General features: G+C 48.8%; 39 protein-coding genes, 3 pseudogenes and 1 CRISPR repeat array (2 of these 43 cut by a window edge). Of the genes and pseudogenes, 9 read left to right on the plus strand and 33 right to left on the minus strand.

Translation table 11 applies throughout. The features are described 5' to 3' along the window. Nucleotides 1-782: the 5' portion of a WG repeat-containing protein gene (locus H8S75_RS08370; RefSeq protein WP_187020713.1), read on the minus strand. It extends 721 nt beyond the left edge of the window; 782 of the gene's 1503 nt are visible here — the first part of the coding sequence; it begins with the start codon at nucleotides 780-782; its stop codon lies beyond the left edge, outside the window. A gap of 179 nt (nucleotides 783-961) precedes the next feature. Between H8S75_RS08370 and H8S75_RS08375 the strand changes: the two genes are divergently transcribed. The 3 genes from H8S75_RS08375 to H8S75_RS08385 all read left to right on the plus strand — a co-directional run bounded on the left by H8S75_RS08375 (nucleotide 962) and on the right by H8S75_RS08385 (nucleotide 4098). After that, nucleotides 962-2431 (plus strand): helix-turn-helix domain-containing protein, encoded by a 1470-nt coding sequence (locus tag H8S75_RS08375; RefSeq protein ID WP_187020716.1) that lies wholly within the window; start codon nucleotides 962-964, stop codon nucleotides 2429-2431. Nucleotides 2432-3052: 621 nt separating this feature from the next. Continuing rightward, nucleotides 3053-3664, plus strand: coding sequence for a M56 family metallopeptidase (locus H8S75_RS33585; protein WP_432764183.1), 612 nt, complete (start codon nucleotides 3053-3055; stop codon nucleotides 3662-3664). Beyond that, nucleotides 3556-4098: a hypothetical protein gene (locus tag H8S75_RS08385; RefSeq protein WP_187021387.1), complete on the plus strand. Its 543-nt coding sequence runs from the start codon at nucleotides 3556-3558 to the stop codon at nucleotides 4096-4098. The genes H8S75_RS33585 and H8S75_RS08385 overlap by 109 nt, the downstream gene beginning before the upstream one ends. A gap of 153 nt (nucleotides 4099-4251) precedes the next feature. On the opposite strand, the gene H8S75_RS08390 is transcribed toward H8S75_RS08385, so the two are convergent. The 26 genes and pseudogenes from H8S75_RS08390 to H8S75_RS33325 all read right to left on the minus strand — a co-directional run bounded on the left by H8S75_RS08390 (nucleotide 4252) and on the right by H8S75_RS33325 (nucleotide 39897). Next, complete coding sequence (locus H8S75_RS08390; RefSeq protein WP_187020720.1) at nucleotides 4252-5046, minus strand: hypothetical protein; 795 nt, start codon at nucleotides 5044-5046, stop codon at nucleotides 4252-4254. A gap of 53 nt (nucleotides 5047-5099) precedes the next feature. Beyond that, nucleotides 5100-5474: a hypothetical protein gene (locus H8S75_RS08395; protein WP_187020722.1), complete on the minus strand. Its 375-nt coding sequence runs from the start codon at nucleotides 5472-5474 to the stop codon at nucleotides 5100-5102. Between the two features lie 57 nt (nucleotides 5475-5531). Further along, nucleotides 5532-6491 (minus strand): annotated as a pseudogene (rhuM, locus tag H8S75_RS08400) (RhuM family protein). Continuing rightward, a complete protein-coding gene (locus H8S75_RS08405) occupies nucleotides 6437-6748 on the minus strand; it encodes a hypothetical protein (protein WP_187020724.1) in 312 nt (103 codons plus the stop codon). Before H8S75_RS08405 ends, rhuM begins: the two are co-directional and overlap by 55 nt. After that, nucleotides 6711-6851 (minus strand): annotated as a pseudogene (locus H8S75_RS33730) (hypothetical protein); the annotation flags it as partial. The gene H8S75_RS08405 and the pseudogene H8S75_RS33730, both read right to left, overlap by 38 nt. A gap of 445 nt (nucleotides 6852-7296) precedes the next feature. Beyond that, nucleotides 7297-8976: direct repeats of the CRISPR family, unit length 32 nt; unit sequence GTTTCAATCCGCAGGCTCGCAAGAGCCTGATC. Nucleotides 8977-9167: 191 nt separating this feature from the next. Further along, the gene (gene cas2 / locus H8S75_RS08415) at nucleotides 9168-9458 is read right to left on the minus strand and encodes a CRISPR-associated endonuclease Cas2 (RefSeq protein ID WP_187021358.1); all 291 of its coding nucleotides are present in this window, start codon (nucleotides 9456-9458) and stop codon (nucleotides 9168-9170) included. A 10-nt stretch (nucleotides 9459-9468) separates the two neighbouring features. Next, nucleotides 9469-10499 (minus strand): annotated as a pseudogene (gene cas1c, locus H8S75_RS08420) (type I-C CRISPR-associated endonuclease Cas1c). Beyond that, complete coding sequence (gene cas4, locus H8S75_RS08425; protein ID WP_187020725.1) at nucleotides 10496-11164, minus strand: CRISPR-associated protein Cas4; 669 nt, start codon at nucleotides 11162-11164, stop codon at nucleotides 10496-10498. Before cas4 ends, cas1c begins: the two are co-directional and overlap by 4 nt. Continuing rightward, complete coding sequence (gene cas7c / locus H8S75_RS08430; protein WP_187020727.1) at nucleotides 11154-12038, minus strand: type I-C CRISPR-associated protein Cas7/Csd2; 885 nt, start codon at nucleotides 12036-12038, stop codon at nucleotides 11154-11156. Before cas7c ends, cas4 begins: the two co-directional genes overlap by 11 nt. A 14-nt stretch (nucleotides 12039-12052) precedes the next feature. Beyond that, the gene (gene cas8c, locus H8S75_RS08435; RefSeq protein ID WP_187020729.1) at nucleotides 12053-14659 is read right to left on the minus strand and encodes a type I-C CRISPR-associated protein Cas8c/Csd1; all 2607 of its coding nucleotides are present in this window, start codon (nucleotides 14657-14659) and stop codon (nucleotides 12053-12055) included. After that, on the minus strand, nucleotides 14625-15407 hold the full coding sequence (gene cas5c, locus H8S75_RS08440; RefSeq protein WP_187020731.1) for a type I-C CRISPR-associated protein Cas5c: 783 nt from the start codon (nucleotides 15405-15407) through the stop codon (nucleotides 14625-14627). Before cas5c ends, cas8c begins: the two co-directional genes overlap by 35 nt. 27 nt (nucleotides 15408-15434) lie before the next feature. Next, nucleotides 15435-17825, minus strand: coding sequence for a CRISPR-associated endonuclease Cas3'' (locus H8S75_RS08445; protein WP_187020732.1), 2391 nt, complete (start codon nucleotides 17823-17825; stop codon nucleotides 15435-15437). A gap of 550 nt (nucleotides 17826-18375) precedes the next feature. After that, entirely contained in the window at nucleotides 18376-19746 is a 1371-nt protein-coding gene (rlmD, locus tag H8S75_RS08450) for a 23S rRNA (uracil(1939)-C(5))-methyltransferase RlmD (protein ID WP_187020734.1), read from the minus strand. A gap of 155 nt (nucleotides 19747-19901) precedes the next feature. After that, a complete protein-coding gene (locus H8S75_RS08455) occupies nucleotides 19902-20195 on the minus strand; it encodes a hypothetical protein (RefSeq protein ID WP_002600022.1) in 294 nt (97 codons plus the stop codon). 306 nt (nucleotides 20196-20501) lie between these two features. Continuing rightward, on the minus strand, nucleotides 20502-22880 hold the full coding sequence (locus H8S75_RS08460) for an ATP-dependent helicase (RefSeq protein ID WP_187020736.1): 2379 nt from the start codon (nucleotides 22878-22880) through the stop codon (nucleotides 20502-20504). A 25-nt stretch (nucleotides 22881-22905) separates the two neighbouring features. Continuing rightward, entirely contained in the window at nucleotides 22906-23772 is an 867-nt protein-coding gene (locus H8S75_RS08465; RefSeq protein WP_187020737.1) for a patatin-like phospholipase family protein, read from the minus strand. Nucleotides 23773-23970: 198 nt separating this feature from the next. Beyond that, nucleotides 23971-25746, minus strand: coding sequence for an ABC transporter ATP-binding protein (locus H8S75_RS08470; protein WP_187020739.1), 1776 nt, complete (start codon nucleotides 25744-25746; stop codon nucleotides 23971-23973). Beyond that, nucleotides 25737-27464 carry an ABC transporter ATP-binding protein gene (locus H8S75_RS08475; RefSeq protein WP_187020741.1) on the minus strand — a complete coding sequence of 576 codons (1728 nt, stop codon included), beginning with the start codon at nucleotides 27462-27464 and terminating at the stop codon, nucleotides 25737-25739. Before H8S75_RS08475 ends, H8S75_RS08470 begins: the two co-directional genes overlap by 10 nt. 410 nt (nucleotides 27465-27874) lie before the next feature. Beyond that, nucleotides 27875-28822: a DUF5688 family protein gene (locus tag H8S75_RS08480; RefSeq protein WP_187020743.1), complete on the minus strand. Its 948-nt coding sequence runs from the start codon at nucleotides 28820-28822 to the stop codon at nucleotides 27875-27877. Nucleotides 28823-29256: 434 nt separating this feature from the next. Beyond that, a complete protein-coding gene (gene lacZ / locus H8S75_RS08485; protein WP_187020744.1) occupies nucleotides 29257-32343 on the minus strand; it encodes a beta-galactosidase, LacZ type in 3087 nt (1028 codons plus the stop codon). Between the two features lie 83 nt (nucleotides 32344-32426). Continuing rightward, nucleotides 32427-33260, minus strand: a complete 834-nt coding sequence (locus H8S75_RS08490; RefSeq protein WP_002600029.1) for a carbohydrate ABC transporter permease — start codon at nucleotides 33258-33260, stop codon at nucleotides 32427-32429. Beyond that, entirely contained in the window at nucleotides 33257-34153 is an 897-nt protein-coding gene (locus tag H8S75_RS08495; protein WP_187020746.1) for a carbohydrate ABC transporter permease, read from the minus strand. The genes H8S75_RS08490 and H8S75_RS08495 overlap by 4 nt, the downstream gene beginning before the upstream one ends. A gap of 93 nt (nucleotides 34154-34246) precedes the next feature. Continuing rightward, nucleotides 34247-35635 carry an ABC transporter substrate-binding protein gene (locus tag H8S75_RS08500; protein ID WP_187020748.1) on the minus strand — a complete coding sequence of 463 codons (1389 nt, stop codon included), beginning with the start codon at nucleotides 35633-35635 and terminating at the stop codon, nucleotides 34247-34249. A 99-nt stretch (nucleotides 35636-35734) separates the two neighbouring features. Next, nucleotides 35735-37291, minus strand: coding sequence for a response regulator transcription factor (locus H8S75_RS08505; protein ID WP_187020749.1), 1557 nt, complete (start codon nucleotides 37289-37291; stop codon nucleotides 35735-35737). Further along, entirely contained in the window at nucleotides 37288-39063 is a 1776-nt protein-coding gene (locus H8S75_RS08510) for a sensor histidine kinase (RefSeq protein WP_187020751.1), read from the minus strand. The genes H8S75_RS08505 and H8S75_RS08510 overlap by 4 nt, the downstream gene beginning before the upstream one ends. A 69-nt stretch (nucleotides 39064-39132) precedes the next feature. Beyond that, nucleotides 39133-39897: a GntR family transcriptional regulator gene (locus tag H8S75_RS33325; protein ID WP_187020753.1), complete on the minus strand. Its 765-nt coding sequence runs from the start codon at nucleotides 39895-39897 to the stop codon at nucleotides 39133-39135. A 354-nt stretch (nucleotides 39898-40251) separates the two neighbouring features. Here H8S75_RS33325 and H8S75_RS08520 point away from each other — a divergent pair, with 354 nt between their 5' ends. Then, nucleotides 40252-41565 (plus strand): NCS2 family permease, encoded by a 1314-nt coding sequence (locus H8S75_RS08520; protein WP_187020755.1) that lies wholly within the window; start codon nucleotides 40252-40254, stop codon nucleotides 41563-41565. 11 nt (nucleotides 41566-41576) lie between these two features. Continuing rightward, entirely contained in the window at nucleotides 41577-43034 is a 1458-nt protein-coding gene (locus H8S75_RS08525; protein WP_187020757.1) for an amidohydrolase family protein, read from the plus strand. Nucleotides 43035-43103: 69 nt separating this feature from the next. Here the strand turns inward: H8S75_RS08525 and H8S75_RS08530 are convergent, their stop codons facing one another. The 6 genes from H8S75_RS08530 to H8S75_RS08555 form a co-directional block, all read right to left on the minus strand. Continuing rightward, nucleotides 43104-44816 carry a DUF2264 domain-containing protein gene (locus H8S75_RS08530; protein ID WP_187020759.1) on the minus strand — a complete coding sequence of 571 codons (1713 nt, stop codon included), beginning with the start codon at nucleotides 44814-44816 and terminating at the stop codon, nucleotides 43104-43106. A 14-nt stretch (nucleotides 44817-44830) separates the two neighbouring features. Next, nucleotides 44831-46012 carry a glycoside hydrolase family 88 protein gene (locus tag H8S75_RS08535; RefSeq protein ID WP_187020761.1) on the minus strand — a complete coding sequence of 394 codons (1182 nt, stop codon included), beginning with the start codon at nucleotides 46010-46012 and terminating at the stop codon, nucleotides 44831-44833. Further along, the gene (locus H8S75_RS08540) at nucleotides 45981-47858 is read right to left on the minus strand and encodes a glycoside hydrolase family 2 protein (RefSeq protein ID WP_187020763.1); all 1878 of its coding nucleotides are present in this window, start codon (nucleotides 47856-47858) and stop codon (nucleotides 45981-45983) included. Before H8S75_RS08540 ends, H8S75_RS08535 begins: the two co-directional genes overlap by 32 nt. A gap of 19 nt (nucleotides 47859-47877) precedes the next feature. Continuing rightward, nucleotides 47878-48714, minus strand: coding sequence for a carbohydrate ABC transporter permease (locus H8S75_RS08545; RefSeq protein ID WP_002600040.1), 837 nt, complete (start codon nucleotides 48712-48714; stop codon nucleotides 47878-47880). A gap of 17 nt (nucleotides 48715-48731) precedes the next feature. Beyond that, entirely contained in the window at nucleotides 48732-49799 is a 1068-nt protein-coding gene (locus tag H8S75_RS08550) for a carbohydrate ABC transporter permease (protein WP_187020765.1), read from the minus strand. Between the two features lie 171 nt (nucleotides 49800-49970). Then, complete coding sequence (locus H8S75_RS08555) at nucleotides 49971-51335, minus strand: ABC transporter substrate-binding protein (protein ID WP_110324940.1); 1365 nt, start codon at nucleotides 51333-51335, stop codon at nucleotides 49971-49973. Between the two features lie 300 nt (nucleotides 51336-51635). On the opposite strand from H8S75_RS08555, the gene H8S75_RS08560 reads away from it, so the two are divergent. The 4 genes in view from H8S75_RS08560 to H8S75_RS08575 are tightly spaced (at most 54 nt apart) and all read left to right on the plus strand, a layout consistent with a single transcriptional unit that may run on beyond the window. After that, entirely contained in the window at nucleotides 51636-53537 is a 1902-nt protein-coding gene (locus H8S75_RS08560) for a sensor histidine kinase (RefSeq protein WP_187020767.1), read from the plus strand. Further along, nucleotides 53534-55162, plus strand: a complete 1629-nt coding sequence (locus H8S75_RS08565; RefSeq protein WP_187020768.1) for a response regulator — start codon at nucleotides 53534-53536, stop codon at nucleotides 55160-55162. Before H8S75_RS08560 ends, H8S75_RS08565 begins: the two co-directional genes overlap by 4 nt. Further along, nucleotides 55159-56967: a heparinase II/III domain-containing protein gene (locus H8S75_RS08570; RefSeq protein WP_187020770.1), complete on the plus strand. Its 1809-nt coding sequence runs from the start codon at nucleotides 55159-55161 to the stop codon at nucleotides 56965-56967. The genes H8S75_RS08565 and H8S75_RS08570 overlap by 4 nt, the downstream gene beginning before the upstream one ends. Nucleotides 56968-57021: 54 nt before the next feature. Further along, on the plus strand, nucleotides 57022-57671 hold the 5' portion of the coding sequence (locus H8S75_RS08575; RefSeq protein ID WP_187020772.1) for an SLC13 family permease. 484 nt of this gene lie beyond the right edge of the window; only the first 650 of its 1134 coding nucleotides appear in the window; it begins with the start codon at nucleotides 57022-57024; its stop codon lies beyond the right edge, outside the window.

Consider the following 57671-nt stretch of genomic DNA (forward strand, 5'->3'; position numbering starts at 1 on the left):
ACACCGTAATCGTCATAAATACCGCCGAATTGTTCGTTGTTATATTTTTGATACATAGTATCATAGATACCGCCAACGGAAAAGTTTGTGATATATCCTAGTTTCCTGATATAATTCCCACTATAGCGGCTTATTGTCTCAATAATATTATTATCCTTATCAATAAGCAACCAGTCCTGATTAGGGGTATCCTTCTTTTTTACCAATGCATATCCGTCTACGAATCCCCGGGTAGAGATGTTATTGAAACGCTGACCTACCTCAACATATTGAGGGTCGATCACCATAGTACCTTCCGTGTTAATAAATCCCCATAAACCTTTTACATTAACAGCGGCAAGGCCTTCTGAAAAGTTATAAGCATCAAAAAACTGAGGTTCAATACGATACTGATTCTTACCATTCCGGGGATTCCAATTGACTGAATCAATAAAACCATATTTACCCTGTCCGGAGCCGCCAGCCTGGACCGCAGCCATTCCGGATTCATTAAAACCGCGTGTGGAGACAAAAAGGTTAATGCAATTATTGATTGAGACAGTTGGTTCAGTCTCCGCTATATCCGATTCCACTGTTTCAGTAGAAACAGGTTCCGTAAATTGCTCTTCTGAACCTGCCATTTCCGTAATAACTTCTGCAGGCTCAGTTTCTCTCCCCTCAATAGTTTCGTTTCCTATGACAGCCATTGCCTGTGTTTCCTGTGATATACCAGCCGCGTTTTGACAGGCTGATAGTAAGCAGGCAGTTAAAGCAGTAACCAATATAAGAGACAGCTTTTTCATGAAATCCTCCCATGCTTGAATATTTTATTGTACAGCATGTAAGAATCATATATCACACATGTAATTGCTTCAATATGTGCCTGATAATTGTGCCTTACATTTTTTGCAATATTTTATAAAAGTGGTTGAGTTTCACAGTTATCTTTTTTATAATAAATAAAAACAGTCCTGGAGGTTTTATGTCAGAATTCAGTGAGTATTGTAAACATTGCATGAGAGCATGCGGTACGAATATTTATCAGATATCCAAAGCCTCCGGCCTGGATCGGACCACGCTTCAACGAATGGTTAACGGAACACGCCTGCCAGGGGAAGAATTTATTGAAATATTCAGTAGATATTTACGCCTTTCTCCATCTGAGAAGAAGCATCTAACTACCTTGTATCAGATAGAAAAGATAGGCCGACCTGTATATGAAAACCGCTTATATATAAAGTACCTTCTAACGCAACTCGATGCGATACAGCGTGAAATTGCGGAACCAGGAATTCTGAATACATTAGTGGCTGATAATACAGAAACATATGAAGGAACTATACCTCAAATGCTATCAAGTCCTACCCAGGTAAAGGCGGCGCTATCTCATCTGGTAGGATATGAGTTTTCAAATGAGGAGAGACCGTCCTTTTTTATGAATCTCGTATTTGAGGACTCCTATATTTATGAACTTCTAATCAGACAGAGCCATAATTGTAAAAAAGAGGTAGCAATTAATCATCTGTTGACATTGAACAAAAATACCTGTAATGAATCGGATAACTATAATTTAAAACTGGTAAAAAGTATATTGCCGTACGCCCTGTATTTTACAAACAGCTATAACGCCTATTACTGCTACAGTAGTAATCCTTCTGAATATAATTTAGCTACACTGTTTCCATTTTTTATAATCACGAAACACCACGTGCTAGTTATGGAACCAGAATACAAGAGGGGGATCTTATATCATGATCAAGCCGTTGTCATTGCCTATACATCTGGATTTAATCACTTAAAAACAAATTATGTACCATTTATTAGCCAGGACTATGCACGGCTGGAGAGCCTAAATCAATTTGTCCAACTCATGGCAACATCTGAACCGCTTACCTATGCGTTAGACAGCCAACCATGTATTACATCAATGATGAATCCAGAGGTTATTTCTAAATTAATCCATCACGGTATTCCTGACCGTGAAAATTTTGTTAAACTGATTAGCAAATGGTACGGATATGTACTGGATCCTTCAAACCGCAGTCCAAAGCCGCCTGTTTTTTATTTTCCATTGAAGGGTCTATGGTATTTTGCTGAAACAGGGAAATTATCAGGCCAGCTTGCGGCATTTACAGAGGAAATTGGGCCGAAGATGAGGATTCAGATGTTAAACCAAATTCTTAAAAATAATGAAGATGGAATTATGAAAACACTTATAATTGACCATGAGCAGATGACGCTCCCCTCTTTTTTTACGTTGGAGTCCCATAATCAAAATCACTTGATACTGACCTCCCTGGATCCAGAACATCCTCTTGCCATCATAGATTTTCAGGAGCCAAGTATCGGTGAGGCTTTTTATGATTTTTTAGATAGTCTGCAAAAAAGTAATGTGACATTTTCTCATGAGAGGTCATTAGAATTAATCAGAGAGGCCATCCGAAGCATCTAATTCTGAAGTCATTTTTTAATTGCCTCCCTGTGACCCAGCGGTTTTCGGGCCACGATGCCCCCACAGATTATGGAAGAATATCTGGCGGTTGTAACCAAAGCAATGATCGATGTATGAAGCTCAACCTACCCAATTTCACTTTGATATCGAGGCTATATATGATTATGCCTTGGAATTTCGCGGTCTGTTCTGTGCCCCAGGACTCGCTTGCTGTGTTACGTCTTATACCTTATCGCGGGGCTTTCACCTGCTGAACTTCAAGTTTTTGACGGATACACACTAAATAAGTGCAGGATGGCTAAAGGCATCTTTGAATTACACTTTCTCCATCTCAACCTTTCTCACTTTTTTACCGTCCACAGGACTACTGACTTCATGATACGCAAGATATAGCTCTCTTCTGCTTCAGGCTCCATCTTCTGTATTTCTCTTGCTAACCTGTTCATTAAAGATAAATTTATTTTATAGAGCCGATATTCTCTGAAAAAGACGGACTCAGGTGCCTTTAATTTGATTAAACATTGTTCCACTTGATCAGCACCTATGCAGCGTTGTGCTCTTGCAATACTCTCCGCCTCAGTCGGAAGAGGGATACGAACTGTTTTGAGATTAATTAGGGATATGTGCACACGCCACAGGCTCCGCTGTAATTCTACCAGAATAGCGTGTGGAAATATACTTCTGGCATGTAATAAAATTAAGAAACAGTTAAAGGTTAATAAGGAGGTCAAATTATACCAGTCTAACCTTTTCAGTACCCCATTTATTACTGGGATTTTCCGACCGATTATTTTTGTTCCTGAATATGATTTTTCAGCAAAAGAATGGGATCTAATTTTAACTCATGAGCTTATTCATTTAAAAAATAACGATATTCTTTTCAAAATGTTGCTTACGTTTATACAAAAGCTACATTGGTTTAACCCGATCATCTATTTTTACACAAAAAAGTTTTATGAGTTTTGCGAATGTACCTGCGATCGAAACGTGTCCGCTGTAATTAATAAAGAACAACGCGCTGTATATGCGCATCTGATTGTCAAATTGGCTCGCGATATTCCAGCCAGTACAATATCTGTTAATGCTTTTTCTGATAAAAATAACAAATTAATAAAAAGGAGGATATGTTGTATTATGAAAAAAACAAAAAAATCAACGCTGCGTTTATTATTACTCTTGCACTATTTACTATTCTATCACCAGTCGTTACCTATGGGGCTGTCACTGAAATAGTTAGTGCACAAAATCATCTTGTTGCTCAATTTGCATCTGCTGATCTAAATGAAATAAACAATAACGCTTCTAGCGTTCTAAAAGTACAAGGTGAAAGTAATAATACCTCTACAAACATAGGAACGTTAAGTGTAAGAGGCAGTAATCAAGTTGACTATATGGTACCCGGACAGGGATCCGTAAAGTTTAATTCAGTATCTTTGCAAAGCGGTTCCTCAATACGCGTACTAATTGGTGCCGATAATACCTCGGATAAGTTTGATGTAAGAGTTTTAGACAGTAATGGAAATGGTAGCAAGTTAATCTCTGATTCAGGATCGGTCAACGGCACAATTGACATAAACGCTGCCGGAAACTATACAATTAGTATTGTTGGTAAAAACAGCAGTAGTACTAAATTTCATGTAACAGGAACTATAATTATAAATTACTAAAAGACTCTATATCACCAATTTCCAAAACTTTTTGGTTATCACATTTCTCCTTAAAACGTAGCAAAACCCCGGTTCAAAATCCTCGAACCGGGGTATGTCATCCACACTTTGCCATTTTCAGCCTCATAAAACACAGCCGAAAAATTCCATGATTTAAGCCCATTTCCGTAGATATTTAAAATATTTACTTGTCTTATGCTTTATTAAATCATCTGCCAATTCCTCTAATTTTCCACTTTCCACCTCTTCCGGCGGCTCATCAAACACTTCCAGAATCTCCACTCCCGAATTATCCGCCCGAATGCACAATTTAGATGACAGAAACAGTATATCATCGCAAAACACACAGTTTGCATTTACTACATTTCCAGATTTTCCCCCAAGAAGTCTATCAATCACACGTACTCTGGCATACTTGATTTTTCTTATCTGTTTTGCCTGCGCCATTGTCAATTTTCCCTTGTATATCTGAACCAGAAGTTCCAAATTGCAGCATTTGACAACGTACCGAATGACAGAAGTATCATAAAAGGCTGTGATATTGCAAGCTGCTGATGTGTGGTGCATCTCTTTCGGTTTAATGTTCCAATTATGTACCAGCCAACGAAAAAAGCGGACTGGATAATAAAAACCATTTTGATGCAAATCCACCGACGTGATCCGCGTCAGTGGCTTGAGTCCACGTTCATATGCCCGTTTTGCATTTATGCTCATACTCCGCCCTATATATCCGTTCCCCCCAGACACTTTCTTCTCTATTGTATATTTTTTCAGCACCTCATAAGCATCTTCCATGGTAAGGCCCTGTAAAACAGAGGTTCCTTTACCAAGGTATAGATCGGCAAACTTCCCATGAAAAGTGATTCTGGCCGCTGGACGTTTATAGATTCTTGTATAGTCATAGAAAAGATTAATCAGTTTTGCTTTTGTAATTTCCGAATTTTTCAAATAACCTCCTGCCTTCATCTTATTTCAATGGAAGAATAAATCTATATAGCTGCTTACAATGCGGCCTGTATTGATTTCTTTAAATCCAACGTGTCTGCATGCACACCATACTTTGTCCTATACCTGTTAATCTGTTTATAATATCCATGGTCATGACTAATAATAAAAATACAGCCTCTATTTTCCTGATTTATCAGATTACCCAGAATCCCTTTAATACGGTTGTCCACCGCCTCTTTCCCTGGCTTAACCACAACTACTCCAACATTTTGCCGGACATATCCTTTTTGTATCAGTTTGCTCCGCAGGGCTTCATCGGAAACCAGAATCAGGATTTTGTCTTCGGGATCTATCCGATTCATTCCATTCAAGGCTTGATAAACAAAACTGTCACCGTCTATAAGAAACAGTCTTTTATATTTCTTCATCTATTTTACAATATCCTTCCAATTCAGAATATTTCATTTATCAGCAGTTTTTACTTACTACAATTCAACTTTCATTACCAACTTATCGAAATCTGACTCATATAATTGATCTTGTATCACCCTGTATTTTTCAAATTCACTTTCTGCAAAGGCTTTTGCTATTTCATGCGTAACTTTCCCCTTATCCATCAAAATGTCCTCATCATTCATTTTAAGAAAAACTTCCAGCTTAGTTGCCCAATCCTCCATCGTCATAGGAATTCGCTTTTTAGCCTGCCTTTCCGCATAATCCAGATACATTGATACAAACATACAAACTGATTCAAATCCTGTAGTTCACTCTGAGACAAATAATTCTATAACCTCCGCTGCAGTATGACCATGAATCGCATAGTGCAGCCTGTTCTGCACGGTCGCCCAATGCATCTTATTCTGTACCATTTTGAAAAACTGCCTGGTAGTCTTGGCATCTTTGTCGTAATCAAACGCTGTGGCATAGAGATCTGTAACCTTTTGATAAAACTTGCGCTCAGATAGGCGTATCTCACGAATATTTTCCAACTGACGTTCAAAATATTCATCGGTGAACATATGCCCTTTTTTCAGGCGATCTTTGTCCATCGTCCAGCCTTGGATTGTGTAATCCTTGACAATCTGACCAGCCCATTTGCGGAATCTTACGGCACGGTCGTTGTTCACTTTAAAGCCAACGGCAATGATTGCCTGTAAGTTATAATGTTTCGTACTGTAGGATTTACCATCCGAGGCAGTTATTAAGTATTTCTTAATAACTGATTCTTCTACCAGCTCATCATCTTCAAATATCCTTTTAAGGTGCTGATTGATTGCCGATACAGAAACATCATATAAGGTTGCCATCATTTTCTGCGTCAGCCAGATGTTCTCGTCTTCATAGCGCATCTCGAAACTATCTGAGTTACTACCTGTAGATGCTACATATGTTAAATACTCTGCGGCTGAGCTGTGTATTGTAATCTCTCTTTTATTGTTCGCCATAATTTCTTTATCCACCTTATTATTATGATCTTTTTCAGTTCCTGATAAAACTTTTTTAATTGCATCCTTTTTTTAGATTCCTTTCTATACACATCGCCATCTAACAAAATAAAAACATTAGAAGTATCCTCTTCTTGCAAAACAAAACTAGCTGCTAAAGTAAAAGCATTACTTGCAACTTCAAGCTTTACGACCCGAACATTTCTAGCTATTCCCAAATCACCCATAGAAACATTGACAATTGATTCTGCTATCATAATCAATTCTTCTGAATTGTGTTGCACATACTGAGTTTCCACGATATCCAGCGGATATGATTACATCTAAATTAAAGTGTCCAATTTCGCAATTCACAGACCGATTGCCATCTTTTTAAACTACTCAAAATTTTTGAACAGTTGTCTCTCGCTCTATTTCTCCGCTATTAAAACTTTCTTTTAATAATAAGTTATTTATCTATACGACAATTCAGTATGATGTATGTATATACTTCTCTGGTCATATACATTTTCTCCCACGCAGTTGTATCCCCAAGAACTTAATAAAAACTCTACATCTGCCGTAGTCATTTTACATTTTGGACCAAGAACTATTTCCCCAAACTCTCCTGTGCGATATTATATTTTGTATTCCGTTTTCTCTCAGAGCAGTTATTATTCATTTTAGACCAACAGTAATAATCATTTATTGATTGTAGAGAATTACTTTACATTTTACCTTCCTGAACTTTAATTTTGAACTATCTTAAATTTCAAGTAAACTTACTCCTACATCAAGCTGACTCTGTGCAAATTTCAATGCTACAACTTCAAATCGCAGGCTCGCAAGAGCCTGATCCACATACCGGTTTCATGTAGAATTGATATTGATGTTTCAATCCGCAGGCACGCAAGAGCCTGATCCGGCACAGCTTAAAGATGGAACGCAGTATACAATCGTTTCAATCCGCAGGCTCGCAAGAGCCTGATCACATCAAGCCGTCACTACTCACGATCTGATTTAGTTTCAATCCGCAGGCTCGCAAGAGCCTGATCAGCGCGGTGAGCACTGCGGTAAAAGAGGGCTTCGGGTTTCAATCCGCAGGCTCGCAAGAGCCTGATCGTCGGACGCAGAATCCGTCGCACTCCAATCAGACTGTTTCAATCCGCAGGCTCGCAAGAGCCTGATCAGATATCGCCCTGCTTCGTCTCGGCTTTTTACAGTTTCAATCCGCAGGCTCGCAAGAGCCTGATCGGCGCCTGTCTGCGGCTCCTTGGGATATTCCATGGTTTCAATCCGCAGGCTCGCAAGAGCCTGATCAAATTAATCCGGTTCGTGATAACTCGATCTGTTGTTTCAATCCGCAGGCTCGCAAGAGCCTGATCAACTTTGAAGGGTTGGTATATGACCTGTGTTCCGGTTTCAATCCGCAGGCTCGCAAGAGCCTGATCGGTATGGCTTCGTCTGCGCCTCAATAATAACCTGTTTCAATCCGCAGGCTCGCAAGAGCCTGATCAAAAAATCGAAGGGGGATATTCCATGGACAAAAGTTTCAATCCGCAGGCTCGCAAGAGCCTGATCTTTTAAAGTATGTTGAAAGAAACATTTTATAAGGAGTTTCAATCCGCAGGCTCGCAAGAGCCTGATCACAGATGGAGTACTACGGGTGGACCAAAGAAAATGTTTCAATCCGCAGGCTCGCAAGAGCCTGATCGTATAAGCGGAATACCTTCAAAGTTTCTGAACTTGTTTCAATCCGCAGGCTCGCAAGAGCCTGATCTACTGGTAATTTGTACGCGGACTATCCAACGGGTGTTTCAATCCGCAGGCTCGCAAGAGCCTGATCGAAGACTGGAAAGATGGAGGCGCATATGAGCCGGTTTCAATCCGCAGGCTCGCAAGAGCCTGATCATATAATTCCAGAGCGTGACATTGTAAAAGAGATTGTTTCAATCCGCAGGCTCGCAAGAGCCTGATCTTTTTTGGCTGGATAAAAATTCCTCTTTACAAATCGTTTCAATCCGCAGGCTCGCAAGAGCCTGATCGTAAAGGAACCAGAGCTTACTCCGCCACCTAAAAGTTTCAATCCGCAGGCTCGCAAGAGCCTGATCGTAAAGGAACCAGAGCTTACTCCGCCACCTAAAAGTTTCAATCCGCAGGCTCGCAAGAGCCTGATCTCCCGGCAGTCGAAATCGTATCCCGTATATGCTGGTTTCAATCCGCAGGCTCGCAAGAGCCTGATCGGCGCTCGATGCCTTTCCCGTGCTCGCAGAGAAGTTTCAATCCGCAGGCTCGCAAGAGCCTGATCGTCAGATTGTCGTATGCATTCTGGAAGGTAGACTGTTTCAATCCGCAGGCTCGCAAGAGCCTGATCCGCCATGTCATAGCCGAGATCCGTTGTCTTTTTGTTTCAATCCGCAGGCTCGCAAGAGCCTGATCAGCGTGTCCAAGTTCATGAGCCATAACAACTCTACGTTTCAATCCGCAGGCTCGCAAGAGCCTGATCAGCAAATACTTACAAATCCAAAGCAATTACACATTACTTTTTTATTGCAATCAACCAATTTTCACATTGCTTTTTACTTTTTTATACAAATCTCCTCCAATTCATCCTAAAATTCAGGTGCGAACCTCCCACAGAATTTATGTTCACTTAGGGTTCGCACGGACAAATACAGACCTATTATCTCCGTTTTTTCATAAAATTAAGGGCTCATCCACCTGTATTCCACGCCGTACGCCATAATGCTCAACCTTACCATTGTAATGATTGCCCAGCGAGTAAAAACGCAAGCTGTCCTTTTCTTCGTCAATTTCCTTCAACAGAAGATGCTTTAGTTTCACGTATTGTGTTGCATCTACTTGACATTCAAAAACAGAATTCTGCACTCGTGTACCGTAATTTACACATTGCTTAGCTACACGCCTTAAACGTCGCGCCCCTGCAGCTTCAGTAATATTAATGTCATAGGTTATCAGTACGAGCAAATCCATCACCTCATTTCCATAAGAACGGCGGATAGGCATCTAAATCTCCTCGTAGATACCGGGATAAAAGCATGGCCTGCGAAAAAGCTACCATCCCCTATTGAACCCTTTCTTTCAAGTAAGGATGCGTAAGCGTCTCCTGTTTTCTCTTTTGCCAAGCAGACAAAAAAGCTTTTCTCGCATCATCCGTCATAAAAACAGCGCCATTTTCTTTTTTCTGAAAATCTTTTTCTGTGAAAATGCCGAGATTTATCTGTGTTACCACGAATCGGTCTGCCAGCGGCGCTCGTAGTTCTTCTAGCAGATCAAAAGCTAAGGACGCGCGCCCTGGACGCATCGTATGAAGGTATCCAACCGCCGGATCTAACCCCACCGTTTCTAAAGCGCCTGCAATCTCATTTCCCAACAGAGTATATGCGAAAGATAACATAGCATTCACCGGGTCCAGTGGCGGACGGCGGGTTCTTCCATCAAAAATAAACACGTTCTCATTTCGCAAAATCATCTGCGAGAAAACTCCGAAATATGCTTTCGCCGCGATTCCTTCAATTCCCATCAATTCACTCCGGTTTTTGGCATTTTCCAGATCAGTCAGAGATCCGCACATTTGGCTGACAGCAGCATTAATCTTATCTTGATCTATCCGCATTGGGTGGTCCCTTTTCACCCGCTCCAGGCACCACCTGCCATTATAAATTTTTCCTAACAGGAATGATTTGGCGATTGTGAGGGACTGTATTTCATCTGTCGCTTGGCATACTGTGTCTCCCGCAGCAGAACATTGCCACTCACTGGTCCAGCAATCCGCGCAAGGAACCGGCCATGCTGTGTCAAAAAACAAAGACCGATTCCCTTTTCCGCACAAGCTCCCATCAGAGCAGGGCTGACCCCTTTATAACCGAAACATACTATTCCTTCAAGATTATGAAGAGGAATACGGCCCAATTCACTTTGATCCTGCAGCAGTACGATATTCTCTCCGTCCAGCGACAGATATGCGTCCGGCGTTGTTACATATAAAGTATTCTGCAGCTTCCTCATACCTCATCTTCCTCATGGAACGCTCTATGAATATATTCTGAAGCCGAAACCTGTTTCGCTAATTTAGGCTGACAGATATCCACAAGAGAGCAGCTTTTGCAGGCTTTTCCCATCTTTGCCTTCGGTGTGCGCCCCTTTAACATCAGTTGTTGCATCTCCATAACAGAATCTTTTACCTTTTGCCGCAATTCCTCTGTCAGGAGAACACACTGCCGGCGTTTTACTTTTCCATAATAGAGAGCAGCTTCCGGAATATTGGTGACAAACATTTCTTCCAGACACATAGCCTGTGCACATAGCTGCAGCGCATCTGCCCCTTGTATATCCGGCTGCCCAAGCTTGTATTCTACTGGATACAGCCTCCATCGCCCATCCCGTCCTTGAATCGGGACTCCGTTCTCGTCCTTATACAATTCTACCATGTCACATACGCCGGTAATTTTCAGTTCCTGGGAGCGGACAGGCATCCCGCGGGACAGCAGTACAGAACCTCTCGCTTCCGTAAAACTGTCATCGTGCACCCGTTCATGCATAAAATGTCCTTCCAATGTAAGTGCATTTTCTTCCCAGAGCTGTTCAATGTGAACCAATGCCCAGCGCCTGCGGCAGAATTGAAAATGTTTCAGTCCTGAAATCATTAAAAACTCCGAATCATCATTCGCCATCCAGCACCTCTGGAACCAGACCCTCCAAATCCTCTGTACTCACCGAAACACGTCCCTGTGCATCACAGGAAACCTGAAGTGTCCGATGTACCTTAGCCGATGAATACTGGCCATTGGCACAATTATGTTCCCACCATATCAGCTTTACAACCTCCATGCTCCCGGCCGGACGCGCGGATGTCTCATCATTACAGAATAAAGTTCTCAGCGCCTCTTTTAAAGCCTCCCCATCTTCTTCACTAAAGCCTGTCTTATCGGCAAGCTGGACATTCACTGCGCCATAAGTCACATAAACCCCAAAATCCACTCGGTGCTTCATTCCCATTGTATCCGGACCTTTTTTATCCGGATCCTTCCCGGTCTCCAGATTCACTGATTTTGTAATCTGAGAGCTGGTGACATTAACAGGTTCGATACTAAAGGCAGGCTGAATGCTGACAGGTCCGCGAATTCCGATTGATACTGCATCTGATTCTTCTTCCTCTTTTTTTCCTTTTTTAAATGCAAAGACCTGGCCAAATGCCCTGACATCATACCATGTTTCACACGCCAGTCTGGCATAATCCTCCCTGGTCTTCTTTCCAGCTTTCATGTCTTTCATGCACGCTGCCAGTACAGGTTCATTGTCCGCTCTGTCTTTTAAAGATCGGAATGTATCCCCCTCTCTGCGGCGCTCGTCGGATTGAACAAAAATATTCTGGCCTTCGTCCAACAGGCGATTACGAAGTTTACGCTTCAGACAAACATCCGAAACCTCTCCCAATCCTTTATATGTAGTTCTCGGACGATTTCCATCCAGAGGGTCCCCATTTGGATTTGCATTTTTTACAGTGAACACCAGTGCAAAATCAATTTTCTTCTTCAAAGATTCCATTATCATTTCTCCTTCTATTTATTTCTTTCCTCATAGTAACCATGCAGATAAATACTTCCCAAAGGAATATCCGTATTCCAGCCGCACTGCTTCAGTTGTTGCTCCAACTGTTCCAAAGCAGCCCAATTTTCTCCTGAACGGTTTCCTCCATACCGCTGATACGGTTTTAATTTAACCTTCAGATTCTCCCATGTAGATGACGGTTTCTGGGAAAATACCGTCATAAATCGCAATTCATTCGTAGAGCGTCTATCTATATCTCCTTCCTCGCAAGCGAAACGGTTTTTCTCCATCCGATCCGCAATCCCCAGCAGCCTTCCATACAGGACACTCCTCGAATCCTCTGCCATCTCCCATATCTGCGGTTGTCTGGAAAACTGTGTCTTCTGATAAAAAGTCTGGCGCATACAATAATATCCATGCAGATAGCTGCCGTCCAGCGGCTCTGTTGATACCCGTTCAGCTTGAGAAAACTGCATCTCCATAAACCCAATCAGTCTCTGGTAATACTCAGCCCTTTTTCCCAATTTTATCAAATAAGGCAGCAGTTTATCATGAAGTCTTCCCCAACTTTCATAGGGCTTTGCCGCAAAAACAGACATCAGCTGTATAGCATTGGTCATACCTGCCCGTTCCTCATCACTGGCTTCCTGCTCCGCCACATCGGCAATTGCCAACAGACATCCGTACAACTCAGAACGCCGTCTCGGAAGTACATATATGACGGTTTCCCCAACCTCTATTTTTTTTTCAGGTTTCCATTTTTGGTAAAGCATTTGTCTCTGACTGGAAAATCCCTGTAAGAATTCCAGAGAAAGATCCCTACGCCCGTACCTGCTCTCTTCCGGGAATCGTATTTCGATTTCTGCAAAAAGAATCTGATACCATTTACTGTCCGGACCCAAGTTTTTAAAACATGGAATCAATTTCTCATGAATCTTCGGCCACGTCTCAAACGGATATTGCACAAATTTTTGCATAAGCCGTACAGCATTTGTCGGATAATCCCGTCCCTTATCCGCCGATTTTTCTTCCATGAAATCCGCTGCTGCCAAAAGACGGCCATATAAGTAATCCCCATTTTTTGAATCAACCTCCAGAATCGGGGTGAATACCGGGCAAGCATCCCTCCACCCGCGCTTTTGAAAACAAGATATCATCGCACACGTGGTGTCAACACTGTTTTCCCATGCAGTTCGGGACCATTGCCGGTCTCTTCCGCTAACAAACGTAAGAGGCGCGCATACCCTGTTAAATGCACTGCGGACAACATCAATTGGAAACGGCTGCTCGTCCGCAATACAGGTAAGAATTCTGGAGTGCAGCCCACGCATCAATTTTGTGTGGGATTTCTCACATTTTTTGTCTATTTTAGCCGTATTCACCGCATCGATCCCCATAACAGCAACGGCAATCTGCTCAGGATTGGGAGAGGCAATCTCCTTAGTTTTGTTTTTTCGTGAATAGCGCCACCAGCAACAATCTCTATACCACGCTTCCAAACGCTTTACATATTCATTTCCGGAACACTCCTGATAATAAGTGACCGACATTCTTCCGTCCGTCGCCGCCTCCAATCCTAATATCACCGCAAAATTTGTCCGATTAGGATTATAATCATGAAGTCTGCTGTCATAACCGCCAGCCGCAGCCCTCACTTCCTTGGCGTAACGTTCAAATGTATCAATGACTGGCCCGAAATTCTCTTCTTCCTCTTCCTCTGCTTCCATAAACCCATTTTTTTCATCTATCGGAACCTTCATGACCGCTCCATTTGTATTCCAAACCACCCATGTCATACCGTATTTCTGCATTCCCTGGCGCGCTATAAGCCAAATCAGCGCATTATGGGCGCGCACAGAAGCCTCATAGCTTACCACCGCCGCGCTGCGATCCTCCGCGAAACGTCCCTTATACTGAAATGGGAATTCATTATCCTTTGCTGAAATCAATTTTGCATTTCCCTGAAGCTTTGGATGGTTCTCCATAGCAGGAAGTATTTTACCTTCCACATAGCAAAACGCTCTGTCTCCTGGCAGTTTATCCGCTAAATACCGCTCCCATGACTGTTTGACATCGATTCTGAGCCAAAGGTCATCGGTGCTTTCCTCCTGTGTTTGGACAGAAAAACAGACCATGGCCTTTCTGTCTTCCCCTGTTCCTTCCCTCCTTTCCGCATTCTTATAATATTTCAGTTTCAAATTGGGCTGTGATTCCAAATCGGTAAGCAGAGTATGTCCCTCCAGATATGTATATACCACACGCAGGCAGGCGGGCGCGTCTGGCTGCTCACACCATGCATTCAGTTGTCCCATATATTGACCGAACCTTTTTAAATTTTCATTCTCAAAAATCAAATATTTCAGCTGTTCTACCAGAGGAAAAGGCGCTCCATTGTCGCCTGTGCGGCTCTCTGCCTGCGGCGTGCTGGGAATTTCCAGAAACTGGGCTTCGTCCATCAGCTCGTCTGCCGATATGAACCTCCCATCCCGCGATAGTACCACATGGTATTTTACCCTTTTGCGCACAAATCCCAGCGGAACAAGCTTAACCGCTTCTTTTGATTGATCACAGACAACACCGGCATCATATGCCTCGCACAATTTCTGCATCCAACTCATAGGTTTCTCCTTCCCAGGCAAACTCCTGCTGCAACGCCGCCTCCTCCAAACCGCTGGAATTGCCATACTTTTTACCGAATTTCTTCGCTTTCATTGGACGGATATTCCGCTTCATCTCTTTCGGTATCTCTTCCGGAGGCTGGAACAGAATCACTCCATTTACCATTTTCGGTCTCCAGAATCTGGCGGCCAGCATATCTCGTCCAGTCTCATCCGGATAATCGAACCCATGAAACATAACTCCAAATTCCAGTTCACCATAATGGTCATAATAGCCTTCACCTTTGTCAAATTCACAGGGTTCTACATATCCCTGGCATTCTCTCGTCCCCAAAAAAATATCTCTGCGCCCCCCCTTCCTCACCATACGCTTTGCAATATTGTGGTGCTTCTTTTCATTAAAATCCTCTTCCAGTTCCGCGCGACGGTTCTCATTAAGAATAAAATGCGCCCGAACCTGATACGATACATCTGCCAGATAGGTATAGACCGACAGCGTATTCTTTGACGCCACGTAGCTGATGGGACGGACATTTTTAGACTCTGTGCGGATTGGTTTCATAACCCGTACCTCATCCACGATCCATATAATTGATGGTTTCCAATAGATGCTTTCTGTGATCCCTTTCAGCGCCTGATAGGTTGGAAGCATATAACTGAACTTTTCTCCCCCCATTCTGGCAATCGGATCACTAAACAGCGCATAATTCCCCCATACGCAGTATTCAATCTGATTTCTGATTTTCAATATTGCAGCCCTCCTTTACATCATAATTTAAACTATGAGATCTATCATTTCCCGCGGTATTATCTTGACTCCTGCCCATGGATCATAGTATTCGTCCTTTAATATAACCAATCCGGTCTCGCCCAGAGAATATAAAGCCTGCTCCCCGGCCAGCCGGTCAAAAATATGTTCATATAAATTTACACTGTATTGCTGGACTTCTTTTAAAAAGCTGATTTCCTCGCGGAGCGTATGACGATTTCCCAATTTTTCGATTAACTCTTTTCCTTTTCCTTTTCCATAGGGAACAATCACACTTTTTGTTTTCTGGTCGATGACCTGAAAAACTGTTCCTGACGTTCTAAAGCTTTGATAGAATCGTTTACTTAAATCAGCCAGCGGATTGTCCTCATCCCGCAAATTCCCGGCCGCGCACCGACATTCACGATTCATTGACAGCATCGTAACCAAATCCGAGTTCCACTTTTTATATGGATAATTTTCAACCTCTTTTGTATATATCTCCTCTTTGGCGAAATATTTTTTTATCATCTCCGGATTTCCCAGCTCATCCGGATTTTCCACATTACTAAGCAGGCTCATGCTGACTTCCTTGCCTTTCTGTATATCCGGCAAACGCCCCAGGCTCTCCTCAATAAGATTCCATATATATACCCTTCCTGTATCCGCTTCGCAGTTGCGGTTACAGCGCCCTGCTGCCTGAATCAGGCTTGGGATGCCTGCCAAACTGCGGATTACAATTGGAAAACTCACATTGATTCCCGCCTCGATCAAGGCTGTAGAAACACAGCAAACCAGGTTTTTCTCTAACAGCCAGGCTTTTATCCAACGTAATATCTCTTTCCGATGCTTCGGGCACATAAGCGTACTTAAGTGCACACACAATATCTCATCTTTCCTACAGTTTTTGGCACATTCTTTCAGCTTCTCATCCGAAAGGCCCTGCTGTATTTGCACCTGCTTATAATTTAAGGCATTCAGCCGTTCAGAAATCCCCTTGAAAATATTCCAAGCTGCATCCTTAGTATTTACAATCGCCAGCACTGAGGTTTTCTCCCGAATAAACACCGTGATGTCATCGGCAGCATCCTGATAAGTACGCGCCTTCATCTGTGAAATATAGAGCACTCTCTTTAAACTCTGGTATAGCATAGCCACATCCGGCACCAGTTCCTTCGTATCTAATCCAAGATTAGGCTGCGTAGCCGTACAGAGCAGCACTGTGCAGTTACAATACTGTACAAGAAATTGAAGCGCCCGCTTAAAGAGTTCCCGGCATTTTTTTGGCAGTGCCTGGATTTCATCAAAAATCAGGACTGCGTTTGCAAGGCGGTACATTCGCCTCGCCTTACCGTTCCCATGTTTAAACAGTGTATCTAAGAACTGTACTAGACTGGTCAAAATAATGTCGCTCTCCCAGCGTTCCGTCAGCCTGCGATGATTTTTCTCCTCTGTTTCATCCTCCGGTATGAGATTGGAATGATGCTCTAAAATAGATGGGTAGTCAGAAAGCGCCTCCCGGATATCTCCAGAATTTTGGTCCAGAATTGTGTTCATGGGGATGAGATAAAAAATCCTTTGCTGTTCGTTCTTTTTAGCCTGGGCAAGTGCAAATCGCAGGCTGGAATAAGTCTTACCGCCACCAGTAGGTACCGACAATGTGTAGATTCCTGGCCCATATTCTCCCGCAGTCCTGCACCAGTCCGATATGTCGCGCCTAATTTGGGCTAATCTCCCTTCTTTGGGGAACTGTTCAATATAGGCTTCGAGTTCAATCAGAAGCTTATCCCAATCAGGCTGGACTTCACGTGACGTTTCAAATGGATCGGCATCATATTCAAAGCACACGGAATCCCACCTGTCCGCATCCACGAGAATACTCAGCAGCAGTCGGGCAGACATTCCCCAGTTAAAAGAACGGCTGTCCAGGCCAAATTGTTTCAGCTCCTTACATGACTCTGCAAATAGCTCGTCCAATTCCTCCGCTGTTGCCACTTCCACGTAGAAATTAGCCACTGCCTCCCTATAATCACTCTCCGGCTGTTCTCTCAAGCCGTTTAAATAGGGGGACTCCCCAGAATCTGACAGACAGTCCGGCAAACCGGCATGATGACCATAGATACATAAAGAAATCAGCTGAGCCGCCTGCCTTTTCTCCGGGTCTGTCTCCCTCACCCACCATCGCCGATGAACATAAAGTGCACCCAAGCCAGCATGATTGGGATGTCTGCTTCCGGTGCCACGAAGATAACTCATCCAATCCGCGGTTCCTTTTCCCAGGTCATGCAACAGCCCTATTAATCTGGCCACCTTGCCCAGCCTTAGCTTTTCAGCAGCCTGGAAACATAATCCCGCCACATGGACGCTGTGTTCTTTCCAGTCCTGCTCTTTTCCATCGTCCCTTCTATGAGCAATCATTGCAATCACTCCTTTGCTGCTAATCTATATTTCTCATTATACTCCATCAGCTATGGATTTTCAATATTCTCTTTTAAACTCGAGTATTATATGAAATAAAATTTGATTTTATTCTTCAACTATGATATCATCTATGATGTCAAGACATTTTGCGGAGCTTGCGGATTGAAACGAGTTTAAAAGAGATATATACAAAAACCCCCTTATCTAAAACTTTAGCCCAGTGCCTTTTGTTTTAAATAAGGGGGATTTTCCTGTCTTATATCGAAAAACATCTCCTCCGCAGCCCTTGAGAATCAGTCCTTCCTGATTTGTCATCCTGCGTAACTTATCGGTTGTGATCTGCATGAAACTCTTCCTTCTTTTTTATCTATTAAAAAAAGCCAGCCCTTTTTCGATCTGGCTGACCTGAATTTTTACACCATATCCTCTTTTCCCCGTCTCACATCTATGAAAAGGCAAAAAAATCGGGGTCAAAAGCGGCCCTTTTTTACCCGATTTTTCCCTCGATTTTTCGCCAAAAACCACTATATCTTGTGGTTTAACCCTTCTATTTTCCTTCCAAACCACATTTCCGCATCATTATTACCACCTCGACATTCCCCGTCCCCGGAAACATATCCACCGCACAAACCTTCTCCACCTGATACCCTCTCTCCTGGAACACCGCCAGATCCCTCACCAGGCTCGTAGGCTTACAGGAAATATACACAATTCTCTTCACTCCATAGTCGATGATCTTCCCCAGCGCCTTCGGATGAATTCCGTCTCTCGGCGGGTCAAGAATAATCAAATCCGGTTTTTCCCCGATATCATCGATAACCTTCAAAACGTCTCCTGCGATAAACTCACAGTTATCCAACCCGTTCATCCGCGCATTCTCCTTCGCGGCCTCCACGGCCTCTTCCACGATCTCCACTCCGACCACCTTTTTGGCGATCGGTGCGATCATCTGTGCGATGGTCCCTGTCCCGCTGTATAAATCGAACACGACCATATCCTTCGTATCGCCAACATAACTTCTCGCCTTATCGTACAGCACCTCGGCCCCCAGTGAATTCGTCTGGAAGAAGGAAAACGGAGATATCTTAAACTTTAACCCCAGCAACTCTTCATAGAAATAGTCCTGTCCATACAGAATATCGGTCCTGTCATTCTTCACCGCATCGGACAGACTATCATTCCACGTATGAAGAATACCAACGATCCGGCCGCTTAACGGAAGGGAAAGCAGCAGCTCCGCAAATGGCTTCAAATCCGGATCCTCCTGGCTTGTCGTCACTAAATCCACCAGAATCTCCCCTGTCTTAACCGCGCGGCGCACCAGAAGATGGCGTAAATAACCCGTATGCTGCATCTTTTTATAAAATCCCAGCCCCAGCTTCTCAAAATACGCTTTAGAGGCCTTTAAAATCTCACAAAAATCCGGATTCACGATCTGACACTCTGTGGTAGTCACCACATCATAAAAGCTTCCGCGCCGGTGCATCCCCAGTGCCATCGGACCGTCCTTAAACTCATCGCCAAATGAGAACTCCATCTTATTACGGTATCCGCCGGACTGCGGACTTCCCAAAATCCCCTCAAACTCATAGGAATCGCAGACACTGTCCAGCAGGCTCTTAACCTGCTTTTCCTTTATCTCCAGCTGCTTCTCATAAGGGATTGTCTGGTAAATACAGCCGCCGCAGGCGCCGAAATGGACACACGGCTTTTCCGCGGTCTCCAGAGGTGACTTTTCCACCACCTCAACGATCTTTCCTTCCAGCCGTCCGCCCCGCTTCTTCGTAATCATCACGGACACCTTCTGTCCCGGAAGTGCATGCTTCACTGTAATCTTTCCGGATTCCGTCACCAGTGTCCCTTTATCCGGAAAATCGAATTTCTCTATAGTACCTTCATATATCTCGCCTTTTTTCACGTCATCTGCTCCTGTTCTCGTTTATTCCCGCAAGCAACGAGCCAATCATCCAACATCGTTCCTCACTGCCCTCATTCCTCACCGCTCCCGCCCCGACAGCGTCAAAAAGCGTGTCTCAATCGCTGAGGCACGCTTCTTTTTTCTAAATGTCCTTCTTACTGTTCAGAACCCTCGCCCGGTGTATCGTCTTCGAAGAAATCATCATCGAAATCATCGTCGAAATCATCTTCAAAATCCTCTAAATAATCCGGTGTGAAGAAACGGTAAACCGCATACGCAATGCCGGCGACTGCCGCTACAGCACCAATGATGGCAAGTATCCATAGAATACAGTTTTTCTTCTTTTCGTCTTCTTCTCTCTTGTGCAGCAACTCGTTCAGTCTGCTTGAATTCACGAGTTCCTCTACTCTGTTCATAGCTTCTTTGCTCATCGTATCGAATCTGTTCATATCATCCACGTCCTTTCTGAGAGCCTATTCCATAAAAAATATGCGGCAGAAACGAAATCTTTCTGTCTGTCGTTCTTATTATACCATCATCTTTATGCTTTTACTATCTTTTTTGATTATTTTTATTTATTTCAATTTTTAACCGGTTACAGTTCACTCCCCACCAGGGGCACCGCAGTCCGGTTCAACCGGGCTGCGGTGCCCCTGGTGGGGAGTGAACTGTAACTTTTAATCGTAATGCTTCAGATGGCTCACATTCTTGACCGGAAAGGCCAGTCGAGAAACCATATTCCCACGACCATCTGATCAGATCGGTTTCAGCTTCGCAAAGGACGCAAACATCTTCTTAATCCCCGCCTTGTCAAAACAGACGGTTACCTCGTAGTCTTTTCCGCCATCCTTTATCTCCACCACATTTCCCTCGCCGAACTTTACATGGCGGACGCGGTCGCCTTCCTTATAATCAAGAGCGCCTGATTTCTCTACGGTAAATGCCTTGCCAAACGCCGGTTTCTGAACCGGTGACGCAGTCTTTGACGCATAGGCATTGCTGCCCGGCCCGAAGCTGCTGACACCCGCGGCCTTATTTCCCCAGGTCGTCGGTCTCTGGCCGCCGGACGCACCGCCTCCGTTACCCGTTCCACCACTTCCGGAACCGCCCCAGGAGCTGCCGCCTCTGGCATTTCCTCCGCCCTGGCCCCAGGGCAGGTCACTGTCATCAAAGTCCGAAGATTTCCGGAACGGGGAAAGCCTCGGTTCCAGCTTATCACATTCCAGCAAATCGGCCGGAATCTCTTCGACGAACCGGCTGGTCTTTGAGTAACGGGTCTCCCCGTTGATCATTCGCTGTTTAGCTCCCGTCAGCATCAGGAAATCCTGCGCCCTGGTAATTCCAACGTAGCAGAGACGCCGCTCTTCCTCGATCTCCTCCTTGTCATCCGAGGAGATCGACATCATACTCGGGAACAGTCCATCCTCCATACCACTTAAATACACCCGCGGGAACTCCAGTCCTTTTGCACTATGTAAGGTCATCAGCGTCACCCTGTTTTCCGAATCATCCATCCGGTCCACATCCGCGACCAATGCAACCTCCTCCAGGAATTCGGAGAGTGTTCCCTCGTCGTGATCCCGCTCAAAACTGACCGCTTTGTTGATCAACTCCTCAATATTCTCTAAACGGGTCTGATACTCGATCTCGCCTTCCGCTTCCAGCTCTTTCTGGTATCCCGACTCATCCAACACATCCTCAATCAGCTCCCGGATCGAGTAGTCCTCATAGCGGATTCTCTCCCTGAAATCCTCGATCAGCGCCGTAAATTTGAGAATCTTATCCGCAGCCTTTCCAAGCCCCGGAACCGCCTGGGCGCGGCAAAATGCGTCATAGATACTGAAATCGTGCTCCGATGCAAACGCCTGGACCTTTCCCACGCTGGTGCCGCCGATCCCCCTCTTCGGAACATTGATAATACGAAGGGCCGACAGATCGTCCCTTCCGTTGTCAATCGTCTTCAAATAGGCCAGAATGTCCTTGATTTCCTTACGCTGATAGAAGTTTACACCTCCCACCATGCGGTAAGGCACATTGCGCTGAAGACATTTTTCCTCGATCAGACGGGACTGGGCATTGGTCCGGTAAAGAACCGCGCAGTCCTGGTAGCCGCATTCGCTGTTCTGAATATCGCGCACGATGGCGTCAGCTTCCTCCGCTGCCGTCTCAAACTGCTTATACTGCACCAGAGGCCCTTCCTCGTTAGCCGTCCACAGCGTCTTGGACTTTCTCCCCCGGTTGTGGCGGATCACCTCGTTGGCCGCGTTTAAGATATTCTGGCTGGACCGATAATTCTGTTCCAGCTTAATCACCGAAGCCCCCGGATACGACTTCTCAAAATTCAAAATATTACCGATATTGGCTCCCCGGAATTTATAGATGGACTGGTCGTCATCACCTACCACACAAAGATTTCTGTACTTACCGGCCAGCAGACTTACCAGCTTAAACTGTGCGGTATTCGTATCCTGATACTCGTCCACCATGATATATTTAAAACGCTCCTGGTAATAATCCAGGACCTCCGGATTGTTCTGAAACAGCTCCACCGTCTTCATGATCAGATCATCGAAATCCAGCGCATTATTCTTCTTAAGCTGGCTCTGATACTCCTTATATATCTGAGCCACCTTCTTCTGACGGAAATCGCCTCCCGCATTCAGTTCAAACTCCGCAGCCGTCACCAGTTCATTCTTAGCTGTCGATATAAAGCCCAGCATAGCCCTGTCTTTATAAAGCTTCGGATCGATCTCCAGCGTCTTTAACACCTGCCGCATCAGAGTCCTCTGGTCATCCGAATCATAAATAGTAAAATTCGTCGTATATCCAAGGCTCTCAATATGGCGTCTTAAGATTCTTACGCAGGAGGAGTGGAACGTACTCACCCAGATGCTCTCCGCTCCGAATCCCACGATCTTATCCACACGCTCTCTCATCTCTCCGGCCGCTTTGTTGGTAAAGGTAATCGCCAGGATATTCCACGGATTTACCCCCTTCTCCTCGATCAGATAGGCGATTCGATGGGTCAGCACCCTGGTTTTTCCCGAGCCGGCTCCAGCCAGCACAAGAAGCGGTCCTTCCGTATGGAATACCGCTTCTCTCTGTACTTCATTCAATGTATCGTAAATGCTCATAAACGTGTACCGTCATTTCCTTTCGTCAACCTGTTATTTCGATTCCCAGATATTTTTTGATATCCTCAAGCTGTTCCGTCGCAAGACGGCGCCCGTCTTCGTAGAGTGCTTCCAGCTTCTTTCTGTCCTGTTCCGTTCTCGACACAGTCACCGGTTTGTCGGGACGGATCACGTAGATTCTGCCCGCCTTTTCCAGTTCATCGATCTCTTCCTGCATCCGGTTGTACCGTTCCGGCGCCTCCTCCAGAGCCTTCAAAAGCCGGGGCAGCGGTTTAAAATACCGTTCATACGCCCGTCTCGTCCATTTATCCACAGGCTTTTTCCTGTAGCCCTGATTCCTGGTCAGTATGACAACTACCTTTTCATATCCCTCATCGATAGCCCTCTGATAGGCAATCGGCATAGAACAGCCGCCGTCCAGATATTTCTTCCCTCCCACATCGATCATACGCGACATAATAGGAAGGCTGCTGGAGGCCTTCACCGCCTCTATGAAATTCTCGCACTCCCCTTTTCCGAAATATTCCGGTTTTCCTGTCTTACAGCGGGTAGCAACCACTTCAAACCGCTGCTTCGACGCCTCAAAAGCCTCAAAATCAAATGGAATCAGCGTCTCGCTCAATTCCCCAAACAGAAAATCAAAATTAAAGATCGAACGGTTTTTCACCATACTGCGAAAGCTCATAAACCGTTTATCATTTACATAATCTAAATCCACCCGGATCGTTCTTCCGATCTGTTTGCTGATATAGCTCATTCCGCACATGGATCCCGCAGAAACGCCATTCACATAGGACATCTCGATCCCCTGTTCCATAAATACATCCAGCACGCCAGCCGAAAATACTCCTCGCAGAGAACCTCCTTCCAGTACTAATGCTCCTTCTGTCATGTCATTCACCTCGCATCCTATTTTATTGCATTTCACCCCGCGGGTCAATCCCTTTATGAAAATCCTCCCCTGTATCTACATTCAGTCTTCATTCCTTCATTCCATTCTCAGATTCCCAACACTTTCCCTTCGCGCTATTCCCCCTACACGAGTTTCCCCGTCATATTGCGTTTTTTACCAGCGAAGCCAGTACACAGCCTACAGAAACTGGCTCTGATACAGCTGATAATAAGCCCCTCTCTTCTCCATCAGCTCCTCATGGCTTCCGGCCTCCATGATATTGCCCTGGTCGATCACGAAAATCCGGTCGGCCTTTCTTATAGTAGAAAGGCGATGGGCAATGACAAAGGACGTACGCCCTTTTAAGAGCGCCTCAATGCCCTTCTGCACCAGCAGCTCCGTGTGAGTGTCGATGCTGGAGGTGGCCTCATCCAGAATCAGGATGCCCGGCTTCGACAGCATGGTTCTGGCAAATGCCAGCAGCTGCCGCTGGCCGATGGAGAGCCGCGCTCCCCTCTCACTGATCTCGGTGTCATAGCCGTGCTCCAGCTTCATGATGAAGTCATGGGCGTTCACCGCCTTGGCAGCTTCGATCATTTCCTCGTCCGTGGCATCCAGGCGGCCGTATTTAATGTTATATTTAATGGTACCGGAAAACAGGAAATTGTCCTGTGTCATGATCCCCATCTGGCTTCTCAGACTCTTCAGCGTCACCTTCCTGATATCGTAGCCGTCAATCAGTACCCGCCCGTCTGTCGCCTCGTAAAAACGGCTGAGCAGATTCACAATCGTCGTCTTGCCCGCTCCCGTGGGGCCTACCAGCGCGATGGTCTCCCCCTGGCGTATATGGAAGTTTACATCCTTAAGGATCATGCGTTCCGGCTCATCATCATACGCGAAGGAAACGTGTTCAAAATCCACTGTCCCCTCAATATCCGGCAGTTCCTCCGCTCCCTCACAGTCACGGATTCCCGCTTCCGTATCGATGATGTCGAAAATACGCTCCGCCGCCGATATGTTGGTTGTCAGCTTATTATAAAAATTGGCAAGGTTCCGGATCGGACTCCAGAACATGGCAATATAGGTAGAAAACGCGAGAAACGTACCGATGCCGACCTCGCCCACACCGATGATGCGGATGCCGATAAAATACAGCAGAAATCCGCCGAGCCCCCAGGTGATCTCCACCACCGGGCCGAATCCGTCCGCCACAACAACGGCGTCGATAAATGCCTGGTAATGCTGCTTAACCAGATCGTAAAACACGGCTCTCGTCTCCCGCTCCGCCGCAAAGCTCTGAATCACCCGGATACCGGAAAGATCCTCATGCACGTAGGCATTTAAATTAGAAGTCTTTTTTCTGTAGATCTGCCACCGCTTATGGGCCGTCGTCTCAATGACCAGCATTCCCACCACCAGAATCGGGAGGGTCAGCAAGGCCGCCATGGCCAGCCGGTAGTTCTTAATCAGCATGATGACCGCGACGCAGACCACGGTAATTAAGTCCGGAATCAGCTGAGTCACGCTGTCTGACAGCACATCCTTTAAGGAATTCACATCTCCGATAATTCTAGCCAGTATTTTTCCGGTGGGACGGCTGTCGAAAAATCCGAAGCTCAGCGTCTGAATATGGCGGTACAGCTCATCTCTGATATTTAGAAGGACCTGGTTTGACACGTCCGACATGATGTACATACGGATCTTGGTCCCCACCAGGAAAAAAAGAAACATGACCACGGCCAGAGCCCCCAGCTTCAGAAGTCCCTTCACATCTCCGGACGCCACACAGACGTTGATGGCATACTCCATCATAATGGGCGTCGCCATGCTGATGGCAATGGTTCCAGCCATAATGAGAAGCACTACCGATATTTGCTTTTTATAGACCAGAAGGTACTTAAACAATCGGATGAGCGTATCCTTTTTCAGTACTTCCTTCTGTTCTTCGTCGATTCTGCTTGTATTTACTGACATGACTGCTCCTCCTCTCCATACTGTACCTGATAAGTCCTGTAATACTGCCCCTTTTTCGCCATCAGCTCCTCGTGGGTGCCGCGTTCTATGATTCTTCCGCCCTCCAGAATCAGAATTTCATCCGCATGGCGGACGGCGGAAATCCGGTGGGCGATGATGATCTTGGAACTGTCCTTCTGCGTCTTTAAACGGCGCTCAATCTCCTTCTCTGTCTCCATATCGAGTGCCGACGTGGAGTCATCGAGGATCAGAAGCGGCGTTCTCTTTGCGATCGCCCTGGCAATACTGATTCTCTGCTTCTGGCCGCCGGAAAGTCCGACGCCCCGCTCTCCAATCACGGTATCGTACTTTTCTCCCAGATTCATAATGAAATCATGGGCCTCCGCGCAGATGGACGCTTCCTCCACGCTCTCCCACTCGGTTGCATCCCGGTTTCCAGTCTTAATATTGTCCGTGATCGTGTCGGAGAACAAGAATACATCCTGCATAACCACCGTGGTCTGGCTCCTTAAAAGAGTCAGCGGCAGCTTCCGGATATCGATGCCGTCCAGCAGAACTTCTCCGTTTGTCACGTCGTAGAATCTCTGGGTTAAATTGACGATGGAGGTCTTTCCGGAACCGGTCACCCCCATGATTCCCAGCGTCTTTCCCTTCGGCAGGGTAAAATCGATGTCTGTCAGAATCCTCGAACCATATAAATCAAAATCCACATGCTTGAACTGAAGCTTTCCCTCGATCTTTTCAGGAACTACAGGCGCCTCCGGTTCCTTGATGTCCGGCTTCTGGGCCATGATCCGTTTGATCTTCTTATTGGAAGCCATGGCCGCAGCAAAATCATTGCTGAGCCAGCCAACCATCTCCATCGGCCAGATAATATTGTTGGCGTACTCCGAAAATGCGCCCAGTTCTCCGATGGTGATCCGTTTCTGAATTACCATGATGCCGCCGACTACGATGATCGCCATCAGCATCACCTTGGAAAGAAAGGAGACATTGGGCTGATACTTTACAATCAGCTTTGCCTGCTCCATATTTAAATCGTAATACCGCTTGTTGTGGCGTTTAAACCGGTCAATCTCATAATCTTCTCTCGCAAACGCCTTCACGGTCCGCACGCCCGCTAAATTCTCCTGGGCCACGGTGTTTAGCTCCGCGGTCTGCTCACTGATCTTGTCGTAGACCTGGCCGAGACCATTCTCCATCTTTAAGCCGTACCAGGCGATTACCGGCATAACGAGCAGCGGAATCACCGTCAGCACCGGGCTTAAGCGGAACATGCAGGTCATGATAATCACTGTGTGAATGGTACATTCGATGATCAGCATTCCGACAAATCCCATGGCATTCCAGATTCGGTCCACATCGTCCTTGACACGCGCCATCAGCTCACCGGTGTTATGGCTGTCGAAATATCCCATGGACAGCGTCTGGATATGGTCGAAAAGATCCTTTCTCAAGCTGCTCCCGATCCCCGACGCCGAATAATCAAAGATAAATTCCTTCATGTACTGGAAAATGGCTCTTCCAAAGCCGATTCCCAGAAGCCCCAGCAGCAGGCGCATAAGCATCTCCATCTTGCCGCCGACGATGACATCGTCAATGATGTATCTCGTAATCTGAGGCGACACCGCATCCAGCAGAATACTCACTACCATGGCCGCTATGGCCACCACATACAGGATCCCGTACTTTTTTACATACTTCCCTAAATTCCTCATGTTGCTCCCCCTTTGTCTATACTGTGCCATATCAAGTCAATCGCAGTCCTAAAACGCGTTAAAAATTGCCTGGTCTGCGAATTACCGCAAAAAACAGGAAAAAGCCGTCAAAAACAGCAAATTGCGGCTTTTGACGGCTTTTCACCATAAAAATAACCGCAGTCCAGTTCAGACTGCGGCATAGTTACTCAAATTCAAATAGCAAACTGACTTCCATACGAAATAATGGCTGACCAGAGACCGAATTCTTTACTGAGGCAGACTGACTGATTGTTATTGTTTATAATTCCACTGCTAATTGTACGAGATTTCATATTTCTGCCTCCTTTTCCTTTAATCGGTAATCTAAATACTAGAATACTGCCACTTTTCCGTTCTGTCAAGCACTTTCTGTTTTTCATGATCGGCTCTCAATATTCCAGTACAACTTCGATCCTGTCTTTCCCGCGGTTGTAATAGTAAACCTTCTCAGATAAAAAGTCGTCATCCGACGGCATCTCCCTGTTAAGATCCTTTAAACTCTCCCGTATCGTCTCCGGATAAACCTTTTCACAGTTATGGATCGCTGCCTCGTGCATGCTGGTAAACGCGATGTACAAATCGTTCCCCATCATTTCTCCCAGCCGCTTCGCCACGCCAGGCAGAAAGATGGCCACCGCTCCGTTGATCTGACTCTTAGTCGTGACGAACGTGGCGCAGGCGCCGCCATCCATACGGACGCTGCTATCCCGTTCCATAAAAATACCGTAGTCCTCATCCTCAAACCGTTCGACGTCCAGCCAGTTGAAGAGACGCGGCGGAAACAGCCTGTATGTATTCTCCATGGCGTCCTTCATCACCTGTTCCCGGATTCTGTTCCATCCGTCAAATACCACCTTCGGCACCATGGAGCTCGTGTACAGTCCGCTGAAATTCCCGATGCTCACATAGAGTGTCAGCGCAATATCCCCCGTCACCTCGCAAACGCCTTCTTCCAGCTTCTCTGCATTCTTCTCATAGTTCAGAGGGCGGATAACCAGATACTCCCGAATGGACTCATAATCCTCCATATGCCCCAGCGGACTGCTCTTCTCAATCTCCCGGCATCGTTCCAGACAGTCGGAAGCCTCTGACAGCAGCTCCTCCATGGTTTTCCCCAGCCGGAAATCCTGGTAGATCTCCGCCATATGGAACCGCTGGATATGGATCCCGGGACCGTCCCCTCTCAACTCCACCACCAGTAAATCCTCCGGTTCTTCTTCCTCACTGTCTTTTTGCAGCGTAACCTTCGCGCCCCACTCCTCTGTCATCAGAATCAGAAACGCCCGAAACTGCTCCACAAACTCCAAATACTCTTTTGTTTCTCTCTCTTTTTTCATCGTGCATTGCCCTTCTCTTTCTTAAATTTCCTGTAATCATGAGAATTTCATGGATTAAAGGATTTGTAAGGGAATTTAAAAATGCCCGGCATTTCGTGGAAATACGCGCAGCCCTCCACCATCAGGAATGCGGGAAAACGCGCAACCGTATGATTCTATCTTTTATTATACGTTTTAAGCGTGAAAATTACAATACTGGAAACAGATTGCCGAACCGGCAGAACAGAATCAGAACTTCAGAATGATATTATTATAAACCGGAACTCCGGCTCTGTCAATGACAACCGGCTCCTGCGCCCGTATATTTTTCTTGCAGTTCGCAGCCCTGTCAACCCCTGAACTGCAGCCCTTTTTCGACAGGCTTCGTCATATCAGACGGCCGGCGCGTTCCCCGCGGCCGGCCGTCTGTCACTGCTATCTAATCTCTCTCAATTCTAATCTCTCCCAATTACAAAGCTGAAAGTAATGTCGTGTTCACCGCTTACACAGTATTCCGGATAAACCGGCGCGCCCCAGCTGTCATCTCCGCCGACGCCCCGCATGGCCGCCAGAATCGTTACGACCGTATACCGCGGCTGCGGCAGTTCCTCCAGGTGAGCGGCATGCTCCAGCTCCTCCGCCGTATAAGGAAGAACCGATCCCTCAAAAGGACGCCCCTGCGCGGTAAACCGAATGCTGTGTCCCGCTCCGTCCGTCACCTTCATCCATCGGATTTCGGTGCGGTTTCCACATTCCTGCGGAACGAGATAGCGCGATACGCTGTTTGCCGCCGTATCCTTAAAGATTCCGAGGCGTGCGCCTGCGTTTCTGTCACGGTAATTCTCCTCCGGTCCCCGGCCGTACCACTCGAAATCACCGCCCGTTCCGCTGATGCGGAATCTCATGCCGAACAGCGGCAGCTCCGGCAGTCCTTCGCGTCCGAAGTAGTGAGCCGTGGTTTTAATCCGGCCTTCTCTGTCCACCTCGTAAACGACCTCCGTCACAGTCTCAGGAACCGTTGGCAGGCGGTAGGTATACGCGACACGAACGCTGTCTTCCCCTTCTTCCACCACGCAGTTTTTGCTGTCGTAAAGCGGAAAGCTTCCGGCGCCGTACCAAGCGGCACTGGATACGGAGAATTTATTGCCTCTGTCGTTATCCGTAGTCGCTCTCCAGTACACAGGCATGGGAATCTTCCCAATCCACTCCCGGCCGTCATAGACGAGGGATACAATGCCGCCCTCCTGCTTCGAGAATATTATGTGGAAGCCATTTCCTTTCACACCAATATTTACATCACCGTGGATAACAGTGAACGGAAGGCGGTCGTTATCAGTGTGATACTCTTCAACGAAGTTCTTACCAATACAAGTCTCACCAACACGGTCCTCACCAGCTCCGCCAGCGCCAATCACCCGGCTGCTTTCCCCGAAAGCCGTCTCATACCCGGCATCAGCCCACAGCTCCGCTCTCTTTTTCACCGCGGACACCTGATACACGTACTCTCCCGGCTCTGTAAATGCAGGAGCCGCCACGCTCACATACTCCCGCTCTCCCGGATTTACCCGGGCACAGAATTTCTCCGTATGGATGGGTTCGCCATTCCTTAGAGCCAGCCAGATGAATTCTAAATCGGAAGTGTCGGTAAACAGTCTCCTGTTTTCGATCTCCACACCGCAGGCATCCGGAATCAGCCTCAGATCCTGATAGAGGTACTTCACTTCCTGTGCCTTCGGCGAAATGGTTCTGTCCGCGTAGACGATTCCATTGCCGCAGAAATTATAATCAGTCGGCCTGTCGTCAAAGTCCCCGCCGTAGGCCATATGCAGGACGCCGTCCTCGTCGGCCTTCATCAGAGCCTGATCCACATAATCCCAGATGAAACCGCCCTGATACATGGGATACCGGTCCTCCAGCGAGGTGTATTTCTCCATGCCGCCCAGAGAATTGCCCATGGCGTGCATATACTCACACAGGATAAACGGCTTCTCCGGTTCCTGGTTTAAATACTCCTCCACCTCCGCGGGCTTTGCGTACATGCGGCTCTCCATATCGCTGGTCTCATTGAATTCCCGGTTCCAGAAGACGCCCTCATAGTGAACCAGCCTGGACGGATCCCTCTCCTTGAAATACTTCGACATGGCGAGGATATCTTCGCCCGCGTACGATTCATTTCCACAGGACCAGATCAGTACGGACGCGTGATTCTTATCCCGCTCCAGCATGGACTTTGCGCGGTCCACCACGCACTCCTTCCACTCCGGAAGGCTTCCCGGCACGTTCCAGGAAGGTTCGCAGGCCCCCATCTTCTGCCAGGAGCCATGGCTCTCTAAATTCGCCTCGTCGATCAGATAGATCCCATACTCATCACAGAGCTCATACCATCTCGACTGGTTGGGATAGTGGCAGGTACGGACCGCATTGATGTTGTGGCGCTTCATGAAACGAATATCCCAGATCATGTCTTCTTCCGTGACGGCGCGTCCTCTTTGCACATCGAACTCATGACGGTTGATTCCGCGGAACACGATTCGTTTCCCGTTTAAGCACATGAGGCGGTCTTTCATCTCGAAGCGGCGGAAACCGAGTTTCTGGGGAACGATCTCCACGATCTCTCCGTTTTCGTCGTACAGAATAACGGTCAGCGTATAGAGATAGGCATCTTCCCCGCTCCACAGATGAACCTCCGGCACCCTGCCCGCAAAAGATGTGTTCTCCCCGGCAGGCATGCGATCCCAGACAGCGGCGGTATTCCCTTCCCGGTCGGTCAGCATAGCCGATACACTGCCCTTCCTGTTTCCTTCCAGCGTTAAATCCACCGTGAGTTCTCCGGTCTTTAAGTCTTCCTGGACGCCTGGGCGGACAAAGATGTCCCGCACATGGCATTCCGGAACCGCGAAAAGATACACATCCCGGAAAATACCGGAGAACCGGAAGAAATCCTGATCCTCGATCCAGCTGGCGCTGCTTCTCTTATAGACCTCCACCGCCAGTCGGTTGACCCCATCCTTTACGAAATCCGTGATTTCAAATTCGGAGGGCGTAAAGGAATCCTCGGAGTAGCCGGCGAAGCGGCCGTTTACCCATACGTAAAAGGCACTCTCCACCCCCTGAAAGGACAGAAACAGCCTCTTATTCTTCAGGGCCGCGTCCGTCTCAAACTCCTTCACATAGCTTCCAACAGGATTATCATCCCAGTCCACATGGGGAGGCTTAAGCTCCGAGTGACCCTCCCACGGATACATCGTGTTAATATACTGACATTTTCCATATCCCTGCAGCTCTATATGGCCGGGGACCGTAATTTCTCCAAAATCACCGAGACTTCTCTCAGGCAGATAAAAATCCTTTTTCCGCTGCTCCGGCTTCGGGGCATAGGAAAATTTCCACGTTCCGTTTAGGGACTGACGCAGCTTCATGATGCCGCTGTCCGCCTCCTCCCTGCTCTCATAGAACCGGTGGTCGGAATGCGCCTCCAGACGGTTTACCGCAAACACCTCCGGATTTTCAAGCCAGGCTAAATCGGCATGATAGTGATCCATAAGTACATCCTCCTTTTTCACGTCTATTATAGGGCCGTCCGGCAAAAGAATCCATCTCTTTTTTTACGATTTTCTGCACTTTCTTACTCTTTGACAGCACCGGCCGCAATTCCTGCCAGGATGTATTTCTGGAAAAACAGATAGATCACAATCGTCGGCAGCATAATGATGATGATTCCTGCCGCCAGATTCTGCCAGGACCCCTGCTGCGCATTGGCATAATTCATCAGGAACGTGGTCAGCGTCCGCAGCTTGTTCTTCGGCATATAGAGATATGGAATGTACATGTCGTTGATGATGGTAATCGCCTTGATAATCACGACCGTAGCTGTGGCCGGAGCCAGCAGCGGGAAGATAATCCTCGTAAACAGGCCGAAATACGAACAGCCATCCAGCAGGGCGCTCTCATCTAAGGATACGGGAAGCGTGGAGATGAACTGGCGGTAAATGTAAAGCTGCATCAGGTCTGAAGCCACATAGATGACGATCGGCGCTCCCAGTGTGTTATACAGCCCCAGGCCGTTGATGATCTTGAAACGGGCGATCTCTGTGACGAAGCTTGGAATCAGCATCCCCAGGAAAAACAGGCTCATGATCAGATTTTTGAACCGGAATTGAAACCGTTCAAGAATAAACGCTGTAATCGTACCGAACAATACGTTGAAAAAAATACTGAAAACGAGTATGATTCCCGTATTTTTAAAGCCAATCAACAGGTATTTGTCCCCCAAAACCTTCTGGAAATTATCCGTGGTCACACGGCTGAACGGAGGCAGTAGCAAGGGAGATGTATTGACCATATCCGCCTTCGTCTTAAACGCGGCAAACAGGGTTAAAAGGATCGGCGCCAGCACGATGGATACCATGCAGAGGCAGATCACCTGTTTTACAATTTGCTGCAGTGTACGCTGTTTCATCCTTTCTTCCCTCCTTTTAAAACGACTCCGTGGATGATCTTATTCTGAACCACGTAAATGACGACGATCATGAGCATAATAGCCACCGCCATGGTGGATGCCAGACCGAAGTTGCTGTATTTGAACGCCGTATCGATGGTATAGAGTGTGAAGGTCGAAGATGCATATCCCGGGCCGCCGCTGGTCATGACGTAAGGAATATCGAATACCTGAAGCGCGCCGCGGATATTGTCAAACAGGACGAAATCCACCATCAGCATAATGGCAGGTATCTGAATGTATTTGAACATCTGCCATGCGCTCGCTCCGTCAACTCTGGCCGCCTCCTGTACATCCTGGGGAAGGGACTGGAGCGCCGCCATGAACAGGATCACGTGATAGCCGGAGAAACGCCATAAGGACACTCCCGCCAAGACAAAGTTCACAATCTTCGGATCGGAAAGCCAGTTTCTGATCAGCGGTTCTAAGTGAAACAGGGTGAGGATCTCATCGAAGGCTCCGTTGATCGGTGAAAAGAAGTAGGAAAATGCGTAGGAAATCGCCACGCCGTTGATGATATAAGGCATGAAGACCATGGTCTTATAGAATTTTGAGGCGCGGAGCTTTGAGGTCAGCAGGACGGCAAACATCAGCTCAACGGGGATAAAGAGCAGATGGCCGAAGAAATAGACCGCGTTGTTTCTCAGTGACTGCCAGAGATCCTTGTTTTTCAGCATGTCAAAATAGTTGCCGATGCCGATGTAATCGTATGTCTTCGAATAGCCGTCCCAGTTGGTGAAGCTCATTCGGATCAGATCGAAGGCCGGAACCACCACGAAACCGATAAGCAGGGCCATGGGGATTACCAGGGAACTGGTGATAAATATCTTTTTCTGTCTTTCCAGTGAATTCATAAACTACCTCCCGGATTGTATTGATTTTACGGAATTTTGGGTATAAAAAGGATGGGGCGTCTGTACGGAAACCCCATCCCCTGTTACAAAGTCTTATTTAATTCCAAGTTTTGTTCTTGCTTCCGCCCATTTTGTATTCAAAGTATCGAGTTCTGTCTTTAAATCAAAACCTTCCGTAAACATCTGAGCTCCCAGTTTCTTGTAATCGAAGGCGATCTCATTCTGAATTGCCTGGAAATCATCTCCGCCGCCGTCGTACATAACCAGTTCCATATCTGGCTGCAGCGCGTCTGCTTCTGCCAGGATCGGATCTTTTTCCTTCGGGAAATTCGTCATGGAGGAGGCGCTGGTTACGTAGTTGATATATCCCGGATACCAGTCTTCACTGTAGAACCACTCCACAAATGCCTTTGCCAGCTCCGGATTCTTGCTGTGAGTCGTCACGCCCATGAAGGAGTCGCCCTGTACGATCACGCGGAACGGATCATCGGTGGTATTTCTGACCGGAAGATAGAAGGTTCCCAGTTCGGAGTAGTCGTCCGTACCGGTCTGAATGTTCTGTAAGCCCCAGTCTCCGAGAGCCAGGATCGCCGCTTTCTTCTGTGCAAACAGCGCTGTTACCTGATCGTTGCCCATGCCAAGAGGATCTTTTCCAAACACGTTCATATTGAAGAGTTCATTGACCTTCGTATAGGCCTTGTTGATATCCGTGCCTTCTGCAAACGGCGCATCGGTCTTTGCCATATCGTTCCAGTTCTGGCCGTTTCCGCCCTCTAATGCAGGCATAAATTCCATATAAGGGTAATCCGGCCATTCATCCTTCGCTCCCAGGGCGATCGCCATGAAATCCGGGTTTTCTTTTCCGTAGTAATCCTGAAGTGTCTGAGCCGTCTGCTCGAATTCACTCCATGTCGTCGGCACGGTCACACCGGCTTCCTTAAACATGTCTTTCCAATAAAATACGTATTCGTAACCGGCTGTCATCGGAACGCCCAGGATCTTGCCGTCCATGGCGTAGCCTGCCGCCAGCTCATTGTTCTTCGCCGCGTCCAGATCCGATAAATCAACCAGATAATCTTTGAATCTCGATAAGGTAAATGGTTTGTTGAACATTACGTCCGGAAGCTGGTTGGCGGAAGTACGCATCTTCATGGCGTTCCAGTACTCAGAATCGTCCTTGATTTTCTCTACTTCGATTTCCGCATCCGGATACTTCTCCTGAAACTTGCCTACCATATCGTTCTGATCAATGTAGTCCATCAGGTTGTTGTCCCAGATAGCAAATACAAGGCTTCCCTTTAAATCTGCCTTGGCCGCCTCCGTCTCAGGAGCCGCAGTTGTATCCGCCTGTCCGCCTGCTGCCGTTGTCGTGTCGGCTGCCGGTGCCTTTTCTGTCTCTTTCGAGGATGCAGTGGAGCAGCCTGTCGCTGATCCCACCAACATAGCCGCGCAAAGTCCTAATGCCGCAATCTGTTTCTTCATGTTTCTTACCTCCCTAGTTTGTTGATGATTAAAGTCTACCATTTTCTTCCACGCATCTCCATGAACTAAGGTTTGAAAACTTGATATATCGTTAGGTCTTTATTTTCGGTAAGCGCCCGGGCTGACCTGGCAGATCTTTTTAAATACCCTTGTAAAATGTTCCACACTGTTGTACCCCACGCTCTGGCTGATCTCATAAATTTTCAAATCGGTCTGCTCCATCAGCTCCCTAGCCTTCCGGATCCGCACCTCCGTTAAGTAGTTGCTGAAGGTCATCCCCTCCTCCTTCGTAAATCTGGAACTGAAGTATTTCTCATTTAAGCCCACATACCCGGCCACGCTTCCCAGTGTCAGCTCCGGGTTGGCGTAGTTGTCCATAATAAAACGCTTCGCCCGGCTCATCATATCCGCCTGACGCCGGTCGTTCTGATGGGCCGCGTAATCCATCACCCACCGGAAATAATTGTTGAGCCACAGCTCCAGACTCCCCATCTCCCCGAGGCGTCCGATCTTCTCGTAATAATTCACCTTTTCCGCAAACAGCGCGCCGATATCGTCATGGCTCTCGTTCAGGATCCAGGCCAGATTACAGATAAGATAGAGAAGTTCCTGCTTTGCCGAGGAAAGCCCGCTCCGGTAGAACGCCGCAATAAGCTTCTGCTTCTCCTCCGAAACCGCCATCTCATCCGCGGTCAACAGCCCCACCGCCAGACGTTTATACCGTACGAAGGCGTCCTTTGCCGCCAGATAATCCACGCTTCCCCTCTCCCACGGGCTGCATACCGCCGCCTTTCCCTTCAGCCAGTGAAGGGAGAGCCATCCGCCTGCTTCCTCGAACCTGGCGAGGAAATCTCCCGCCCCGTTTCCCTTCGTACTGATGCCCGCGGAGACTGGAAGGTTTAAGAAATTATTCCAGACACTGCACAGCTGTCTGCATGTGGAGACCACATTGTCCTGGTACTGGGCGCCATCGGAGATCCGGTAGAACATCACATAGCGGGAGGGCGAGATCGTCCCCAGCACGCACCGGGAAGCGACACGCGGAATCTGAGCCGCGAACTCCAGCAGAGGCCTGATCAGTTCTCCCTCAAAGTCGCCGGAAAATCTCCCGGCATGCTTCTGAAATTCATCGATCTCAAACTGCACCACCAGGTAGTCTCCATCAAAAAATGATTCATCCAGCGCACATCTTCCCATGGCCATGGCGCTCAGGCGCTCGGAGTCGGATATCGTTTCCCAGCTTTCTTCCGCACCGGGCTGTCTTCCGGCCTCGTCTTCACTCTCCCATTCCCCGCTCAGCTTTTCCAGCATATTTTTCAGCAAATCCCCGTTTAGGTCGGCTTTAAGCAGATAATCACAGGCGCCGAGCCGGAAGGCATCCCGAACCAGCTTAAAGTCGTCGTATCCGCTGAGCACCAGAACCTTCGGCATCACTTCAAAACGGCTGACTGCCTCCAAAAGCCCGATCCCGTCGAGAACCGGCATCTTCATATCGCTGATAATTAAATCCACGGTGTGATCCTTTAAATATGCCAGCGCCGCCTCACCATGGATGGCATCCGCCACTATCTGAAAGCCCATTTCTTCCCAGTTAATAAGAGAACGAAGGGTAATTCGGATGATGGTGTCGTCGTCTACTATTAGTACCTTCCTCATATATGCTCCTCCTTCGTCTCCGCCGGCATACGCAGCACCGTCTCCGTATACTTCCCGACCTCACTCCGAATCTTCAGTGCACATTCTTCTCCGTAATTTAAAACGAGGCGTGTGTTGACATTGGTCACTCCGATGCTCACATAATCTTCATTTCCCGCAGTTTCATTCGACAGGAGCCGGCGGATCTCCTCCTCCGTCATTCCCTTTCCATTGTCACGGACCGTTATATACAGATATGTGTCCTCAAGACGGGCCTTCACCGTAATCAGCCCCAGTTCCTCTTCCAGTCCGGAAAAGCCGTGAACGATGGAATTCTCCACAATCGGCTGGAGAATCAGCCTCGGAACCATGCACGCACCGCAATTCTTCCCGATCTCGTATTCGATCTCGAAGCCGTCGGAGTAACGGATCTTCATGAGGTAGATAAAGCCGTCCAGCACCTCCAATTCCTCGTTTAAAGTATAGAAACCGACATTGCTCCGGAACGAGCAGGACAGAATCTTAATTAACGCCTCCGCCATCCTGGCAATCGCCTCATATCTGGAAACCTGCGCGATAAAGCGGATAGAATTTAACGAATTTACCAGGAAATGAGGGTTGATCTGCGACTGCAGCGCCCTTATCTCCGCCTCGTGCTTCTTCTGCTGTTCCTCCTCATTCTCCTGAATCAACTGCTTCAGCCGCCTCGTCATGCGGTTGAAGGAATGAATCATGACACGCAGCTCAGCCTGTCCTACAGGCACCACATGGACATCCAGCCTGCCCTCTTCCACCAGCCTCATTCCTTCCACCGTATTGTGGATGGGGTCGATGATATTCTTTAAAAAGTAACTGGAAAATATATAGAACAGTCCAAACAGAACGACCGTTACCGCCACGATCGCCGCGGCAGTCCGGTTGAAATCCCGTGTCAGCAGTTCGGAATCGACCACACTGACAGCGAGGAGTCCCGATACCGGCTCCTCTGAAATGACGTAAACGTAATTTTTTCCGTCCAGTTTATGGTGCAGTTCCGTCTCTCCTCCTGAAACAATCTCCGGAATAAAGAAACGCATGCCGTCGTCCACATCAAAGACCGGCGTTCCGTCGGGATTTAAGAGCATGGTAATTCCCAGCAGCTTCTCTTTGTTGTACTCCTTAATTAAGTTTCCCGTATGGGAAGAGACGAACAGGGCGGCCATCTCCACCACATTATCACGGTCCACGTCGATACCAGGGGAAAGCCCGGCCACTATGGTCAGCGTGTGCCCCTTTCTGGAGGTCGCTACGTTCCTGTCGTAGAAGCCGACCTTAACCATGTTCTTATCGTTCAAGGCCTGCTGATACCAGCCCGATGACTTAATCTCTTCATCCGGAAGAATGATATCGTCCTTCATATAGGTAGATCTCCCATCCTTCATATAAAAGATGGCGGACAGAATATCCTGTACCGGAACCATGGCAAAGTTAAAGGATTCCGACAGCTTAATCGTCGCGCTGTAGCGCTTCGCAAAGTCCTGCGTATCAGTCATCGCCGCTATTTTCATGATTTCGTTGTCATTGACATAGACAAAATGGGACAGCCGCAGGGAGACATCCTTCACCTCGCCGCCCAGTGTGGCAATGATATTGTCCTGGGCGCGCTTAATGCTGCGGGTCGCGGAATCGACCATCATCGTGCGGATGATGGCGCTGGAAATGAGGATGATAAGCAGAATGGGGATGACAATGAGGGCGAGAAACGTGTGATAATAAGAAGCCTTTAAATTCTTCTTTTTATTCAGCCACATCATGTCCCGCCCTCCGGTTCTGCCATTTTTTGTAAATAGTATTTCATATTATACAATACTGAAATCATAAAATCAATAAAATGGTTCGTATTTATACGCCTTCTTCCGTATCATGTTATACTCGATTACCTCCGTGTCAACGTAGGTATGAGAATAGACAAACGGCGTATCCGTCTTATCGTAATTAATGCCCTTCAGAAGAAGAAACGGGTGACACTCCTCCCCGCTTAAACCGGCCGGCCCGTTGATCTCCGGAAACTGCCGGTTGGTCACCGTCTGGATTCTCATGGTATCCCACATCGCCTTCCTTCCCTTGTACCGGTAAAGATAATCGAATATGGACAGCTCCGGGTTAAAGAAGCTCTGCATCTGCTCCCTGGTAAGCTGCTCCTTCGGGAAATGATCGATACAGTACATGGAAAACCTGTCCCCCGCAAAAAATGTCTTCTTTACGGCGACCATGGTCTCCCCCAAAGACACGCCAAGCGATGAGACGGCTTCTTCCCCGGCCGCCTCCGTGATGACGCCTTCCACCCGCACATCGGGCATCCTTCCGCCCTTGCGTATGATGTTCTCATACAGCTCGGGAACGGCCAGGTTAAAGGCGATCCTTCTTGCCATGGGATTGACATACGTTCCGCTCCCATGCCTGGAAAATATACGCCCTTCCATCTCCAGCTCCTTAAGAGCCGAACGGATGGTGACCCGGCTCACCCCGAACATGGTGCTTAACTTTTCTTCAGAAGGAAGCCTGTTTCCCTTTTCCAGATTCATAGACTGGATGTACCCCATCAACTTCTTTTTTACCTGCTGCTTTAAACTGCTCTCCTGCCCCACTGTGCGCCTCCAATCTTCTCCTGCCGCTGTACGGGGTATAGTATACCATAAACTGCAAATTCAGGAAAGACTGCCTGACATGTTTCACTATTTCCGCCTCTTTTTTATGCATTCCGAAAAGTGGTAATACCATTTTTTCCGAAGTGGTAATACCACTTTTCTCTTTCTACAGATTTTGCCTCCTTCCCCTTCTATTTTTTGTTATATTGTACAGAAAATAATGTTATTCCCTTTATTTTATTGACTTTTTTGTACATTCGTTCTATCCTGAAACTAAATCAACAGAAATTTCGCGAATTTTCTGATTTTTTTTACATTACATCACTCTTTTACAGCATCAGAAAGGATAAAATCATGAGTCAACTCAACGAAGCTTTAGATTCCTTTTTTCATTTAAAAGAACGTGGAACCACGGTCCGAACGGAACTGGTGGCCGGAGCGACCTCCTTCATGACACTCGCTTTCTTAATTGCAGTCCATCCCTCCATCATGGCCAGCTGCGGAATGGACAAAGGGGCCATGGCCACGGTCACCATCGTCAGCGCCATGATATTCACCCTGATCTGCGGCTTATACTGCAACATCCCCTTCGTCCTCGCCACAGCCATGGGCAGCAACGCGCTGATCGCCTACTCCATCGTCGGCGCCGGCATTACAACCTGGCAGGTCGCGCTGGGAATGAATTTTATCTCCGGTGTCATTTTCGTCATCATCAGCGTATGCAACATCCGTGAAATGGTGGTAAAGGTCATACCGAAGGGGCTCAAGATCACTATGGGCGCGGCGGTCGGTATGTTTATTACGGCCACCGGCATGTCCAACGTCAAGCTGATCCGCCTCAATGATTCCGGCTTTTTAAAGCTGGGAGATTTACACAGCCCGGAAATCATTCTGGCTGGAATCACCCTGCTGCTTATCCTGGCCTTCACCTCCAGAAAGATGAAATCCGGTCTCCTGCTGGCCATGGTCATCGGTACCGTAATCGGCATCCCCATGGGGCTTACCACCGTTCCCAGCCATTTGATCAGTATGCCGCCTTCCATGGCTCCGGTTGCATTTAAGCTGGATATCCCGGGAGCGTTAAAACTCGTCTATGTGCCGTTTATTCTCGCCTTCTTCATGGGAGACTTTTTCTCCACTGTAGGCAATCTGTTCGGCATCGGCTCCAAGGCCAACTTACTGGATGAGGAGGGCAACTTCCCGGATATCAAGAAGCCCTTTATCGTTGACGCCGTAGGCACCTGTGTCGGCACCGTCATGGGAACCAACACGGTCACCATATACGCCCAGTCCGCCGCCGGGGTAGAAGCCGGAGGAAGAACCGGACTCACCGCCGTGGGCTGCGCCATCTGTCTGGGACTGGCCCTGTTCTTTACCCCGGTCGCCCTGATGGTTCCCAACAGCGTATCCTCGGCCGCTCTGATCACCATCGGCTTAGGCATGCTCACCTGTATGGAGAAGCTGGACTACTCTGATTTCACGGAGTACATGCCGGCCTTCGCCTCCGTAATGGGAACCGCCTATACCTACAATATTGCCACGGGACTGACCCTGGGCATCATCACCTGTGTCATCACCAAACTCGCTGCCGGTAAGGCAAAGGAACTGCATCCTGCCATCTATATCATTGCGGTTCCCCTTGTCTACTATCTGGTAGCGCTCGCATAAGGAGGCGTTCCATGGGAGTCACTCTGTTTAAAAGCTGCAAATTTCTCTTCGCCGGAGCCGATCCGGAGTCTGTCTCCACCGGCCTTTCCGTCGCGGTAGAGGATGACAGGATTCTGTTTCTGGGAACTGAAAAAGAGTATTGCGAACAGCATCCGGAGAAAAGCTTGCCCACCGTCATCGACTGTACGGATAAGCTTGTCATGCCGGGGCTGGTGGATGGCCACAACCATCTGTGCAACACGCTCATGAATATTTCCAGAGCGTTTCCCTTCGATTACAGCCACATCTCGGATCACATGCTCACCACCATACACGATCCCTATGGGTGGCTGACGCCGGAAAGCCTGTACGACATCACCATGACTTCGGCCATCAACGCATTAAAACACGGAACTACAACCGTGGAGAACAGCACCATCCTGCCGGACACCGCCTATGAGGCCATGGATACCAGCGGCATACGCGGCATTCTGGCTCCTCAGATGGCTTCCTCCTTCCGTCTGGATTCAGATCCCCTGAACTGGAAGCAGGCGCTGGAAAAGACGAAGTCCTGCATTGAACATTACCACAATCCAAAACGCCGCATGTCGGTGGCCGTACATATTCATGACCTGTGGGACTGTATGGAAAGCCTGATGGACGGCGCGCTGGAGCTGGCGGAGCAGTATGATACCCGGTTCGTCACCCATTTCTGGGAATTTCAAAACGCCGTGGAACGGGCTGACGAGATGTGGAGGGACGACGGCGGCGCCTTCTCCCACTACATGAAAAAGGGACTGATCACCTCCCGCAGCGTGCTCTTCCACGGCTCCATGCTCCGGGAACCGGAGATCGAGGCCATCGCCGGTACCGGCGCTTCCATCATACATAATCCCGATATCAACGGCACCAACTGCGGAAACTGCGCCTACGTTCCCTACATGCTGAAAAACGGGATCAATGTCGGACTCGGAAGCGATTACGGCTCCCTGGACGCCATGTCGGCCATGAAGCTGATGCTCATCGTGCACAACATCATGCCGCGGGCTGAACGGGTTCTCCCCTATCAGGCTCCATTTTACGCAGCCACCATGGGAAGCGCCCGCGCATACGGCCTCGATCAGGAAATCGGTTCCATCGAGCCGGGCAAGAAGGCAGATATCATTACCATTGATTTAAAGAAAGCGCCTCATCTGCTGCCCCTGTGCACCAGCCTTCTGGAGGTCAGTCCGGAACTTCTCTACTTCCTCTTCACCCGGAACTGCGCCGGAACGACCACCAGCGAGACCATGGTGGACGGGAAGCTCCTTCGCCGTGATGGGGAATTTCTAAACCTGGATGAGGAAAAATTCGTCAAGAAGACCTTTGACTGGACGGAACGGTGCATGACCGATCTCATGGAAAAGCACCGATTCGGAAAACATTATGCCCGAATCATCCATCCGGATTTCATGAAGGATGGGGATATCACCTGGGACGTGCTGAATTAAATTCTGACTTATCCACAAAAATATGGCCGCAGCATCAGCGGATTCCTATCGCTGATACTGCGGCCATTATTATTCATCTTTCACAAAAGTTTCTACCCTCGTCTCCATGCGAACCTTCTCCCCCTTGCGGATCTTATAGGCAACCGCAGGGATAGACGCGTTGGCGTAAAGCACATTCGTATTGGGATCGGCTCCGATCACGACGCCGGCCGCCTCCGGGCCTTCGCCGGATACGGTACAGCCCTGTTTCCTCCAGGCAGCGGCGGCCGTCTTTCCTTCTGCCGACTCTCCGTACCCTTCTGTAAATTTCTCCACGGCAAAACCACAGTCATAGGCTGTGCAGTCATAGTCGCTCTCCACCTCATGGATCCGCATATGGCCATACTCCGTCGGCACCACGACCGAAGTCACCCGGATTCCCGGGAACGGTTGCCAGTCGCTGACTACCCGGTCCGCAAAGATATGGTACGATTCGCTTACCTTCCTGACAAACACGTAATCATCACCGTCAATCACGAAAGCCAGAGCAGAATCCGGTGCATTCTCATGGAGCACAATCTGGCTGCGCGCCACGGAAAAACCGAATTTCGTGGAATACGCGAACTTGGAGTATTTCTCCGGCACATGGCCGTGGCCGTATTTCTCGCAGACGCCGGCCGGGTAGGCAATCACATCTCTTCCGCGCCGGTGTACAATCATATTGGCCTGGAGCATCATTTTCACCTCTGCCAGAGTCGGAAGCGGTGCGGCCTCCGCGCTCCAGAACGGGTGGTCATCCGGAAGCGCCAGACACAGAAGCGTCTTCATTCCCCAGTACGGCGACCCCGGCGCATTGTAGCGCTCTGCCATGATTAAATTCGGATACGCGTAACCGATGGTCAGCACGCCGTCCCGATCAAATATCTTCTGCTCGCACCACCAGTTCAAATGGCGGGCGAGAATTCCCTTTACCACGGCCACGGGAATGTCATCGAGGCCGGCAAATACATAGGCCGCCCAGAACGCCGCCTCGCCAAACCGGTAGGATAAACTCCTTCCATAGGGAAGCGCCGCCCCATCCGCATCGAACCAGCAGATGAAATCCCCGGCGAAGATTCTGGCCCGTTCACGGAAGCGGGCGCACCGTTCCGGATCGTCATCCGCCATGGCCACGGAATACAAAAGCCCGTAGTAATGCATGGCAAATGAGATATAGTAATCCTTCTGCCCCGACGCGCCGTCCCGGTACCAGCCGTCTTCCAGATAGTAGCTTTCGATCTTATCCAGGCCGGACTTCAGATTATCTGCATCGTAGCGGCAGCCGTTTTTCATAAGAGCCACATTGACCAGAATCATAAAAAACTGCCAGTTACAGTCCGGTATGATGTGCTCGTTAATCGCGTAAAGCCAATCCGCCAGATGCTTCTGCCCTTCCGCCCCGAGGGGCTCCCAGACCTTCTCCGGCGTAAAGATCATCCCGCTTGCAATGGCCGCCATCTCCACAAACCTCTGGTCATAATCCGTAAAGCCGCCCCAGTATTCGGGATGCGCCGGGTCTGTTCCGTTCCTAAGCCCCTTCTGATAGATTTCCTCAAAGGCGCCGTTTACTCCGCCGCCCTTCCAGAAGGGAACCAGGGCCCACAGCGGCCGGGAAAATGCCTCCATCTCGATGCTGACCTCCGGATAGGTCACTCCGCTGTCTCCCAGATGCAGACGGGCGCCGCCCTCGCTGTATAATGGTTTTAAAGGATTCAGGACGGAGAACATCCAATCCCTGAAATCCTGTTTCGTCTCTAATCTCATTTTTTTTGCCTCCTCTACCAGTATGGGTTCCAGTCTTTCGAGAGTCTCGTCAGCGCTTCCATATAGAAGTAATCGCCCCAGATGTTGCACTCGTCAACGCCCTCCGGCGTACACGTGTTATACGGAGATTTCTTGGAGTAGGTGCTGTGAAGAACCAGGCCGTTCGATTCCGCCCCGCTCTTTACCGCGTAATTTTCCACCACGGACTTCATGATTTTCTTTGCTATGGAGGTGTAATATTTTGCATCCTCATCGTTTAAATATTTCGCCATTTCCAGCATTCCACAGGCGGCGATGGAGGCAGAGGAGGAATCCCGCGGCTCCCCGGAACCGTCTCCAAATTCCAGATCCCAGTACGGTACGAGATCTTCCGGCAGATGGTCCAGGAAATATCCTGTCACATGCTTAAAATCGCTGATATACGCTTCCCGCTTCGTATACCGGTAAGCCATCGCCGTGCCGTAGACGCCCCACGCCTGGCCTCTGGCCCATGCGGAGCCATCCCGGTATCCCTGGCAGGTCGCCCCGTGATCCGGTTCTCCCGTCTCCATATTCATGAAAAAGGTGTGCCACGTGGAGTAATCCTCCCGAATGACATTGGCGATCGCCGTATGGATATGCTTCTCCGCAATATCCCGGTATTTAGCGTCCCCAGTCTCCTCCGACGCCCAATAGAGCAGGGGCAGATTCAGCAGACAATCGATGATGAACCGGTAGTTCTCCGGCTGATCCATCGGCCCCCACGCCTGGATAAATTCCCCGGTCGGATGGTATCTGGTAATCAGCTGGTCCGCCGCCATGACAGCCGCCCTTTTTCCCTGCCCGCTTCCGGTCAGCTTGTACCCGGCGACGCAGGAAGGGCTGTAGAGAAAGCCCATGTCGTGATGGTCCACATCCGCCTTCGTCTCGATTCTCTTATAAAAGCTGTCGATCTGAATCGCTCCTGCTTCCTTAAACGTCTCGTCCCGGCTCCATTCATAGGCCAGCCATATCTGCCCGGTCCAGAAGCCCGTCGTCCAGTTGACATTGGGTGTCGGCCGGTAGAAGCCCTCCTCGCTGTACGCCTTCTTGAAGGAATGCGTAAATTCCTTTAAATTCTCCTTCACCTGCCCGGCGGCAAAATCCATAGCCTGACGGCACGCCTCCCCGGACAGCTCATTCTTTTCATTCAGATGTCTGATCGTATCCGCATTCATGTTCTAAAACCTCCTCGTAGTAGTTCTGCATCAGATAAAACGCCGGTTTCTTCCGGCTCCTGTCCTCTGTGATCAGTCCCTTGATGTTATATCCCTTCTGGTACTTTCCCAGCCGCTTCGGCGTGCGGAAATCAAACAGGATCCAGGGCGTTGTCCCCTGAATATACGGAATCCTCCGGAACACGGCGATCTGGTTTTCGTAGATCTCCTCCTGTTCCTTTACTGTTCCTCTGACACGTCTGGCGCTGTTGTCGTTCTTCTCTTTCGTTCCGGTTCCGGCTTCAGCTTCCTCTGCCTCAAATGCCCCATCCGCGCCGAATTCGCTGATGATGACCGGCTTTTCCGGCGCCGACTGTTCCAATATGGTGCTCAGTTTGGTGTAGTCCGGATCATACCAGCCGTAATATTCATTGAGTCCGATCACATCCAGATGCGTCTCCAGCCGGTCCGCAATCCGCAGATTCACGGTATCCACCAGACAGGCCGCGGAGATCAGCCTGGACGGATCGGAACGCCTGGCATACTCCGCTAAGTCCGCCATGAAGCGGTATCGCTCATCCGTATCCGGATTCTCATTACCAACGGACCAGATGATGACGCTGGCCCTGTTCGCATCCCGTTTCATCATCTCACTTAGCTGGCTTTTCGCCTGTTCAAAGGTATCCGGATTCCCAAAGTCGATCCACCAGTACACGGGGATCTCCTCCCACAGAAGGAGGCCTTCCTCGTCGGCCAGCCGCGCCGCCCATTCCGTATGGGGATAATGGGCCAGGCGGACGAAATTGCAGTTCATCTCCCTGGCCAGGCGGAAGGCTTCCCGTATCTCCTCCTTCGTCACCGCCTTTCCATGGTCCCTGGAGTCCTCATGGAGGCAGACACCACGCAGGAACAGAGGCCTGCCGTTCAAGCGTATGGAACGGCCCGCCGTCTCAATGGTACGGAAACCGACGCGGTCCGAGATCCGGTCGGAAGCCCGGTTCTCCCCGTCATATAAAGTCAGCCGGGCGTTATAGAGCCTGGGATTTTCAGGGCTCCACAGCTCCAGCTCCGGAACCTTCAGCTTCAGCCGGCCCGTTCCGTCGGGGCCGAAATCCATGATTTCACAGACTCCGATCTCCGGTATTTCAAAAAATGCATTGTAATCAGGCGAAATACTGCCGGCTGCCACCGCTTCCACTGTAATTTCCCGCTCTCTTCTTCCGCTCAGTCTCACCTTCATATCCTGAATAAAGACCTCCGGAAGACGAACGAGTGTTACACTCCTGTAGATTCCTCCATACGGAAACCAGTCCGTGTTGAGCGAAGGCACATCCGCCTGATGCCTGGTCCCATCCGCCACGACGATCAGCCGGTTATCCGCTCCCTCCTTCAGACTCTCTGTCGCCTCCACGCAGAAAGGCGTGGAGCCGCCTCTGTGAACGCCGAGAAAACAGCCGTTTAGAAACACCCTCGCCTCACCGGCCACCGCTCCGAACCGGATGAACACCCGCTCATTTCCACGGCTTCCATATGAAAACCGGCGGCTGTAAACCGCCGGTCCCTCATAGTAGAAATACTCCGGTTTTGCGAGATTAAAGACACCGGGAACCGGCACGGTTTCCCAGTCGTCGAAGGCATAATCAAGGGGTACCGCGCGCCCTTCCTCATTCGTCCCCTCCTCCAGAAACCATTTGGCCCGGAGACAGTTATCGTATAGGTCCACGGAGAAATTCCAGAGTCCATCCAGACTCTCTTCCTCTCTCCCTCCCTGCATAATCAGGCTTTCCGCCCTGATTAAGGGAGCGGAATAAGCGTTTTTGTATGCCTCGTTGTGAATATTGTCCACGAAATTTTTAATCTCTTCCATTGAAACCAGCCTTTCCCGATCAGCCCTTTACGCCAGTCGCCGCGATGCCTTCCACAAAATACTGCTGCAGTGTCAGGAACACGATCAGAACCGGAATTAAAGACAGTACGGAGGCCGCCATGATCAGGCCGTATTCAGAGCTGTACTGGCTTAAGAACATTTTTAATCCCAGCTGAAGGGTCTTCTTGGCTTCCGTTTTTAAGTAGATGAGCGGTCCTAAGAAGTCATTCCAGGTGTTGACGAAGGTGAAGATCGTCAGTGTGGAGAGCGCGGGCTTGGAGAGCGGAAGCATGATCTTCGCCCAGATCTGATACTCGTTCATACCGTCGATCCTGGCTGCCTCACAGAGCTCATCCGGAATTCCCTGGTAGAACTGTCTCATCATGAACACGCCGAAGGCAGAGAATGCCTGGAGGCAGATAATCGCCAGATGCGTATCGTTGAGTCCGAAGCTTCTCATCATCATGAACTGCGGAACCATGTATACCTGCCACGGAACGGCGATGGTTGCGATATAAGCCAGGAACAGTCCGTTCTTATGCTTGAAATTCAGTTTTGCAAATGCATACGCTGCGAAGCTGCTGGTAAGCAGCTGTAAACATGTAACGATTAAAGTGATCTTGACCGTATTTACGACGAATTTCATAAGAGGAATCTTCGTCCAGATATCTATGTAGTTTTTCCATCTCGGATTCTCCGGTATCCACTGAATCGGGAAGATAAATACATCCTTATCCAATTTCAATGAAGCTGACACCATCCATGCAAACGGTACCAGCATAAGGAATGCAAAGACGATCAGGACTGCATAGAGAATAACCCGGCTGATCTTATAATTTGTGCTTTGTACTTTCATATTTATTCCTGCCCTCCTTAATTCGCATACTTCTTCTCACCACGGAACTGGATCAGCGTGATGACAAGGACCATCAGGAACAATACCATGGCGACCGCGCTGGCATATCCCAGATTCCAGTTACGGAACGCTTCCTCGTAAATATGGTAGACGAGAACCATGGCTGAGGAGCTGACAACGCCGTTGGAACCGCCGGCCAGCATGTATACGATATCGTAAACCTTGAAACAGTTAATCGTTAAAATAATCGTGACAAAGAACGTCGTCGGCTGCAGCTGCGGCCATGTGATGTAGCGGAAACGCTGAAGGGAATTAGCCCCGTCTAAGCTGGCCGCCTCATAGAGCTCGGCGTTGATTCCCTGTAAACCTGCTAAATAGATGACCATGTAATAGCCCATGTTCTTCCATACGGAAAACAGTACGATGGTGAACATAACCCAGTGGGGGGCGGCCGCCCATTTCGGCAGGCTCTTCGCAGATACGCCCAACTGATATAAAATCATGTTGATGGGACCGCTCTTCTGGGGACTGAAAAGCATGTTCCATACGGCGGCCACGGCCACCAGCGATGCTACGTAGGGAAAGAAGCTGACGGTACGGAAAAAATTCCGTCCCTTGACCTTCTGATTTAACAGGACCGCCAGCCCCAGCGCACAGGCCAGGGTAAAGGGCACCGTCGCAAGACAGTAGACGATTGTATTGACAAAGGATGCCCGGAATCTGGCGTTTCCGACCATCTGTATAAAATTCTTGAGTCCTGCGAACTCCATGGGGCTGTTGCCATCCCATTTCATAAATGCCAGCACAAAAGCAAAGATGATCGGTCCCAGGGTAAATACCGCGAATCCGATGAAGTTGGGAGCAATAAAAGAATATGCCACCATGTCCCTCTTTTCCTGTCTGGTAAACCGCTCTCCCGTGCGCACCTTCTTAATCTTCTCTTCTGTGGTCTCGATCTGGGAGATCAGTTTGTTTCTCTTATGTGACTGTTCTGTATTTTTAAGCTCGCGCTCCAGAGCCTCACGCCTTGTGAGCAGCGCAGCAATTTTTTCGTTTTTCTGTGCTTCTGTTATTGTCTTAGCCACCGGCTTTTCCTCCTTTTTACCATTGAGCACTCTCAGAAACTCCCTTGCACGTTTCCGAGAGTACTCCTTTACCATTCCACATTTCGTTTCAAATTCAGAGGGGATTCTTTAAATGAGGCGGGCTTTTATTCTGCCCGCCTCTTGATGTTGCCTGATTGTCGTCTGCGCTTTTTATTCAGCCAGGATAGCGCTTACCTGCTCATCCATCTGTGCGATTCCGTCATCGACAGACATGCTTCCTGTCATGATGGCATCATGTGCTTCGTTTAGTGCGGTCTCAATCTCAGAGCTCTTCGGATGTACCGGCATTTCCAGATACAGATTTGCAGTATTTAACGCGTCTACACTGGTTTCGTCGTCCTTCGGGAAGCCTTCCGTTGCAGATACCAGGTTCGCCACTTCGTCTGTCATAACAGCCGGGATTGTTCCTGTTGCCGCGAGAACCTCTGCGCCTTCTGCTCCGCTTACGAAATTTACGAACTCCCAGGCCAGATCTTTATGAGGTGCGTTGGTCGGGATTGCAAGGGAGGTGATGGTTGCCAGTGTGGAACCAGCCTCTACGCCGTCAGCATGAGGATACTTTGCAATTCCCCAGTTTGTGCAGTCTGTGTACTCGCCCGTTTTGATCTTCTCGATCAGTGTGGAGATGAACCAGGTTCCCATGTTCATCATCGCTACGTTGCCCTGGGCAAATGCGCCGGAGTAATGAAGGCCGCTGGTCTTTAAGGTTGCATAATCCTGGCATACGCCATCTTCCTGCTCTGCAAGAACCATGTCGTAGTATGGCTTTAAGAACTCATACTTTCCGTCCAGAATCGTATTCTTTCCATCCAGGATACCGAACAGCTGAACTGCGGATCTCCATGTGTGGTAGTGAGCGCCGTATACTTCCTGGCCTGGGGTATCGACGGTTACGGATCTGGCCAGCTTATCATACTCATCGAATGTCATGTCGTTGGTCGGATAGGCAACTCCTGCCTTGTCAAATACGTCCTTGTTGTAGAACAGCACCCAGAAGTCATTTCTGAATGGAAGCTCGTATAACTTGCCGTCTACCGTAATCTGATCGGTAAGTCCCTTGTACTGAGCCAGATCCACACCGGAATCTGATATGTAGCTGTCGAGAGGCTCCAGCACACCCTTGTTCACCAGAGTCATATAGCCTGGAACGTCCTTTACGGTTACTACGTCGAAGTCGGAACCATTGCCTGTAAGCTCTGTGGCAAGTACAGTCTGGTAATCGGTGGATCCCAAATCTACCATTTCAATGGTGACATCCGGGTGAGCCTTCTCGAACTCATCGATGAGCGGCTGATAATAGGTCGTGGAGCTGATATCCCAGACAGACCACTTAAGAGTTGTCTTATCTCCAGAGGCCGCTGCCGTCGTGTCCGCCGGTGCCTCTGCCTTCGTTGTCGTCTCCGTGGTTGTTCCTTCCGGTGCAGCCGTTGTTTCCTTGCTGCTGCTTCCGCAGCCAGCCAGCGTGGTAACTGCCATCACTCCTGCAAGCGCGAGACTTAATGCTCTTTTTTTCATTGTATTCCCTCCTGATTTGAATTTGGTAAATCTCATCTGTCTGTGATTTACTATGCCTAAATTATAACCGGACCGCCGGCTGAAAAGAATGGATTTTATCTCATAAAATATTCATTATTTATTCACAATTATTTCATAAACCCCTTGGCAATGTAATTTTTTACGATTAATAATACAATTTCTCTATTGTATACATATTGCATTGTTTTTCGTAAAGTACCATTCCATTTTTCATTGACAATTTACAATAAATAGTCTAATTTTGTATATAGAAATCTGTAGAGAGAGGAATTCATCCTTATGATAAAGAAATTTCTTCCCAGTTCCATCCGCGGAAAAATCATGGCCGTAACGGCGGCGATCACGGTTCTGATCGCAGTCATCACCATGGCAGTCTGCTACTCCGTATTCCAGTCTTTTCTTATGAAAAACCAGATTCAGTCCACGGAATTCAACCTTTCCGTCGTCAGCAGCAACATGGCAGAGGATATGAAGGAGATCGTCACCTTCACCAAATGGTGCTGCTCCAACAGTGAGGTCGGCCACTATCTGGAACGGCTGAAGGACCAGCCGAAGCTCCCAACGGCTTCCAAGGACACCGAGGCCCTGCGCCCGCTGGCTCTGACCGCTTACAAGCGGCTGAATGAGGAATACATAACCTCCGGGACCGCTGGCGGCAAGAAGTATATGGCCCGTGTCATCATCTCCACTCCCAATACCGGGAATTTCCTGCAGTCCATGACCAGCGCCAATTACTCCAGCTCCTTCGACGCCGCGCGGGTCAGCAAAAGCAGTTTCTTCGCTCCTCTGTTTGAAAGCCCCGACTTTCGATGGATCGGGGTGGTGGACGATCCGATCTCCAATGCCAATCACGAGAAGATCATCCCCATCGTGCGCCCCGTGTATGACGAATACAGCCTGGAGATCATCGGCTGGACCTATGTGGAGGTCTCCTCCCGCCTGTTCACGGACTACCTGGCATCCTATCCTCAGGCCAGCGACAGCCAGCTGTTTTTAACCATCGGGGACAAGACCTACGGTTCTTCCAGCAGCACCTGGTCCGATCCCTCCATGCCCTATACCGATTTTAAGCCTGTGACCGGCACTGCCACACTGGATCCCGGCACGCAGGTATTTTCCGTGGTCTCCCCCAATGGGGAAAAACGAATGCTGGTCCGGCGTCCTGTCGAGGTGGAGGGAGCCGACGGCTGGTATCTCTCCCAGGTTTTATCCCGGCAGCAGTTTAACCAGCAGCGCATGGTCTACCTGCTGCTGATTGTCGGAATCAGTGCAGCCATCATCTCCCTCGGCTGTCTGCTGACCATTCTCTTGAACAAGATCATCAGTCAGCCCATCAAACGGCTCAGTTTAAAGATTGACGCCATCGCAGACGGAGATTTCTCCAGGGACAGTGAAATCGAATGGAACCACGAACTGGGTTCCATCGGCCGCGGCATCAACAATATGTCGGAAAATATTGTAACCCTGATGGACAAGCGGGTGGCGGACGAAAAGCAGAAAAAAGATCTGGAATACCAGATTCTGCAAAGCCAGATCAATCCGCATTTCCTCTACAATACGCTGAATTCCATCAAATGGATGGCCACGATCCAGAACGCCACCGGCATCGCTGACATGACAACAGCTCTCGCCAGGCTGTTAAAAAGCGTCTCCAAGGGGACCTCATCCATGGTCACCCTGCGGGAAGAGCTGGACCTCGTCAAGGATTATTTCCTTATTCAGCAGTACCGGTATGGCGGAAGCATCACCATGGACTACCACATCGAATCGGAGGAACTTTACGGCTGCGAGATCCACCGTTTCACCCTGCAGCCAATCATCGAAAATGCGCTGTTCCACGGGATCGAGCCGAAGGGAACCGCAGGTGCCATCACGGTATCCGCAGAATCCGGCACCGTGAACGGAAAGAAAGTGCTGAAGATCAGCGTAACCGACAACGGAATCGGCATGACCCGGGAGACCATCGATTCCGTGCTTCACGAGGAAGACAACCCCGGCAAAAACAAGACCGATTTCTTCCGCCACGTGGGAATCAGCAACGTAAACCGGAGAATCCAGTACGATTTCGGACCGGAATACGGAATCACCATTGTCAGCGAACCGGGCGTGTATACGACCATGACGATCGTACGCCCTTATATTAACCAATCTGAAAGGAAGAAAGATGAGGATCTGCTATGATAAAATTACTGATTGTAGATGATGAGCCGCTGGTTCAGATCGGAATCAAGTCTATGATAAACTGGGAGGAATACGGAATCGAGGTCTGCGGCACCGCCATGAACGGCGCCAATGCGCTGGATTTAATTGAGGAATACTCTCCGGAGATCGTCATCACCGACATCCGCATGCCCATCATGAACGGACTGGAGCTTGCAAAGACCTGCCGCGAAAAATACGGAAGAATTCCTCTCTTCATCTTTCTGACCAGCTACGAGGAATTTCAGCTGATCAAGGAGGCCATGACGTATGAGGCCGTCGATTACTTAATCAAGCTGGAACTGAGCGCAGACTCTCTGGCAGACGCCGTGAAGAAGGCGAAAAACCGTCTGGAAAACCTTCAGGCCGTCGTAAAGGCCAAAGACCCTGGCCGTCCCCTGCTCCAGAGCTACTATGATAAATTCATCCTGCGCCTGCTGCACAATCTCTTCGACACTGAAGAACAGTTCCATCTCCAGGCAAAGGATTTGAAGCTGACCTTCACGGACGCCTGCTACTGCGCCGCCCTGTTTGAGATACGCGAGGAGTCCCATGGTTCCATGGACCATGCCAAGCTGATGAATCTCTGCAGCAGCACCTATTCCATGGCCCGGGATATTTTGAACAAGCACGTTCCCTGCTACGCCATCTCTCTCGATATGAAGCATTTTGCCGTGATTTTCCACGTTCAGAAGCCGGAGGACTTAAGCGGCGCCCAGCTTCAGAGCGCAGTCAAAAATGCGGTGGAAATGGTTCACAACTACTTTAACGTCACCGTGCTGGCCGGGATCGGCAGTCCGGTGGAACAGCCCTTAAAGATCTGTGAATCCTACCAGGACGCCCGACAGGCCTTCGGCCGGACCAAAAGCACAGCACCGATCATCCAGTTTTCCCAGGATGACACCCAGTCCGTCAAGAACGCGTTCAACATCGCCGTATTTAAAAATGACATCACCAAGGCTTTCGACGAATTCGACACCGACGTCCTCTACCGGACGCTTTCCGAGATCATCGAGCTGTTCAGGGCGCATCCCCTCCGCTTCCTCCAGGCGGTGGACGGGGCCTGCAATATCCTCTACTTAGCGCTCTCCCTTCTCCCTGACGGAGAGGAAAACATGATGGAGATCTTCTCCTCCTACAGCGACGGCTACCGTTCCATCTACCGTTTTACCAGTGTGGATCAGATCATCGAATGGATGAGCATCCTGCGGGACGGCTTATGCGAGGTGCTAAAATCCAAGAGAAAGACGTACAAGGCTCACGTCATCACCAACGTGCAGAAGTACATAGGCAGCCACGTGAGCGAGCGCCTCTCCTTAAATGAGGTAGCCGGCGTCTTCGGTCTCAGCCCCAACTATCTGAGCATTTTATTTAAGAAAAACTGTCAGGTCGGCTTCTCCGAGTATATCTCCCAGGCCAAGATCGCAAAGGCCAAAAGCATGCTCTTAGAGCAGGACATGAAGATCTACGAGGTGGCGGACAGGCTGGGCTTTGAAAGCGCCTTTTATTTCAGCAAGGTATTTAAAAAAGTGGAGGGAATCTCTCCCCGCGAATATATACAGCAAAACACCATCGGTCCCGATGGAGAACAAGGAGACACATTATGATTACAGAAGCAGCAAAAACTCTCACTGATTCACTCAGGCTTTTCGCGCCCTGCCCACCGGCGGCCGACAGGGAATGCTGGGAGAAGCTCCCGGAAGACTTGAAAGCCTGCCTGATAAGAAATGGAGAAGCCTATCTCCACTACGAATATCCCGCCTTAACCGCCGTGGATTTCATGGAATTTACACGCAGCGGAAACAGAAGCCGTTACCAGGACAGGCTCTTCGCCAGACGGACCGCTTTAGACAGCCTGGTTCTCGCGGAATGTGCAGAACACCGCGGCCGTTTTCTCGACGACATTATCAACGGACTTTACCTGATCTGTGAGGAAAATGCATGGCAGCTTCCGGCTCATAACTCCTATATCCGTGATACGCCCCAGTTTCCCCTACCTGACGTCACAAGGCCCGTCATCGACTTATTCGCCGCCGAGACCGCTTCCGTCCTTGCCGTGGCGGAATACCTGCTGCGCAGCGAATTAAAAGAGGTAAGCCCCTTCCTCTCCGTCATGATCGACCACGAACTGGAGACACGGATCTTCACACCCTATCTGAGCGAACATTTCTGGTGGATGGGGGATGGAAAGAGCCATATGAACAACTGGACGGTCTGGTGCACCCAGAACGTGCTTCTCTCCGCCTTTACCCGGCCTCTTCCGAAAGAAACACAGACCGCGATTCTTACCAAAGCGGCCGGAAGCATCGACTATTTCCTGGCTGAGTACGGCGAAGACGGCTGCTGCGACGAGGGTGCCCAGTATTACCGCCACGCAGGGCTCTGCCTCTTCGGCTGCCTTGAAATCCTGAACGGAATCACGGATCATGCCTTCTCCTTCGCCTGGGAGCAGGAAAAGATCAGAAATATCGCCTCCTACATCTTAAATGTGCACGTGGATACGGTCTATTACGTCAATTTCGCAGACTGCTCCCCCGTGGCCGGCCGCTGCAATGCCAGGGAATACCGGTTTGGAAAGCGCACCGGAAACCAGGCTCTTATGGAGTTCGCAGCCTCCGATTACCAGAACAGCGAAGACCCGCTCACCCTGGACGAGCACAATCTGTTTTACCGGCTTCAGACCGTATTTTCCCATGAGGAGATGATGCAGTATGACAGGAATCCCGTGATCGTCCACCGGGACCTCTATTATGAAAGCGTCGGCCTCTTTATGGCCCGCGACAGCCGCCTCTATCTCGCCGTGAAGGGCGGAGACAACGGCGACAGCCATAACCACAACGACGTCGGCAGCTTCACCATTTACAAGGACGGAAAGCCGCTCTTCATCGACGCCGGTGTGGAAACGTACACGAAGAAGACCTTCTCTCCCGACCGTTACGATATCTGGACCATGCAGTCCCGGTATCACAATCTCCCCACCTTCGTGGACCACGGCAGGGAGACGGTACAGCAGGCCGGCGAACAGTACCGCGCCGCGGACGTCCGGTATGAACTGGGAGAGACAGCCTGCCGGATCTCCATGGATATCCGGCAGGCCTATCCCGACACACGGATCCGTTCCTACACAAGGAACGCAGTTCTGGAAAAGGAAAAGTCCATCACCATCAGGGATCATTACGAGGGTGACGGCGGTACGGCCGTCCTGTCGCTCATGTTCTGCGAGAAGCCTGCCATTGATCAGAATACCATCCGAATCGGTGATCTGGCCGCCTGTGCAGTGGAAGGCGCTTCCTCCATCACCGTGGAAGAGATTCCAGTCACTGACGAGCGCCTGAAAACGGCCTGGAAGCACAAGCTGTACCGCTGCCTCGTCACCATGGAGGCCCACGATCTGACTCTGACGATTGTTTAGAGCCTTGCACCGATAACGCAGTCACAGCACTGCACTGCATAAGGAGGCTAACTCTTGAACCTTACACGAAAGGCCATCGGCGGCCGCATTCTGGCCGCCGCAAAAAAAGATACAATTCTGACGGTTTCCCTGGTCTGTGCCGTCTTTTCCATGTTTCTCGTCCCGCCCTCTGCCGCCTACATCGGATACGTGGACTTCCGGGTCCTGGCCCTTTTATTCTGTCTGATGGTGGTGGTGGCCGGATTTCAGGAATGCGGCCTCTTCGTCCTGATGGCGAGGAAACTGCTTTCCGGCGAGAATAATTTCCGGCAGCTCTCCTGGATGCTGGTTATGCTGCCCTTCTTCTGTTCCATGCTGATCACCAATGACGTGGCTCTCCTAACCTTCGTCCCCTTTACGATCCTCATTCTGGATATGATCGGCGAAAAGAAGCATATGGCCTGGATCGTGGTGCTCCAGACTGTGGCGGCAAACTTGGGGAGCATGGCAACCCCGGTAGGAAACCCGCAGAACCTCTTCCTGTACGGACGTTTTTCCATACCGGCAGGCAGCTTCTTCGCGGTCCTGCTGCCCTTAACCGCTCTGAGCTTCCTGCTCCTCACCGCGGCAGTATTTTGCATTCCCCGGATCCCCATGCAGATCCGGTTTGACGCTCCGGCGGCGGCCCCGGAAAAAAACGCTCATCCGGCGCTCTTTTTGTTTTT

The organism is Hungatella hominis (assembly GCF_014288005.1).
GTDB classification, from domain to species: Bacteria; Bacillota; Clostridia; order Lachnospirales; family Lachnospiraceae; genus Hungatella; species Hungatella effluvii.

Coding starts and splice junctions, on each gene's coding strand:
- H8S75_RS08375 (WP_187020716.1), top strand. CDS start 962: ATGTCAGAATTCAGTGAGTATTGTAAACATTGCATGAGAGCATGCGGT.
- H8S75_RS33585 (WP_432764183.1), top strand. CDS start 3,053: ATGTGCACACGCCACAGGCTCCGCTGTAATTCTACCAGAATAGCGTGT.
- H8S75_RS08385 (WP_187021387.1), top strand. CDS start 3,556: ATGTTGTATTATGAAAAAAACAAAAAAATCAACGCTGCGTTTATTATT.
- H8S75_RS08395 (WP_187020722.1), bottom strand. CDS start 5,474: ATGAAGAAATATAAAAGACTGTTTCTTATAGACGGTGACAGTTTTGTT.
- H8S75_RS08405 (WP_187020724.1), bottom strand. CDS start 6,748: ATGATAGCAGAATCAATTGTCAATGTTTCTATGGGTGATTTGGGAATA.
- cas4 (WP_187020725.1), bottom strand. CDS start 11,164: ATGGCGAATGATGATTCGGAGTTTTTAATGATTTCAGGACTGAAACAT.
- cas7c (WP_187020727.1), bottom strand. CDS start 12,038: ATGGAATCTTTGAAGAAGAAAATTGATTTTGCACTGGTGTTCACTGTA.
- cas8c (WP_187020729.1), bottom strand. CDS start 14,659: ATGAGTTGGATGCAGAAATTGTGCGAGGCATATGATGCCGGTGTTGTC.
- H8S75_RS08445 (WP_187020732.1), bottom strand. CDS start 17,825: ATGATTGCTCATAGAAGGGACGATGGAAAAGAGCAGGACTGGAAAGAA.
- H8S75_RS08455 (WP_002600022.1), bottom strand. CDS start 20,195: ATGAACAGATTCGATACGATGAGCAAAGAAGCTATGAACAGAGTAGAG.
- H8S75_RS08460 (WP_187020736.1), bottom strand. CDS start 22,880: ATGAGCATTTACGATACATTGAATGAAGTACAGAGAGAAGCGGTATTC.
- H8S75_RS08465 (WP_187020737.1), bottom strand. CDS start 23,772: ATGACAGAAGGAGCATTAGTACTGGAAGGAGGTTCTCTGCGAGGAGTA.
- H8S75_RS08470 (WP_187020739.1), bottom strand. CDS start 25,746: ATGTCAGTAAATACAAGCAGAATCGACGAAGAACAGAAGGAAGTACTG.
- H8S75_RS08475 (WP_187020741.1), bottom strand. CDS start 27,464: ATGAGGAATTTAGGGAAGTATGTAAAAAAGTACGGGATCCTGTATGTG.
- H8S75_RS08480 (WP_187020743.1), bottom strand. CDS start 28,822: ATGAAAAAAGAGAGAGAAACAAAAGAGTATTTGGAGTTTGTGGAGCAG.
- lacZ (WP_187020744.1), bottom strand. CDS start 32,343: ATGGATCACTATCATGCCGATTTAGCCTGGCTTGAAAATCCGGAGGTG.
- H8S75_RS08490 (WP_002600029.1), bottom strand. CDS start 33,260: ATGAAACAGCGTACACTGCAGCAAATTGTAAAACAGGTGATCTGCCTC.
- H8S75_RS08495 (WP_187020746.1), bottom strand. CDS start 34,153: ATGAATTCACTGGAAAGACAGAAAAAGATATTTATCACCAGTTCCCTG.
- H8S75_RS08500 (WP_187020748.1), bottom strand. CDS start 35,635: ATGAAGAAACAGATTGCGGCATTAGGACTTTGCGCGGCTATGTTGGTG.
- H8S75_RS08505 (WP_187020749.1), bottom strand. CDS start 37,291: ATGAGGAAGGTACTAATAGTAGACGACGACACCATCATCCGAATTACC.
- H8S75_RS08510 (WP_187020751.1), bottom strand. CDS start 39,063: ATGATGTGGCTGAATAAAAAGAAGAATTTAAAGGCTTCTTATTATCAC.
- H8S75_RS08520 (WP_187020755.1), top strand. CDS start 40,252: ATGAGTCAACTCAACGAAGCTTTAGATTCCTTTTTTCATTTAAAAGAA.
- H8S75_RS08525 (WP_187020757.1), top strand. CDS start 41,577: ATGGGAGTCACTCTGTTTAAAAGCTGCAAATTTCTCTTCGCCGGAGCC.
- H8S75_RS08530 (WP_187020759.1), bottom strand. CDS start 44,816: ATGAGATTAGAGACGAAACAGGATTTCAGGGATTGGATGTTCTCCGTC.
- H8S75_RS08535 (WP_187020761.1), bottom strand. CDS start 46,012: ATGAATGCGGATACGATCAGACATCTGAATGAAAAGAATGAGCTGTCC.
- H8S75_RS08540 (WP_187020763.1), bottom strand. CDS start 47,858: ATGGAAGAGATTAAAAATTTCGTGGACAATATTCACAACGAGGCATAC.
- H8S75_RS08545 (WP_002600040.1), bottom strand. CDS start 48,714: ATGAAAGTACAAAGCACAAATTATAAGATCAGCCGGGTTATTCTCTAT.
- H8S75_RS08555 (WP_110324940.1), bottom strand. CDS start 51,335: ATGAAAAAAAGAGCATTAAGTCTCGCGCTTGCAGGAGTGATGGCAGTT.
- H8S75_RS08560 (WP_187020767.1), top strand. CDS start 51,636: ATGATAAAGAAATTTCTTCCCAGTTCCATCCGCGGAAAAATCATGGCC.
- H8S75_RS08565 (WP_187020768.1), top strand. CDS start 53,534: ATGATAAAATTACTGATTGTAGATGATGAGCCGCTGGTTCAGATCGGA.
- H8S75_RS08570 (WP_187020770.1), top strand. CDS start 55,159: ATGATTACAGAAGCAGCAAAAACTCTCACTGATTCACTCAGGCTTTTC.